The organism is Bradyrhizobium sp. LeoA1Lang (assembly GCF_055413685.1).
The window spans coordinates 1-57671 of the sequence record NZ_JBVAPG010000026.1 but is presented as its reverse complement, the minus strand read 5'-3'; the positions used below and the strand labels follow the sequence as shown (position 1 = coordinate 57671).

Below are 57671 nucleotides of genomic sequence, written 5' to 3'. Positions count from 1 at the left end.
GCAATCGTCCTCGATGATCACGGGCTCTGCCTGCAGCGGCTCCAGCACGCCGCCGATGCCGACGCCGCCGGAGATATGCACGCGCTTGCCGATCTGCGCGCAGGAGCCGACGGTCGACCAGGTGTCGACCATGGTCGCTTCATCGACATAGGCGCCGAGATTGACGAAGGAGGGCATCAGCACGACGTTGCGGGCGATGAAGGCGGAGCGGCGCACGATCGCGCCCGGCACCGCGCGAAAACCGGCGTCGCGAAAGCGGTTCTCGCCCCAGCCGTCGAACTTCGACGGCACCTTGTCCCACCACGACGCCTTGCCGGGGCCGCCGGGGATCTGGCCCATGTCATTGAGGCGGAACGATAGCAGCACCGCCTTTTTCAGCCATTGGTTGACCTTCCATTTGCCGCTGGTCTCGCGCTCGGCAACGCGCGTCTCGCCCTTGTCGAGCAGCTCGAGCGCGTAATCCACGGCCTCGCGCACCTCGCCCGTGGTCGAGGTCGAAATGCCGTCGCGGGCTTCGAACGCGGCGTTGACGATGGACTCGAGGGCGGACAGCGACATCGGGCGATTCCTTGAGGCGAGCGGCGGGGAGGGTATTTGGAGCTTTTTCGGGATTTGGCGCGGCGGAGTCAAGGCTCCCTCGCTGTCTGTCGTCACCCGCGAAGGCGGGTGACCCAGTAAGCCGCGGCGGCTGTAATTGGTCGAGATGCCGGCGATTACTGGATACCCCGCCTTCGCGGGGTATGACGGCCTAAGTTTGCTGAGGGAGTCTCTGCAAAAACCCCGTCAGATCGTCCGTGACGTGGTCGACATGCGCGGCGTCGCGGCCCTCGAGCTCCCAGTCCTCGCGCACCACCTCCTGCGTCCCGTCGGGCACCACCAGCACCGTGGTCATGCCGAGCTGATGCGGCACGACCAGGTTGCGCGCGAGGTCTTCGAACATCGCGGCCTTGCTGGGATCGACGTCGTGCAGCGCCAGGAAGCGCTGATAGGTCTGCGGCGCCGGTTTCGGCTCAAGCTCGGCGGCGATGATGTCGAACACCGCCTCGAAATGGTCGCCGATGCCGAGACGCGCGAGCACCGCGTCGACATGGTCGGTCGAGCCGTTGGTCAGGATCAGCTTGCGGCCGGGTAGCCTTGCGATCGCAGCGCCCATTGCCGGGTTCGGCTCCAGCGGCGAGTGATCGATCCGGTGGACATAGGCGAGGTAGTCATCGGCGCGGACGCCGTGCTCGGTCATCATGCCGCGCATGGTGGTGCCGTAGCGCAGATAATAGTCCTTCTGGATGCGGCGGGCTTCTTCCGCCGTGACGTTGAGCCAGTTGCTCACGAATTCGCCGATCCGCGCATCGACCTGCTGCCATAGGTTGACGTGATGCGGGTACAGCGTGTTGTCGAGGTCGAACACCCAGGTGTCGATATGGTCGAAGGCGCGGGACATTTTCACCACTCTCTCACGTCGTCCCGGCCTTCGCCGGGACGACGAACTTCTATCACGGCATCGCAAAGCGCAGCGTTTTGCCGCCGCTGGTCATGTCGACCGGCGCAAAGCCGACCGCGGCAAGGCCACGCGTGGGGCAATCGCCCTGCTCGGCGATCTCGAACTTGCTCTCGCGGGTGCAGAGCTGCGTTGCGCCGCCCCAGTTCAACGGCTTGTCTTTCAGGCGGATGGTGCGGTTCTCGGCATCGACCGCTTCGGCGAAGGAGAAGATCTGCTTCGGCTGGCCGGCGACGTCGGGATGCAGGCATTTGCCGGGATCGATCCGATACCAGCCGCGGCTGGTGACGGCCTTGCCGTCGTCGGTCGCCACGGCGGCCATGATCTTGTGCGGTGTATCGTTGCACCAGGTCAGTCCGGTTGCGGATGGCTTCTGCACGGCATCGATCATGGTGGTGAAGAAATTCGGCGATTGCACGACGTCGCTGGAGAGGCCGCGGCTCCTGAGGAACGCCGACAACGCTCCTTGCGTCTTCGGCCCGTCGACGCCGTCGATCGGCGCGGCATCATAGCCGGCGATCACGAGCAAGCGCTGGATGCCGGCAAGCCGTGCCTGCTCCTCGTCATATTCCGAGCCTTCGGCGAGATAGGCGACGAGGTTGCCGTCCTCGGACTGGGTCGGTGTTATCTGCGTGAATTGCGCCGGCGTCTGGCCGCTGCGGCACTGGCGGGCAGCGGCGATGACGAAATTGTCCTGCGCGACGCAGAGCGTGTCGGTGCCGTTTTGCGGGATCGGCGAGGCGCCGTAGACGCCGAGCGCACGCGCATTCAGAAGCACGCGGTCGGCGGAAAGCGCGCCCTGCACCACCACGCGGCAGGCGGCGGGGTCGATGCGGAACCAGCCCCGCGTCGCGGTCGCCGATTTCTCATCGATCCCGATGGCGGCCTCGACCACGTAACTCATGCGGTTGCAGAGCTTCAGGTCGGCCCGCGCCGGCGCGGAGGAAAACAACAACGAGAGCGTGGCGGCCGGCAGCGCCATTAGAAGACGCGCCAGCCCGGAACGACGCGGTTGCTTTGTCTTAAGCTCGTCATGCCCGGGCTTGACCCGGGCATCCACGCCTTTCCTACCGTCGGCAAACCGGACGTGGATGGCCGGGACAGGCCCGGCCATGACGGCTCCAGTGTGCGTGGCCGCCCCAGCCATCACTTGTGGATCAGCGTGCCGGTGCCCTGATCGGTGAACAGCTCCAGCAAGACCGCATGCTGCGTCTTGCCGTCGATGATGACGACGCCCTGCACGCCCTGCTCCAGGGCATAGATGCAGGTCTCGACCTTCGGGATCATGCCGCCGGAAATGGTGCCGTCGGCGATCAATTTGCGCGCGTCCTTCACCGACAATTCCGGGATCAGCTTCTTGGACTTGTCGAGCACGCCCGGCACGTCGGTGAGCAGCAGCAGGCGCTTGGCCTTCAAGGCGCCCGCGACCGCGCCGGCAAAGGTGTCGGCATTGATATTCAGCGTCTGGCCGCCGTCCCTGGATGTCGCCAGCGGCGCCAGCACCGGGATCAGCTCATAGCCGATGAGCTGGTTGAGCAGCGTCAGGTCGACCTTCTCGGGCTCGCCGACGAAGCCGAGATCGATCGCCTTCTCGATGTTGGAACCTGGATCGATCATGGTGCGCGTCGTCTTCGACGCCTTCACCATGTTGCCGTCTTTGCCGGAGAGGCCGACCGCCTTGCCGCCGGCCTCGTTGATATAGCCGACGAGCTGCTTGTTGACGGAGCCGGCCAGCACCATTTCGACGATCTCGATGGTCGCCGCATCGGTGATGCGCAGGCCCGCCGCGAATTCGGACTGGATGCCGAGGCGCTTGAGCATGGTCGCGATCTGCGGCCCGCCGCCATGCACGACCACCGGATTGATCGCGGTCTGCTCCAGGAGCACGATGTCGCGCGCAAAGGCCTTGGCGGTGTCCTCTGCGCCCATGGCATGGCCGCCATATTTGATGACGATGGTTTCATCGTCATATTCCTGCATGTGCGGCAGCGCCTCGGACAGGATGCGGGCCTGGTCGAGCGGGCTGATCTGTGTGTCGGTCATGGAGCGGGTCTCGCAATTCCCAGAGAGCGGCGTCGGGCGCGGTTCTATCTGATTGGCGGGCTCGCGAAAAGCGCGTCTCTCACTTGTAGCCCCGTTGGCTCCACCCGGGCCACGAGGTTACAGCTTATCGCGATTCGGCCATACCGCCGCTACCGCCAGCACCAGCCAGCTCACGATCAACAGCGTTCCGCCGGTCGGCGCGGCCATCGGAAACAGTCCGTGGCCGGCATATTGGCGCAGGCAGAGATCGCCGGCGAACAATGACGCGGCGATGACGAAGCCGACCGCAGAGGCGGTCCCGATCGCGCGGTTCAGCAGGCCGCGACCCACGAGGGCGATTGCCCCGAGCACCGCACTGGCATGAAACAGCAGCATCGACGAGGCGGCTGCAAGCCGCGTCGCATCGGCGAGATGGGCGGATCCGGCCGCCAGCATCACGCCACAAGCGCCCATGAGGCCGGCCAGGACGAGCAGGATTCGATGCAGGCTGGTCATCCGCGGCGCTCCTCGAGCAGGCGCACCATCGCGGCGCGCAGCTCCGGCATGCCGGCGCCGGTGCGCGAGGAGGTCGCCAATACATCCGGAAAGGCGGCCGGGTGTTTGGCCAGCGCGGCCGCGGTCTCTTCGATGCGGGTCGTAAGCTCGGAGGCCTTCACCTGGTCCGCCTTGGTCAGCACCACCTGGTAGCTGACGGCCGATTTGTCGAGCGTCTTCAGGACGTCGAGATCGACATCCTTGATTCCATGGCGGGCGTCGATCAGGACATAGACCCGCGCCAGAGTGGCGCGGCCCTGCAGGAATTTATGGATCAGCGCGGTCCAGGACGCGACCTTGGCCTTGGGTGCGGAGGCATAGCCATAGCCGGGCATGTCGACCAGACGGAAGCCCGCTTTCTCCGGGCCTTCGAAGAAGATCAATTCCTGGGTGCGTCCCGGCGTGTGCGAGGTGCGTGCCAACGTGCTGCGGCCGGTGAGCGCGTTGATCAGGCTCGACTTGCCGACATTGGAGCGTCCGGCAAAGGCAACCTCTAACCCCGCCATCGGCGGCAGCGTCTCGATCGACGGCGCAGCCCAGATGAAGTGCCAGTCGCCGGCGAACAGTTTTCGCCCCGCTTCGATCAGCTCCGCATCAGTTTCGGCGGTCATGTGGGAAGGTCTCGCTCGCGTCCGTCATTGCGAGGAGCGAAGCGACGAAGCAATCCATTGCTCCGCAAGCGGTGAAAAGGATTGCTTCGGTTCGCTCGCAATGACGTCGTTACGTCGCTTTCTTCGGCGCGAAGGTGGCCTTGAGGTTGTCGAACAATTCCACCTTCACCCCGTTCCGGTGCATGATGTAGCTCTGCTGCGCCACCGAAAGCAGGTTGTTCCAGGCCCAGTAGATCACGAGGCCCGCCGGGAAGCCGGCCAGCATGAACGTGAAGATCAAGGGCATCCAGTCGAAGATCATCTTCTGCGTCGGATCCGGCGGCGTCGGATTGAGCTTCATCTGGAACCACATCGTGATGCCCATGATGATCGGCCAGATGCCGAGCCAGAGATAATGGCCGAACACCGGGATCGTGGTGGGATCGAACGGGATCAGGCCGAACAGGGTGAAAAGGTTGGTCGGATCCGGCGCCGACAGGTCCTTGATCCAGCCGAAGAACGGCGCATGCCGCATCTCGATGGTGACGAACAGGACCTTGTAGAGCGAGAAGAACACCGGGATCTGCAGCGCGATGGGAAGGCAGCCCGCGATCGGGTTGATCTTCTCCTTCTTGTAGATCTCCATCATCTCCTGCTGCTGCTTCACCCGGTCGTCCGGATAACGCTCCTTCAGCGCCGCGAGCTGCGGCTGGATCGACTTCATCTTCGCCATCGAGGCGTAGGACTTGTTGGCGAGCGGGAAGAACAACAGCTTCACGATCACCGTCACCAGCAGGATCGAGACGCCGAAATTGCCGAACAGGCGATAGAACCAGTCGAGCGCCAGGAACATCGGCTTGGTGATGAAGTAGAACCAGCCCCAGTCGATCAGCAGATCGAAGTGGTTGAGGCCGAGCTGCCGGTTGTAGCCGCCCGGCCCAAGCGGGAAGTTGATGCCGACGACGCCGGCTTCCTTGGCGCCGGCGAACAGCCGCGCGTTGGCGGTGACGGTGCCGCCGGCCGCGACGGTCTGCGGCTCCAGCAGATAGTCCGTCTGGTACCGCCTGATATTGTTGACAAGATCGGAGGAAAAACTCGCTTGCAGCTTGGCGGAGGTGTCCGGCAGCAGCGCAGAAGCCCAGTATTTGTCCGTGATACCGAGCCAGCCATCGGTGGCGGTGAAGTTCACCCGCTTGGCGTCGTCGATTTTCTTGTAGCCGTATTCCTGCAGGCCATGGTCGCCGAGATAGCCGATCAGGCCTTCATGAAGGATGTAGTAGCCGGAAACCTGCGGCGTGCCGTGGCGCGAGATCAGCGCAAAGGGATAGAGCGTGACCGGGGCGCTGCCGGCATTGGTGACTTCATCCTTGATGGTGAAGAGATAGCGATCGTCGACCGCGATGGTGCGGCGGAAAGTCAGGCCTTCGCCGTTGTCGTATTTCAGCGTGACCGGACTAGTCGGCGTCAGCGTGCCGGAACCCTCCTGCTGCCACACCGTGGTCGCATCGGGCATCCGCAAGGTGGTGCCGCTCGCCGGCACCCAGCCGAATTCCGCGTAATAGGGCGCGGCCGTCTGCGACGGCGAGAACAGCACGATCGGCGGTGACTTCGGGTCGACGGTGTCGCGGAATTTCTCCAGCGACAGGTCGTCGATGCGCGCGCCCTTCAGCGAGATGCTGCCGGACAGCGTGGGCGTGTCGATCTTGACGCGCGGGCTGGCCTCGACCGCGGCTTCGCGGCTGACGACGGGCGCGCCGGAGGCCGGTTGTGTGGCTGAAGGCGGTGACGCCGATCCCGGCTGCGGTGCGGTGCTAGGGGTCGCCTGCTGCGTCTGCGGCGTCTGCTGCTTCTGCAGTTCCGCCTGCGCGTGCTGCTGCGCGCGCTGCTTCTCCATCTGCGGCACGTTGTAGAAATATTGCCAGGCGATCAGCACCAGGCCGGACAGAATGACGGCGATGATGGTGTTGCGGTTATCGGTCATCTCTTCAAGGTCTCGTCATTCAATTCCGGTTGCCGCCGCTCTTTATATTATTCTGGCTGCCGCCGCTTTTGGCCGGTTGCCGGTCGAGGCGGCGGAGCGCCGCGCGGAGGTCGTCGAGCATGGCCGCGAAGTCGCGGGTCAGTGCATCCCGGCGGCCGACTAACACATAATCATGATGTGGTCGCATCGGTATGACGTCGAGCTGCTGTATCAGCGCGCGAAGCCTGCGCCGGATGCGGTTGCGCTCGGTAGCGGTGCCGTTCTTCTTGGTGACGGTGAAGCCGACGCGGATCGGGCCATCATCGTCGCGGGCGCGGCCCTGCAGCACAAAGGCCGGGCTGGTCGCCCGCGCGCCATTGGCAACGGCGACGAAGTCCGCCCGCTGCCTTAGCCGATCCATTTAGAATCTCCGGAAGACGCCCGGGGCTCAGGCGCTCAGACGCTTGCGGCCACGCGCGCGGCGCGCAGCGAGGACCTTGCGGCCACCGGCCGTGGCGAGACGGGCGCGGAAGCCGTGGCGGCGCTTGCGCACCAGTTTGCTGGGTTGATAAGTCCGCTTCACGGGTAGTTCTCCGCTGAACAGGCAATCTGCCGATGAATTGAGATAGGGTGTCCGGTGATGCAGGCTGGCCCAAAATCGGCCATTCGCGGCCCCAAATGAGCCGCCCCCGGCAAACCGGGCCATCGCGGACAATTTGCGCGGCTTATAAGGGAGCGCCTCCTTTTCGTCAATGTCGCCCCGTGCGGCAAAAGCGGTTCTTCGAAAGGTCGTAATTCGCGGAAATAGTCCTGATTCTGTGGGGTTGTTGCATATGTGGCCCGGCTTTAGCCGGCTGCATCCGGGGCTCATGGAACCGGCTTACATTAGCGATCCGTAATTTGACCGGCGATGGTGCACGGCAGCATGCTGAACATGCGCCAAAGAAGGCCTATATCGTGTCAGTGACCGACGATCAGCCGACGACGGAGAAGTCTCGGGCGCAGCCGGTTTACCGGCTTGGCCTGTCCGGCAAGCTTCTGCTGCTCACGATCCCCCTGGTGATGATCGCCGGGATGCTGATCTTTGTGCCCGCGATCGCCAACTTCCGGATCAACCGCCTGAACGACCGGCTGGCCGCGGCCAACACCGCGGCGCTGGTGCTCGATGCCGCGCCATCCGGCTACGTTCCGGAGTCGCTGGCGCGCCAGATCCTCACCAGCATCGGCGCCCGCGCGGTGGCGATCAAGATGGGCCAGCAGCGGCGACTGCTCGCCAGCGCCGACCTGCCGGCTGCGATCGACCATGACGTCGACCTGCGCGACATATCGGTGTGGTCGGCGATCGTCGATGCGTTCCAGATCATGCTGGAGCACGGCGACCAGACCATCCGCGTGGTCGGGCCGGCGCCGGGCCAGGCGCAGTTCATCGAGGTGGTGATCGACGAGAAGCCGCTGCGCCAGGCGATGTACCGCTTCTCACGCAACGTCTTGATCGTCGCGCTCCTGATCGCGGGCCTTACCGCGGGCCTGGTCTATCTCGCCCTGCATTATTTGTTCGTGCGTCCGATGCGGCGGCTGACCGCGAGCCTGATCGGTTTCCACGAAAACCCCGAAAGTTCGGCGCGAATCATCGTGCCGAGCCAACGTGGTGACGAGATCGGCGTCGCCGAGCGCGAGCTGTCCGACATGCAGCGCGACCTGGTCTCGATGCTGCATCAGAAGAGCCGGCTGGCGGCGCTGGGGCTCGCCGTCTCCAAGATCAACCACGATCTGCGCAACCTGCTTGCCTCCTCGCAGCTTCTGTCCGATCAGCTCGCAAGCGTCCCCGATCCCAGGGTGCAACGCTTCGCGCCGAAACTGCTGCGTTCGCTCGAGCGCGCGATCGCCTTCTGCCAGTCGACATTGTCCTACGGCCGCGCCCAGGAGGCCGCGCCCGACCGCCGCATGATCCTGGTCGAGCCCGTCGTCGTCGAGGTGCGCGAATCGGCAGGGCTTGCCTCGGATGCCTCGATCACCTGGATCAGCGCGATCGAGCGCGGGCTCGCGATCGACGCCGATCCGGACCAGCTATTCCGCGTGCTGCTCAACCTCGTGCGCAACGCGGCGCAGGCGCTGGAGAGCCGTCCGGCGACCGACGGCGGTGCCCAGCAGATCCGCATCACCGGTCGCCGCGAGGGGACGGTCGCGATCGTCGAGGTCTCCGACACCGGCCCCGGCGTTCCCCAGAAGACCCGCGATCACCTGTTCGAGGCGTTCCAGACGTCCGGCCGCCCCGGCGGCAGCGGGCTCGGCCTTGCGATCGCCGCCGAGCTGATCCGCGCCCATGACGGCGAGATCAACCTGGTCGAGGGCACCATCGGCGCCACCTTCCGCATCGCCATTCCCGACCGGCCGGTGGAACTCCAGATCATCCGCACCGAGCGCGCGCGGGCCTGAGGCGTATGCCGGAATAGCCGGAAACTCCGGCTTTCACTGCCCGGGGCGCGCTTCCGGCCCAAATCAACCCAGAGAACCCCCACCCCAGACCTTGCCAACGGGATCGGGACCTTGTAGCTAGAGCGCTCTTTCGCTGATGCGTCCGAGCCTCCTCGGATGCACCTTGGGCTTTCACGCCCCTCACGCGAAAACGCGCCCGTAGCTCAGCTGGATAGAGCATCAGACTACGAATCTGAGGGTCGGACGTTCGAATCGTTCCGGGCGCGCCACTTCGAGGCGAGTGACCCTCAGTGGACCTTTGGCCGACGTCTTGCTCTAGAGCCCGGCCGGAGCCCGAGCTGTCACGACCCACGTCGCTGCATTTTGCCTGACCCCATCAGGTCCATCGTGTGCCGCAAGCGCGGATCGCACCGCCGGTAGCGTTGCCGCCGGCAGTTCGGGATTTTCACGAAGAACTTTGCCGAGAGCTCCAACCCTCGAACAAACCGCCAGCATCGAATCGAGGTCGCCGCTTCCAACCAGCTCGTCATGGGCAGTGATCTCGATCTCTCGGAAGCCCGCTCTTTCCAGAATGCGGTGCACGCGGTCGGGGTTGGCGAATGCGAATGGGCCGGCTGCGTCCGTGTCGTGAGCAGGCTGCGGCGGCAGATGAATAGACGCGGCCCTAAGCGGCAGGATGTCTAGCGGATTTTCCTCCAGCGCGCGCCAGCAGACGAACGCTAGCCGCCCATTCGGTTTGAGACTACGCCGCCTCCGCCACAGCCTATGTCCAGGACGCTTTCACCAGGATTTGGCGCAAGCGCCTGCAAAGGCCGCCGACCCAGCGGAGCGAGTTGCAGTTCCAATAGCTCCCGGACCTCTGCCCACGCGCGCACTCGTACCTCGTCTTTGGTCAGCGCCGGCCGGGGGCTGCTCTGATTCATGCGGGGATGATTGCCTGACGGTCGGGGAATGTCGAGGTCGCTGCACGGCCTCAAATTCGGCTGCTGGCGAGCCAAGCGCTGACCGCTTATGACCCCATTACGTCGATGCAGAAACTGATCGAACGGCCGTTATCGAACCGTAACCGGACCGCCTCGCGAAATCGCGAAGACAGCAGCGCGGTGTGGGATGGACGCGGCTACCTTTCGACTTCGACGACGTATCTCCGTACAACCTTGACCGCCTTATCACGCTGGGATGCAAGGTCCGCCCAGGCTTTCGACTTGTAGAACGCTACGGCGTCATCCAAGCTATCCCATTCGACGATCCCCACCCCTTTCGGGGCTGGCCCACCCTCTACCTGAACAATCCGTCCCGCCGCGGTGCGTAAAGCGTGACCATGGGCTGCTTCTATCGCCTTCCGGGCGGCAGGCAGGTACGCGGCTTGGGCTGAAGCATCGAGGGTTTCGATCTCGCCGACAGAGTAAGCTTTCGGCTTAGCTCCTTGAGCGTGGAGGCCTTGGACCGCGATAGCTCCAATTGCGACGCCCGCGAGCAATACCATTGCGAGTTTGGAACGAGATCTCATGGCATTCCTCCGATTCTGCAATTTCAATCGAAGACGTACACCCCCTGGACGTGAGTCGGGATGGCCAACTGAAGGTTCAAGGCAGACGGGCGGCTAATGCGCCAAAACGCTTGCTGTCCCTAGCGGATGTACAGATGAGCGACGCAAGCGCTGGCAACACCATTGGCAAGACGAATGTCTGAAGGTAGTCCATCGCGTCAATTCTAGAAATAGGCGAGAAGGCAGCTATCAGGCGCTAACCGAACGACCCTGCAAAATCAGGGGGCGGCCCGCTGGGCGTAGCGCGAAATCGCAGGCGCTCGCGGTTTTGCCGATTCGAGCGCGCTGCTAGCGTGCAGCATTTCCGTCGGAGCGAGGTTGGCGATCGCCTCACCTCCAGGTCTTCTGCGATTGCGTCTTCCGCCGGCGCCGATCCGACAAACCAGGCTGCGACGTCAGGCAACCGAGCGCCTAGGCGAAATTATGTCTGGATTTCGATAGTGCAGGAATTCGCGACTTTGTTCCGAATGGGCGCCCCTTTTATGCAGCCTCACGAAACGAGTGTGGCACTAAAATCAATCTCAACCTTCATCAGTTTGGAGACGGGGCAGCCGGCTTTTGCGCTTGCGGCGATCGACTGGAACGTGTCGTGGTCGATGCCCGGTATCTTCGCCGTGGTGGTGAGATGCGCCGAGGTGATCGAAAAGCCGTCCCCGTCCTTCTCGATGGTGATTTCTGATTTGCTGTCCACCTGCTCCGGCACGAAATTCGCGCTACCGAGAGCCCTGACAAATGACATGGTGAAGCACGCGGCATGCGCTGCACCTAACAACTCCTCCGGATTGGTGCCCGGCTTCTCACCGTAGCGGCTGAAGAAGGTGTAGGGATGGTTGTCCAGCGCGTGGCTCTCGGTCGAGACCGAACCCTTGCCTTCGCGCAGGCTGCCATTCCAGGCGGCGGATCCGAAACGTTTCATCGGTCTTTACTCCTTTCCTGTTTTGCATGCCCTGCAGCCTACGAGCGCGTCAGACCGCCGCTCGTCTCTTCCCGGCCTCGATCATGTCGAGAGCGCGGCCATCCCAAGTGTGTTCACCTCATGGGCGTTGGCCGGCGGCCTCCAGGATCAGTTGCGTGATTTCGTCAGGTTGAGAGATCAGCGACAGGTGACTCGCCTTGACCTCTATGGTCTTGGCTCCCATGCGCTTGGCCATGAATCGTTCGAGGTCCGGATTGATCGTGCGGTCCTCGGTCGAGACGGCGTAATAGCTCGGCTTTGATCGCCAGGCCGCGTTCGTGGTCTTGCCGGCGAGCAGGGTTTTGTGGAACGGCTGCTGGACTGCATAGAGCACCTTGGCCTTCGCCTCCGGCAGGTCGCCTGCGAAATCGCGCAGGAAAGCCTCCTCGGAAAGCCGTCCTTCATCGCCGTCGAACAGGATGCCGGCCGTCGCGGGCGGGGTCGGATAGGTCTTCGCGAGCGCGGTGTAGTCCTCGCCGGCATCCGGCGCGCGCGCCGCCACATAGACGAGCGCCGACACGTTCGGATGCACGCCGGCCTCGGTGACGATCATGCCGGAAAAGGAATGGCCGACCAGAACCGTCGGGCCGTCCTGCCGAGCCAGCACGCGCTCGGCTGACGCGACCGCTTCGGGCAGCGTGGTCAGCGGATTCTGCACGGAGGTGACGTTGAGGCCGGCCTTCTGCAATCGCGCGATCACCTCCGACCAGCACGAGCCGTCGGCGAACAGTCCATGCACGAGCACGACGTTCCGCGCCTTCGGCGGGGTTGCGTTTGCGGCCATGCCGCGAGTGGAGATCAGCGAGGCCGCTGCGCCGGCAAGCAGAGCGGTCGAAAAAGCTCGTCTGTTCATCGTCATGATGCTCTTCCTTTGACCACGAGGAGATTGTCTTGAGGGCGCGGAATGGCCGCGCGGTTTCAAGCAGTCCTAGCGTGAACACACAGTGATGCCGCCGCGCGCGAAGGCCTCGCGGTTGTTCTCGATGCTGTAGTGGCCGTGAAGATAGTTGACCGCGAAACGGAAAGATTTCTGGATCGCACGGAGCAGCACGTCACAGCGCGCTGGATCCGCCCTCCACGATCTTCTCATTGAGCTTCTGATCTACGATCTGGACCGTACGATCGATCTCGGCATTGGGCGCGCCAAGCTGATGCGAAATCAGCTTCACGAGCAGGTCGACCCGCTCGATGAAGGGCGCTCCGCTCGCCACCGCGCGCGCCGCCGATGAGGGCTTGAGAAGGCTTTCCGCCGCTTTGGCGTATTTCTCGAACGGCACCTGATCCTTCGGGTCGGCTCCCAGGCGCCGCGCGACCGCATCGACATGCTCATAGATCGACTGCGAGCGCTTCAGATCGGCGTGCACCGCGTCGCGGATCGATTGCGGCTCCTGCGGCGTGATGCAGCGGTAATTGCCGGTCAACAGCATCGACCATTTGGCCAGCGGGACGAAGAGCGAGTCGAACACTTTGAGCTTCACCGGAACGTCCTGGCCATCCAGCTTCACCGCGTCGATGTCCGCCTCCAGCTCGCGAAGCAGCCGGTTATGCGTCTCATCCGCAAATGCCGCTGCCTTGAAGTTTGTCGGCAGTCCGACATGAAGGACATTCGCCGCCTCGTCCGGCGGACGGAAGGCCTGAGGATCAGGCGAGCAGAGCGAGACCAGTCCCGGCTTGAAGCGCTCCCATACCTGCGCATTGGTATAGGCCTCTTCGAGGTCCATGTCCGACAGCGCCGGGATCCGTTTGAGATAGGGCAACGGCGGCATGTTCATGATCGAAAGGCAAGGCAGCTTCGCCTCGGCGATCTTGATCATCAGAACCCGGATCGTATGGTTGGTGTATTGCGGCTCCTGCATGGCAAGGCCAACCAGATCGTAACGGGAAAGGTCGACGTCTGCGGGCGGTGCCGCGTCCAAGGTCCCGGGTAGATCGCGCGAGAAGATCGACCGGTGCGTCGGCTCGTCACGCAGCTTGATGCGAACCTCGGTACCGTCGCGATTGATGAGCTCTGCGGTCTTCTTGCGACAAACCAGCGTCGCGTTGTGACCGGCCATGAGCAGCTTCGTCGCGAGCAATGAGCCGTACGAGGCTCCCAGGATCAGAATGTTGCGCGCCATGTCCCTCTCCTAAGGTTTCCTCCAACGTCCCAACCCAAGCCAGTCTCGAATTTTCGGGTATCCGCTTGGGCGAAGGAACGGCGCAGGCCGGACCTCTACATCACACGGGGACAGCCTCTTCGGGCAAGGAGCATACTTGTCTACCGCCAATTGATGGGCATTACAATCGCACAGCGGCTCCTGGTTTCAGACCGCAGAAGCAGAAGAGGGTCATCACTCGCACCGATAGCGATGACGGTCGCGGCCAAGGAATGTGCCGGTCGCGGGATTGTACGAGCGGTGGCGCTGCGCGCAGGTGTCGATGCCGCTGGCCTCTTCGTTATAGTATTGCAGAGCAGAAGGCGGCTCTGACTCCAGTCTGGCCGCGGGCGTCGGCGCGCCGCCGTTCAGAATGTCTGCATTGGGATGATAGAACGCGTACAGTCCGGGCTCCTGGATGGCGGCTTGGGCGAATACTGGCGTTGCGGCTGTTGCCGATAGCAGCACGGCGGCCGCGAGGATCTTGAGTGAGGTCATCGAAATTCTCCATCGATCGATACGAAAGCTCGATCGGGGCGCGCAGGTCCGCATGGCGCACCGCCAGGCGGTGCGCGCCGTCAAATACGAGTTTCTCGTATTGGGGTTGTCCGAATGCTCGGAGCTTTCGATTCAAGATCTAAGCGGCCTGCGCGCGCATCCCACTAAATTCTGCTTTACGATTCCTCAACTCGAGTTGACGGTGGGAACGCGAGAGATCGCCAACAGGATACGCGGTGCGACTATCATCACGAAGCAGCGAAACGCGAGTGAAACGCTTTCAGTAGCCAGAGATTCCTTATGCCGGTTGTGCCGCGTCCCTAAACGCGAATTTAGTGGGAGCGACGAGAAAGAGCCCCACCTTTCTCTGTGTAACGTTCTTTATGTCACCACTCGAAAGGACAAAGCCATGAAAGTCGCAATGGTAGCATTGGTCGCTGCGTCCATGCTCTCAAGCACATACGCCTTTGCCAATACGGCGCGTCATGAACCGATGGTCAGGAGCTATCCTATATACAGAGAGGCTGCTCCGCCGGTTGTCTTGCATCCGAACTACGGCAATCCGAACGGAGATCCGGATGGTCCGACCACGTTAAGCGGTACCGGCGATTCTCAATTCGGTGGCTCGTCGCCCGGCACCAGCGGTTACAACTAAGTGAAAGCCGCAGTTGATCGGGCTTTGCTTGAAAGCCACCGCGCCACCCCAAGGTAACGACGCGCGAACCTCGCGCGTCGTTGAAGCGGCGCGAGACGGCGTTACATCGATCGCTTGATCGATAGCTGAAGTGACGTCGAGATCACTTCTTCGATCGTCTGCTGCGGCTAACGGTGCCGAACACGACTTGCGATGGATAAGGAGAAGCCGAGCGCTGAGGCGTGCTCTCGAGAAAGCCTGCGGCGCCGATCCACGCAACATTAGGCTGCGCGGCAAAATTGCCCGGAAACACGCCATTGGTCGGGAAGTCGCGATTATCGTTGCGGTTGTCATAGAACCAACCGCTCGTCTGGCCGTATCGTATGACGCGATACCCAAACTCGGTCGCCGATCCCGGCGAGATAGGGATCGCTGCCAGGACCGCCGCGCAAATTACGATCTTCAATCTACCCATTGGCTTTCCTTATGGCCGGATCGTGCCCCAGTCGCCCTTCCAACCCGCAAGCTTTCCGTTGCGAAACTGCAGATAGAGCCCGTCGCTTCGGCTCGCGAATGCGCTTCCCTTGACATTGGGCAGCGCCAGATAGAGTTCGCTGCCGCGGCGCCCTCGCACATAGGTCAAGGGCACGCCGAGCGTGCCAGCGACCTCATCGGGCTTCATCCCAAACCGAAGCGAGGGCGCGCTTTGCTGTGCAGCCGCTGACGCTGCTTCGAGTGCTGCCAGAGCGAGCGCCATCACAAGCAAGCCGGTTTTCTTCATCCGATACACCCATTTGCGGCACGGCAAACGCAAACCAATGCGGCGAAGGCGGACATCATTGTAGCGAGACCAACGTCCCGGCCGGCGTCCAGCCGCCGCCGAGCGCCTGAAACAGACTGCTTGCCGCCAACAATTTCGAGAGCCGCACCTGAACCAGCGTAACTTCCGCGGTGAAGAGCGTCTGTTCGGCCTGCAGGACCGTAATCAGATTGATCGTCCCGCCCCGCAATTGCTTCTCCGCCACATCGAACGCCGTTTGTGAGCTCGCAACGACCTGCGCTTGCAGCCGCTCCTGCAGCGTGAACTTTTGCAACGCAATGAGCGCCTTCTCGACATCAGAGAATGCCGACAGAACCGCCTTGCGATAGGCCTGCAGGTTCTGAAGCTGCACGCCCTTCGCCTGCTTCAACTGGCTCTCGAGCAAGAAGCCGTCGAAAATCGGTTGCGCGAGGCTGGCCGTAAGGGTGGAGAACGCCGCCCCTGGCGTGAACAGCGAGGCCAGCGCGCTGCTCTGGAATCCGCCGGTGCCGGTGAGCTGGATCTGCGGAAAGAATGCCGCGCGAGCCTGCTCGACGCTGAAGTTCGATGCCGCAAGCAGCGCCTCTGCCTGGCGGATGTCCGGCCGTTGGTAAAGCAGTTCCGATGGCAGGCCGGGGGTCACCCGAGGCACCTTGATGCGGCTGGTGGATCCGCCCCGCACCGTGAAGTTCGCCGGTGCTCGTCCAACAAGCACCGCGAGCGCGGCAATGTTCTGACCGATGGTGACTTCGAGAGGCGGAATCGCCGCCCGCTGCGTTCCTGCCAGCGCCTCCTGTTGCGAAACGTCGAGCTGCGAGGCCGTTCCGCCGGCGAACTGCGTCTTGATCAGCGCAAGGATTCGCTCGGCCGCTGCGAGGTTCTGGCGCGTCACCCGCAACTCGTCCTGCGCCGCTAGAATCTGGAAGTACGTGTTGGCCACCGTGACGATCGCGGTCAGCGTGACCACCTCGCGATTATATCTCGATGCCGTCGCGCTTTCTTCCGCTGCAAGGAGGGCTGCCTGGTTCTTGCCCCAGAAGTCGAGCATGTAGCTCGCAGTCAGGCTGGTGCTGAATTGCGAGAAGTTCGAACTTCCGCCGCCGCGTCCGCCTCCGGTCCCGGTGACGCCCCCGCCAAGGTTGCTGCTGCTGGCGCTGCTTGTGGAGCCGAAATGCGCGCGCTCGGCGCTGGCTGCTCCGGTTAGCGACGGCAATAGCGGCGAACCCGCCACGCCCACCTGGGCGTCGGCCTGCACGACCTGGGCGACCGCAACTGCAACGTCGAGATTGCTGATCTGCGCCGCGTCCATCAGCGACGTCAGTTCGCCGGAGCCGAAGCCGCGCCACCAGTCCAGGACCGGGACCGCGGCATCGGGACTCGCCGAACTTGCCGCGCGATATTTCTCCGGCACTTCGAGATTGAGCTCGGGCCGTTCCGATCCCAGGATGCAGCCGGACAAGCCGGGGCCGAGCGCGAGTGCGATCAAAGCGGACATCGCGCGGATGCGACCGTCCCCCCACGGCAAAATCGCCCGGGCCAGACTTCGGTGTCGGACGCGTACCACCGGGGATTTCGACATCTCACTCGCCTGGCTGCAGTGAGGACTTTGGCAGGTTGGGAGGCGCATTGCCCCTTCGACGTTGGCCCCAGAGCCGGAACCTGTCCAGATACAAATAGATCACAGGTGTCGAATAAAGTGTCAGCATCTGGCTGAGGATGAGGCCGCCCACGATGGCAATGCCGAGCGGCTGGCGTAATTCGCCGCCCTCGCCCATTCCGATGGCGAGCGGCACCGCGCCGAGCAGTGCGGCCATGGTCGTCATCATGATCGGGCGGAACCGGAGCAGGCAGGCTTCGCGAATGGCTTCGAGCGGATCGAGACCGCGCTTGCGTTCGGCGTCAAGCGCAAAGTCGATCATCATGATCGCGTTCTTCTTGACGATACCGATCAACAGGATCACGCCGATCAGCGCCATGATGCTGAACTCGGTGCGGAACGCGATCAGGGCCAGCAGCGCGCCCACGCCGGCCGACGGCAGCGTCGAGAGGATGGTCAGGGGATGGATGTAGCTCTCATAGAGCACGCCGAGCACGATATAGATCGTCACCAAAGCGGCCAGGATGAGCAGCGGCTGATTGCTGAGCGAATCCTGGAAGACCTTTGCCGTGCCCTGGAAGGTGCCACGGATCGTCGCGGGCACGCCGATCCGGTTCATGGTGGCCTCGATGGTGCTGACGGCGGTGCCGAGCGATACATTGGGAGGCAGGTTGAAGGAGATCGTGTTGGCGACGAGAAGTCCTTGATGGTTGACGGAGAGCGGCGTTGCGCCCCGACCGAAATGCGCGACCGCTGAAAGCGGGATCATCGTTTCGCTGCTGGTGCTGACCGCCGCGCCGGTCGAGGCCACGCCTTTGCCGGTCGACCCGATCGAATTGGTTGCAAGATTGCGTGCGGCCTGTGCGTTGGCTGAGTTGGCCGCGCTTGATATTCCAGGCGCCACCACCGTTCCCGCCACCGCGTTGGTCGCCTGCGAGCCGCCGACCGAGCCGCCCGAGGTGCTGATATAGACGTCCTTGAGCGTCTCCGGATTCTGCCAGTAGGACGGCGCCACCTCCATGATCACGTGATACTGGTTGCACGCGACATAGATGGTTGAGACCTGGCGCTGGCCGAACGCGTCATAGAGCGTGTTGTCGATCTGGCTGACGGTGATTCCGAGCCGCGCCGCGGCGTCGCGATCGATGACCAGGTTGGATTCGAGCCCCTTGTCCTGCTGGTCGCTGTTGACGTCGGCGAGATTGGACTCGCGCTGCAGCGCCGCCGTGATCTTCGGCGTCCATTCGTTGAGCTCTTCCAGCGTCGGGCTTTGCAGCGTGTACTGGTACTGCGCGCTGGATACCCGTCCCCCGACGCGGATGTCCTGCACCGACTGCAGGAACAGGGTCGCCCCGGGCACGGTGGCGAGCTCGCGCCGTAGCCGCGCGATCACCTGGTCGGCGCCGACTTTCCGCTGGTCGAGCGGGCGCAGCGAGACGAAAACGAAACCGGAATTGGTCTGGTTGCTGCCGGTGAATCCGACGACGGCCTCCACCGCGGGATCGTGCTTGATGATGGTGACGAACTGCGTCAGCTTCTGCTGCATCAACTGGAACGAAATGCTCTGGTCCGCCTGGATCGAGCCGACCAGCCGGCCGGTGTCTTGTTGGGGAAAGAAGCCCTTGGGGATCACGCCGTAGAGATAGAAGTTGAGCCCCAGCACCGCGGCAAGGATCAGCATCACGGATCTCGGGTGCGCGAGTGCGGCCGAGAGCGTCCGCCGATAGAAGCTGAGCATCGCTTCGAAAAAGCGCTCGCTGGCGCGATAGAGCCAGCCGTGTGCCCGGCTGCTTTCCCGGCGCAGCAGCACCGAGCACATCATCGGCGTGGTCGCGAGCGAGACCGCAAGCGAGATCAGGATGGAGATCGAGATCGTCATCGCGAATTCGCGGAACAGCCGGCCCACGATGCCGCCCATCAGGAGGATCGGGATGAACACCGCGATCAGCGAGATGCTCATCGAAAGCACGGTGAAGCCGACCTCGCCCGCGCCCTTCAGCGCTGCCTCAAACGGCGACATCCCGTGCTCGATATAGCGGGTGACGTTTTCGAGCACGACGATGGCGTCGTCGACGACAAAGCCGGTCGCCACCGTCAGCGCCATCAGCGACAGATTGTCGAGGCTGTAGCCGACGAGATACATGACGCCGAAAGTTGCGACCAACGACACCGAGACCGCGACCACTGGGATCAGCGTCGCACGGGCGTTGCGCAGGAACGAGAACACCACGAGGATCACCAGCAGCACGGCAAGGACCAGGGTCCGCTCGACGTCATGCAGCGAGGTGCGGATGGTGGTCGAGCGGTCGACCGCCAGACCGATGTCGATCGCGGGCGAGACCGAGGCCCTGAGCTGGGGCATCAGCGCCTTGACCAGATCGACCGTGCTGATGATGTTGGCATTCGGCTGCCGGTACAGGATGATCAGGACGGCGGGCTTGCCGTTGGCGAGGCCGGCATTGCGCAAATTCTCTACGGAATCGGTGACCTCCCCGACATCGGAAAGATGCACGGCCGCGCCATTGCGATAGGCGATGACCATTGACTTGTAGTCGTCGGCCTTGTTGGCCTGGTCGTTGGCGTAGATCTGGTAGCGCCGCTCGCCGACGTCGATCCCACCCTTCGGGCTGTGCGCATTGGCGCTGGCGAGCGCGGCGCGCACGTCCTCGAGCCCGATGCCGTATTTGTAGAGCGCCTGCGGAACGAGGTCGACGCGCACCGCAGGCAGCGAGCTGCCACCGACCACGACCTCGCCGATCCCTTCGACCTGCGAAAGCTTTTGCGCCAGCACGGTGGAGGCGGCGTCATAGAGGTCGCCGCGCGTGAGCGTGTCGGAGGTCAGCGTCAGGATCAGGATCGGCGCGTCGGCGGGGTTGACCTTGCGGTAGGTCGGATTGCTGCGCAGGCTGGTCGGAAGGTCGGCGCGGGCGGCGTTGATCGCGGCCTGCACGTCGCGCGCCGCGCCGTTGATGTCGCGGTTCAGCCCGAACTGCAGGGTGATGCGCGTCGAGCCCACTGTGCTTTGCGAGGTCATCTCGGTGACGTCGGCGATCTGGCCGAGATGGCGCTCGAGCGGGCTTGCGACCGTGGTCGCGACATCCTCGGGGCTCGCGCCCGGTAGCGTCGCCTGCACCGCGATGGTCGGGAAGTCGACCTGCGGCAGCGGCGAGACCGGTAGCTTGAAGAACGCCACCATGCCCGCCGCCGCAAGCCCGAAGGTCAAGAGCGTGGTCGCGACCGGCCGGCGGATGAAGGGCGTTGCCGGGTCCATGGCTCAGTGGGCTCCGCGTGTTTCGCGGGCACCGCCGGGCCCTCCGGCAAGCCGCACGGCGAGCCGGTCGAACCACAGATAGATCACGGGCGTCGTGAACAAGGTGAGCAACTGGCTGACCAGAAGGCCGCCGACGATGGAAATGCCGAGCGGATGCCTGAGTTCCGATCCGGCGCCGGTTCCGAGCATCAGCGGCAGCGCGCCGAGCACCGCGGCCATGGTGGTCATGATGATCGGCCGGAACCGAAGCAGGCAGGCCTGGTAGATCGCCTCGCGCGGCGACCGGCCTTCGTTGCGTTCGGCATCGAGCGCGAAGTCGATCATCATGATCGCGTTCTTCTTGACGATGCCGATCAGCAGGATGATGCCGATGATCGCGACGATCGTCAGGTCCTGCCCCGCCATCATCAATGCGAGCAATGCGCCGATCCCGGCTGAAGGCAGCGTCGAGAGAATCGTCAGCGGGTGGATGAAGCTCTCATAGAGCACGCCCAGCACGATATAGACCGTGACGATCGCGGCCAGGATCAGGAACAGTTGGTTCGAGAGCGAGGATTGAAAGGCGAGCGCCGCACCCTGGAAGCTCGTGATGATGCCGAGCGGCTGGCCGATATCGATCTGCGCCTGCTTGACGGCGGCGACCGCCTCTCCGAGCGAGGCATCGGGCGCCAGGTTGAACGATATGGTGGCCGAGGGGAACTGGCCGAGATGCGAAACCTGGAGCGGCGCGATGTCCTCGTGGATCTTGGCGAGCACCGGCAACGGCACCGGCGCGCCTCCGACCGAGGAGGGCAGGTAGATCGACGACAGCGATTGCAGGGAGGTCTGCAGCGTCGGATCGGCTTCCAGGATCACCCGGTACTGGTTTGAATTGGTGAACACCGTCGAGACGATGCGTTGGCCGAAGGAGTCATAGAGCGCATTGTCGACGGTCGCGGGCGTGATCCCGAACCGCGCTGCCTGCTCGCGGTCGATGTCGACAAAGACCGCAAGTCCCTTGGTGGAAATATCGGTCGAGACATCGGTGAACGCGGGAAGCTGCCGCAATCTGTCGACGAGCTTCGGGGCCCATTCGGCGAGCTGGGCCGGATCGGCATCCTGCAGGATGAACTGATATTGCGCCTTGCTGACGGTGCCTTCGATGGTCAGATCCTGCACCGGCTGCATATAGAGCGTGACGCCGGTCAGCGATGCCGTGCTGTCCTTGAGACGGCGCATGACGGTCGCGATATCGGACTTCCGCTGATTATGCGGCTTTAAGTTGATCAGGATGCGGCCGCTGTTGAGCGTGGTGTTGGTGCCGTCGACGCCGATGAAGGAAGAGAGACTCTCGACGTCGGGATCGCGGAGGATGACGTCGGCCAGTTGCTGCTGCCGCTCCGCCATCGCGGCGTATGAGACCGATTGCGGCGCTTCCGAAATCGCCTGGATGACGCCGGTATCCTGCAGCGGGAAGAACCCCTTGGGGATGGCGACATAGAGCAGGGCGGTCAAGCCGAAGGTGGCGAGCGCCACCAGCAGCACCAGGGTCTGGTGGTCCAGCACCCAGTTCAGCATCCGGGCATAGATCGCGATGACGTGATCGAAGCCTTCGCGGCTCAGACGCTGGAGCATGTTCTCATGCGCCTCGCCTTCCGCCTTGAGCAGTTTGGCGCAGGCCATCGGCACAAGCGTCAAGGACACCACGGCGGAGATCAGGATGGTGACCGACAGCGTGATGGCGAACTCGCGGAACAGGCGGCCGACCACGTCACCCATGAACAGCAGCGGAATCAGCACCGCGATCAGCGACACCGTCAGCGAGATGATCGTGAAGCCGATCTGCTCGGAGCCGCGGAGCGCAGCCTGCAGCGGCGCTTCGCCTTCCTCGATGTAGCGGGAGATGTTCTCGATGACGACGATCGCGTCGTCGACCACGAAGCCGGTCGCGATCGTGAGCGCCATCAAAGAGAGATTGTTGAGGCTGAAGCCGAACAGGTACATGGCCCCCAGCGTGCCGACCAGCGAGAGCGGCACGGAGAGGCTTGGGATCAGCGTCGCGCGCGGACTGCGCAGGAATACGAAGATCACCAGCACGACCAGCATGACTGCGAGCGAGAGCTCGTATTCCACGTCCCTGACCGAGGCGCGGATGGTCACGGTGCGGTCGGTCAGGATGTTCAGGTCGATGCTGGCGGGCAACGCCGCCTGCAACTGCGGCAACACCGCCTTGATCCCTTCGACCACCGAGATGACGTTGGCCCCAGGCTGGCGCTGGATGTTGAGGATGATCGCGGGCGTCGTATTCATCCAGGCGCCGAGCTTGTCGTTCTCGGCGCCATCGATGACGTCGCCGATGTCGCTGAGACGGACCGGGGAGCCGTTCTTGTAGGCCACGATCAGGGACTTGTAGCCACCGGCACCGCGGATCTGGTCGTTGGCGTTGATGGTGTAGGAGCGCATCGCGCCGTCAAAATTGCCCTTGGGCGTGTTGACGTTGGCATTGCCGAGGGTGGTGCGCAGGTCGTCGATATTGAGGCCGTAGGCCGCGAGCTTGCGAATGTCGGCGCGGACGCGGACCGCCGGCCGCTGGCCGCCGCTGATGCTGACGAGGCCTACTCCCGGGAATTGCGAGATCTTCTGCGCCAGGCGCGTGTAGACGAAATCCTGGACCTGCGTCAGCGGCATGGTCTTCGACGTCAGGCCAAGGGTCAGGATCGGGGCATCGGCCGGATTGACCTTGGCATAGATCGGCGGCGCCGGAAGATCTGACGGCAGCAGATTGCCGGCGGCGTTGATCGCGGCCTGCACCTCCTGCTCGGCGACATCGAGCGAGATCGTCAATCCGAACTGCAGGGTGATGACCGAGGCGCCGGCCGAACTGACCGAACTCATCTGGCTCAGGTTCGGCATCTGGCCGAACTGCACCTCCAGCGGCGCCGTGACGGACGACGTCATCACGTCAGGACTGGCGCCGGGATAGAAGGTCTGGACCTGGATCGTCGGGTAATCGACCTCGGGCAGGGCGGCGACGGGCAGGAAGCGGAACGCCAGCATCCCCGACAGCATGATGGCGATCATCAGCAGTGTCGTCGCCACCGGTCTCTGGATGAATGGTCGCGACGGGTTCATTGGTGCCCGTTTCCGGAGCGCTGCCCGTTGCCGCCCCCAGCTTTTGAATCCGTCGGCTTGGCTGCAGCGGCCGACTCGCCCGCTCCCGTCGGAGGTCGAATGACGATCCTGGCGCCTTCCCGCAGCTTGTCGGCGCCATCGATCACGATGCGGTCGCCGGGGGAAAGTCCGGACTGAACCTCGACCCGGTCGCCGTCAGTGACGCCAAGCTTGACGGGGCGCACCGAGACCGTGCTGTCGCTGTTGACGAGATAGACGAAGGTGCCGGGCGTGCCGCGCTGGATGCCGGCCGTCGACATCGTCGTCACGTCCTTGTGGGTGTCCAGCAAGAGACGCACGTTGACGAACTGATTGGGATACAGCGTCCGCGCTTCGTTCGAGAATTGCGCGCGCAGCTTGATCGTGCCGGTGGTCGGATCGATCTGGCTGTCGAAGGTCTGCAGCGCCCCGCTGGCGAGCTTGTTGGTGCCGCTCCGATCGTAGGCCGCAGCCGGCAGCACCGCCCCCTCGCGGAGCCGCCTGGCGATCGCCTGAAGCTGGTCCTCCGGGAGTGTGAACAGGACGCTGATCGGCTGCAGTTGCGTGATCACCACGATGCCGGTGGCATCACCAGGGGTGACGTAGTTGCCTTGGTCGACCTGCCGCAATCCGACGCGCCCATCCAGCGGCGACAGGATGTGGCAATAGCGCAGGTTCACTTCGGCGGCCTGCACCGAGGCGCGGTCCGCTTCAACCGTGCCTTCGTCCTGCGCGACCAGGGCTATTTGCGTGTCGAGCTGCTGGTGCGGCACGGCGTTCTGCTTCGCCAGGCCTTGGTAGCGGGCAAGGTCGACCTGGGCGCCCTTCAGCATGGCTTGGTCGCGCGCAAGCTGTCCCTTGGCCTGGGCAAGCGCCGCCTCAAAGGGGCGTGAGTCGATCTCCGCGATGAGATCACCCTTCTTGACCTCGTCGCCTTCCTTGAACGCGATGCGGGTCAGATATCCGCTGATCTGGCTTCTGATCGTGACGGTGGCGAGTGAAGAGACGGTGCCGAGCCCATTGAGGTTGATCCCGATATCACCCTTGCCGACAGTCTCGGCGACAACAGACATCGGCGGGGCGGTTCGCCGGCCGGCTGTTTCCTGTGGCGTGCCTGCCGGCTTCGTCCACCAGACGATGCCGGCACCCAGCAGGAGAATAACGGCGATCGCGAACCCAATGCGCCCGCGAGCCGGGCGCATGATTTTTTTCCCAGGCGCAATCGAAGGGGGTGGCGTCGACTTCCTTAGCTGCTGATCCATGGGTCACCTGCGAAAGCGCATGAACGGACCCGTGTGGGGCGCATATCGCCGCAGCCCGGTTCCTGCAACATTTCCAGGTCGACATATTGAACGATTAGGGGCCGGAAAGCCCATTAACATTCGGTAGGGCGGCTCAACAATTCTTGGCCGGATCGGCGTGTGACGCCGTTTCGGCCCGCCGCTCATAGCTCTCGGCAAGAACCTTGAGACGATCGGCGACCGCCTGGTCGCTCACGCTTTCCGCCACCCGGCGCAAGGTCTGCGCTGGGCTCGAAAATTCCTTGCTCGGCATACTCAACTCCGCAACTCATGGTTTCAAACAATTATGTAGGTGCGCGGTGCACGATGCGAATTCACAAAGTCGGGAGTTTGGTCGCGTTGCAGCAGACGTGCACGGCGGCGGCCGGATTCTTCTCATTCGGCCGGCGTTGCCTGGGGTTGGACGGAGGAGGTTGCCGCCTCCTTCTCGCCGAACAGCCAGATCTGCAGCCGGTCGAGATAGAGATAGACCACCGGCGTCGTGTACAGCGTGAGGATCTGCGACACCGCGAGGCCGCCGACAATGGCATAGCCGAGCGGCTGCCTGATCTCCGAGCCCGCGCCCGTGCCCACCATCATCGGCACGGCGCCGAGCATTGCCGCCATCGTGGTCATCAGGATCGGCCTGAACCGCTTGATGCAGGCCTGGTAGATCGCTTCTTCCGTGCTGAGCCCTTCGTTGTGTTCGGCGTGTATCGCGAAGTCGACCAGCATGATGCCGTTCTTCTTGACGATGCCGATCAGCAGGATGAGGCCGACGATCGCGATCACGGTCAGATCGAAATGGGCCGCCATCAGCAACAGCAGCGCGCCGACGCCGGCCGATGGCAGGGTCGAGATGATGGTGATCGGATGGATCGTGCTTTCATAGAGGATGCCGAGGATCAGGTAGATCACGAACAGCGAGGCGAGGATCAGGATCGGCGTGCTCGACAGCGAGGCGCCGAACGCCTGGGCGTTGCCCTGGAAGCTGGTCTGCAGCGAGAGCGGCGGATTCAACTCTTTCTTTACCCCGTCGATGGCGCTCACGGCCTGGCCGATCGCAGCACCCGGCGCAAGGTTGAACGAGATCGTCACCGAAGGGAACTGCCCCTGGTGATTGACGACGAGCGACGACCGATTCGACCAGCGTCGATAGCGGCACCTGCTGCCCGCTCGAGGATTTCACATAGATGCCGTTGAGCGCATCGGGCGAGTACTGGAACTTCGGGTTGACCTCCATGACCACATGGTACTGCTGTAGCGTGGTGTAGATCGTCGAGACGATGCGCTGACCGAACGCATCGTCCAGCGTGTTGTCGATGGTGAAAGGCAGGATGCCGTAGCTCGAGGCGACTTCGCGCTTGATGGTGATGTCGAGCAGCGGCCCGGCATTGAGCTGGTCGGTGGTGACGTCGGTGATCGACGGGATCGTCTTGATCTTGTCGAGGAACAGCGCCGCCCAACGGGTCAGCTCGCCCGGATCGGCATCGTTCATCGTGTACTGGAATTGAGTCTTGTTCAGCCGGGCTCCGATCGTGATGTCCTGGGCAGGCTGCATGTACAGCGTAATGCCCTGGATCTTCGCGAGGTTGGTGCGCAGCCGCGCGATCACCTTGTCGATCGGATCGCGCTGGTCGTAAGGCTTGAGCTGGATGTAGACGCGCCCGTCATTGACCGTGTAGACACCGCCGCCGGCGCCCACTGCGGCCCCGACGGAGGCGACAGCCGGGTCGCGCATGATGACGTCGAGCAGGGCTTGTTGGCGCTGGGCCATCGCCTGGAAGGAGATATCCTGCGACGCTTCCGACTGACCGAGGATCAGCCCGGTGTCCTGTTCCGGGAAGAAGCCCTTGGGAATGACGACGTAAAGATAACCGGTCAGCGCGATGGTGCCGAGCATCACCATCAGCGTGATGAAGCGGTGACGCAGTACGATCCTGAGACCGGCCTCATAGAGATTGAGCAGGGCGTCGAATCCGCGTTCGGACAATCGGTAGAGCCGGCCGTGCGATTCTCTCTCGGGTTTGAGCAGGTATGCGCACATCATCGGCGTGAGCGTGCGCGAGATCACCAGCGAGAGAACGAGCGCCACGCTCACCGTCATCGCGAACTCGCGAAACAACAGTCCGACATAGCCGCTCATCAGGAACAGGGGAATGAACACCGCGATAAGCGAGAACGTGATCGCCATCACGGTGAAGCCGATCTCGCCGGATCCCTTCATCGCCGCGTCATAGGGCGACAGGCCTTCCTCGATGTGCCGCGTGATATTCTCGATCTCGACGACGGCGTCGTCGACCACGAAGCCGACCGCAATCGACAGGGCCATCAGCGACAAATTGTCGAGGCTGTAGCCCATTTCGTACAGGATCGCGAAAGTGCCGACCAGCGACAGCGGCACGGTGACGGCCGGAATGATGGTCGCCCAGAAGCTGCGCAGGAAGATGAAGATCACCATCACGACGAGTCCGATCGTCAGGAGCAGCGTGAACTGCACGTCTGCGATCGATGCGCGGATGGTATCGGTGCGGTCGGAAATGACGTTGATCTTGATGTCGGAGGGAATCGAGGCCTGCAGCACCGGCATCATCGCCTTGATGCGCGCGACCGTGTCGACGACATTGGCGCCCGGCTGACGCTGGATCGCCAGGAGGATCGCCCTCTGATTGTTGTACCAGCCGGCGATCAGATCGTTTTCCGGCGCGCTGATGGCGCGGCCGATGTCGCGGATGCGGACCGGAGATCCATTGCGATAGGCGACGACGAGATCGGCATATTGGTCGGGCTTGAACAGTTGATCATTGGTGTTGAGCGTGTAGGTCTGACGCGGGCTGTTGAGCGTGCCCTTCGCCAGATCGACATTGGCCTGGCCCAGCACCGTCCGCAGATCCTCGAGATTGATGCCGCGGGCGGCCAATGCCTCGGGGTCGACCTGGATGCGGACGGAGGCTTTCTGCTGGCCGCCGACGCCGACGAGGCCGACGCCGGAAATCTGCGAAATCTTCTGCAGCAGAATGTTCTCGGAATAGGCGTCCACTGTAGTGAGCGGCAGACTGTCCGAGGTGATGCCGAGCACGAGGATCGGCGTGTCGGCGGGATTGACCTTGCGGATCGTCGGCGGATAGGGCAGGCCGGCCGGCAAATACGGGGAAGCGGCATTGATGGCCGAGAGCGTATCGCTCACCGCGCCGTCGATCTGACGGCTGAGGTCGAACTGCAGCGTGATCTGGGTGTAGCCCAGCGCACTCGCCGACGTCATCTGGGTGAGGCCGGGGATCTCGCCGAACTGCAACTCGAGTGGCGATGCCACGGAAGACGCCATGGTCTGCGGATCGGCGCCCGGCAACTGTGCGGTCACCGTCAGCGTGGGATAGTTGACGTTCGGCAGCGCCGCCACCGGCATCAGCGGATAGGCGACCAGGCCGGCTACCAGCAGCCCCACCATGAGCAGGGCGGTCGCGATCGGCCGTCGGATGAACGGTGCGGAAATATTCATGGGATTGGCGTCTGCATGGCGTCCTGCGCGGCGGCTTCCTCGGCCGCCTTGCCATGGAGCGCGATGACATGTGTACCCGGCTGCAGCTTGTATTGGCCGTCGAGGACCACCCGCTCATTTGCCGAGAGCCCGGAATCGATCAGCGCCTGTCCGTCGCTGATTTGCGCCACCTTGACTTGGCGGATCGATACGGTGTTGTCGGGATTGACGACCCACGCATAGGCTCCGTTCGGACCTTGCTGGATCACCGCCGCGGGCACGGTGAGGCCGTTGTGTCGTGTGTCGAGCAGCAGCCGTGCGTTGACCAGCTCGCCCGGCCAGAGCCGGTTCTCCTTGTTGGAGAAATTGGCCTTGAGCTGGATCGAGCCCGTGGTCTGCAGGATCTCGTTGTTGACGAGGCCGAGCTGGCCTTGACCGAGCTCTATCGTGTCGTCCTGGTTATAGGCGAGGACGGTCAGCGGCGCCTTGGTGATTTGCTGCTGCTTCTGGATTTGCGGCAGAACCGTCTCCGGAAGCGTGAAGATCAGAGAAATCGGATCGAGCTGGGTCACGACGCACAGACCGTTCGTGCTCGACGGGCTTATGATATTGCCGACATCGATCTGGCGGATCCCGACCACGCCGTCGATCGGTGAGGTCAGGCGCGTGAAGCTGAGCTGCACTTTCGCGGCCTCGATCAGCGCCTTGTCGGTTGTGATCGCGCCGTCCAACTGCCCGACTTGCGCCTTCTGGGTTTCGATCAGTTGCGGCGTCGCCCAGCCCTTGGCTCCCAACTGGCTGTAACGGACGAGGTTGGCATTGGCGTTGGCGAGCTGCGCCTGATCGCGTTCGAGCGATCCGGTATACTGATCGATCAGCGCCTGATAGGGACGCGGATCGATCTGCGCCAGCAGGTCGCCGGCATGCACATGCTGGCCTTCGGTGAAGTTGATGGTGAAGATCTGGCCCTGGATCTGGGCGCGCACCACGTCGGTGTTGTAGGCGATCACGGTGCCGACGCCGGTCAGATAGATCGGCACGTCGTGCTGGCTGACCGTTCCGGCGACGATCGGCACCGGGGACGGCCGGGCCGGCGCGGCGACCGCCGTCTCGAACGGGAAGTCATGCATGGCGTGGAGCAGAGCGCCGGTCGCCACTGCGGCGGTCAGCATGACGGCACCGACAACGATCTTCTTTTTCATGGTCTGGGCTTCGCTGAGAGGTTGTTAGCAACCCGGAATAACTGCGCTTGACGTGACGCTCCCCGTCACGAAGCCTGAGCAGGCGCTGCTGCCCGCCATCGTGGAGGCGGTTGGAGCGGGAGCGAGAACCGTCGGCACTGTCGGCAAGGCTGCAACCGGTCCGACGACACCTGGGAGCAGCGATACGCCAGGTGTCGGCACCGGCGCCCCCGAGCTGACGCCGAGATTGCTGATCTCGGACGAGTCGAGGGGAATGCCGGTTCGCTGGACGCCGCCGACTGTCGTGGGCGAGGTCGATGACGGCGTCGATGATGCGATGACACTGGTCGAGCCCGAACCGCACATCCCCGACGTTCCCGACGTGTCGATGATGCCGGAGGCCGTCGCCATGCCCGAGCTCTCAAGCGTGCCTGACGTCGTCGACACGCCCGATGTCGCCGATATCGCAGGCGACATGCCCGGTGTTGCGGCCGTATCGCCCGCCATGACCGCGGTTGCAGGCGCGGTCGATCCGACCGCCATTCCAGCGCCGTCGAATGTGGCGGTCGATCCGAACATCTGGGTCGGCGCTGTCCCAACTGTCGAGCAGACCGTGCCGCTGCTTGGAATGGCGATCGTGCCCGTCGCGGGAGCCGCGAGCGGACTGACTCCCGCGGATGAGAGCTCGGTCGCGCCCAGCGGAATTCCCGTTGGCGAGACCGGCGAGCTCGCGCTGCCTAGCGGAGAAGTTGCGTCAAGCGTCGGAGTCGGGGTCGCCATACCAGTCACTTGCGCGACAGCGGCATTCGCTGTGAGCAACGCGGGAAGAAGGATCGCAGCGGCCAGCGAGAATCTCATCTGCATTCTCCGTAGCAGAGACAGATTGGGGACATGGCGGGTTTAGCTGCAGCTCGGCGGCATCGGCTCGCCCGGATGCAGCAGGTTCCAATCGGAACAGCCGAGACTGTCGCCCTCCTCGAGACGGAGGCGACCAAGGGCGTGATGATGGAGGCCCGGGCTGAAAGCGCTGGTATGGCCGTCTGCCCGAACGTGCCCTGTCATGCCGCCGATATTGGCGCCACCACCGAAGCTTTCCGGGCGAATGCCGCTGCCGACACCGCCAACATGCGCGCCGCCGCCAATTCCTCCGACGTGGACACCGCCACCTCCGACATGGGCGCCGGCGCCGAGTCCGCCAAAATGAGCTCCGCCGCCAAACCCTCCCATATGGCCGCCACCGCCGCGCGCCTCCGCTGCAGCGGTAAACAAGCTTGAGGCAAGCAAGGTTGTCGCCAGGATCGCTGTCAATCGTCTCATCATGACACTTCCTCTCCGTGAATGAAGCGCCCCGCGTCGAATGCGCCAGCCGAACGAGCCGACCGGGTTCTCCGACGGCTTGAACGTAGGCGCGTTCGACGGCGCATCCACTAAATTCGTCTTTAGGAATGCAGTGAGATATCGCTTGGGATTTTTCTTTGCGCAGCCGCTGCGCGGAGCGCGGCAATAGCGCAGCGCTAATCCACGGACGCGCGGATGCGCAGGATCGCGGGATTTGAATCTACGATACTATCAATAAAGAAAGCGGCCGGGACCGCATAAGCGGTCCGGCCTCTTCAGTCTCGACTGTCAGCTTGACCGACAGGACACTCGTTTTCCGGCCAGTGACGGCCAACGTTCGACGGTGGCTCCGAAGCGACCGGATCAATAAGAGCCGTAACCGTAATAGCCGTAGCCGGTGCCCGGTTCACAGGGAACGTTGCCGTCGGTCCAGGGCTGCGATGCAAACGCGCCTACCCGCGGGGCAGGAACGCAGCCCGGTCCGCCGACATAGACTTGCTCCGGTGCCGCAACGGCATTGGCACGCGCGACGTGCCGGGTGTGTTCGCGAGCCATCGCGGGAGTCGCAAGCGTCGCCGCAGCGACCAGCGCTATCGACAAGAACTTGATTGCAGACATAGGTGTTCTCCATCAGGAAGCGGAGCCAATGGAGCGTGGCTCCCTCTCCGAAGTGCGGATCACGGCAGGCTGTTTAAAGGGCGCGTCTTCTCACGTTCTCTCAATGCCGCGTGAGCACATTCGTGCGCAGGTTGCAGACGGGAGCTGCCCGCTCACAACGACGTTACACAACCTGGAGCATGATCCGGAAAAGCGGATATCGGTTTTCCGAAAAGATCATGCTCAAACAAGAGGATAGAGCGGGATGGGGATTCGAGGAAAAAATCATCCCGCTCGAGCAGCTTGATTTCAGTGGAAGCTAGACGGCCGTCGAAAGCGCGCGCATTTCGGCCTGCCACGGTGCCATTGTATGTTGCGCGGTAGCAATCGTCACGACTTCGTTCCAGCGCGAAAGAAAGGCGTCGACGCAGGCGGGATCGAATTGGCGCGCCCTGTTGTCCTGGAGGTAACGGCGTGCGTCCGCAAGCGGCATCGGGTCCTTGTAGGGACGCTTCATTGTCAGCGCATCGAAGACATCGGCGACTGCGACGACGCGGGCCGCGATCGGAATGTCGGTTTCCCTGAGCCCGTTGGGATAGCCGCCGCCGTCCCAGCGTTCGTGATGAGCGGCAGCGATCTCGGCTCCAAGCTGGATCAGCTCGCAATGGCTGTCGGCGAGGATGCGTCCGCCGATCGTGGCGTGGGTGCGCATGATCGCGATCTCCTCCGCGTTCAGCCGGCCCGGCTTGAGCAGGATGCTGTCGGGTATCGCGACCTTGCCGACGTCGTGCAGGGGTGCCGCAAGATAGATGTCGCGGATGAGCCGCGACGGCAGGCCGAGTTCTTCGGCGATGATGCGGCTGTATTTCGCTACCCGAAGCGTGTGCTCGCCGGTGTCGTTGTCGCGGTACTCGACGGCGAGCGCCAGACGCAGAATGATCTCCTCCTCGCGTTCCTGGAGCTTCTGCGTGGCGCTGGCAACGTCCCGGACGAGGTCGGCAGCGCGGTCGTTCAATTGCCGAACGGCAATGCCCAGCCGGATAAGATTTCTGAGCCGAACCCTCGTCTCCAGAGTTTGCGGATGCTTCGGCAGGAAATCGGTGGCGCCGGCCTCGAGTGCCTTCATCCGCACCTCGTCCGTCTGTATCGAGGTGATCATCACGATCGGAATATTGCCGAAGTTCTGGAGTGCACGGAGTTCGCGGATGAAGGTGACGCCGTCCATTCTCGGCATCTCATAGTCCACGAGCACGATGTCGTACTGGCGCTGCATCGCCGATGTCATCGCCTGGAGCGGATCCGTGTACGCCGTGACCTGAACGGCGCCGTCGGCTTCCAGGAGCCGCGTGAGGAAGTCGAGGACAGAGCGACTGTCGTCAACGAGAAGCGCTTGTGTAAGCATCGGGTGTCCAGGTACGCGACGGTCGATTGTACGAGATCAAGAGCTACTGTGCGGGCTCTTAACGTCGACCTAAGCCTGACAATCGCCGATTGCACAACCTGTTCGATGCGCGTGAATGCAGGCGCAAATCGTACCAGGCTACCCATCGAATCCTCGGCACCGTATTCGTACGGACGTCTCGCACAGAAACGAGATCGCGCTTGATTAACATCTTAATCACCATCTCTGCCGATACTTCAGCCGAAAGAGATTCGCATTCCGGCTAAAGCGAATCACTGGGAATGCGGGGGACGGCGAATGGCTGAAGTGACGGAGCCCAAACGGTGGCTACAATTGCCACCGGACTGCAGCATCGCGTCGATCCGCCAGGTCTATGAAACGATCCGCGAGGCCTTCAGCCGCAATGATCGGCTCGAGATCGACTGCTCCGCCGTCGACAAGGCCGACGTCACGTCGATCCAGCTTTTGCTTTCCACCGCGGAGACCGGCAAGGCGCAGGGCCGCCCGGTCGTCCTGACTGCGTTCTCGCAAAGCCTCCGCAATACCCTTCGCCGCGCAGGCTTCTCCAGCGACGCGATGATCGACCAACATTTTCACAAGAAGGATGGCGCGTGATGGCTACGGTCCTGACGGTCGATGATTCCCCCAGCATCCGCCAGATGATCAAGGTCGTGCTCGAGCCGGCGGGCCACAACGTGATCGAGGCCGGCGACGGGGCGCAGGGCCTGGCGAAGGCGCAGGCGGGCAAGCTTGATCTCGTGATCACCGACCTCAACATGCCGGTCATGAACGGCCTCGAACTGATACGGGCCCTGCGCAAGCTGCCGTCGCAGGTCGGCCTGCCGATCGTCTTCCTCACCACCGAGTCCAACGACGCGGTGAAGCAGGAAGCCAAGAGCGCCGGCGCCACCGGATGGATCACCAAGCCTTTCAAGCCTGAGCAATTGCTCGCGGTGGTCAACAAGCTGGTGCGGTCATGAGCAGCATGGACCCGACGGAGATATTCCGTCAGGAGGCGAGCGAGCTTTTCGAAACCCTCGAAGGGGCCTTGCTGGATCTCGGCCTGCGTCCCGACGATCGCGAGCTGGTCGACTCGGCGTTTCGGGCCCTGCACACCATCAAGGGCTCCGGCGCCATGTTCGGCTTCGACAAGGTCGCCGCGTTCACCCACGAATTCGAGACCGCCTTCGAACTGGTCCGCAAAGGCGAGATCAAGCCGACGCAGGAGCTGATCGCGGTCGCGCTGGCGGCGAAGGACTATATCCGTGCCCTGATCGAAGCGCCCGATGACGCTGATTCGATCATCGGCGACGCCATCCTGGATGATCTGAAGCGCTTCGTTTCACCTGTCGAGCAGGTCGTGCCGGTCGAGTCTAACGTCGACGCCCCGCCGGTAAGCGAGAGCCGTCCGGCGGGCTGGCAACTGCGCCTCGAATTCGAGTCACATATTCTCCGCAACGGCTCCAATCCGCTCGACCTCCTGGATGATCTCTGCAAGCTCGGTCCCTGCTTCGTCGTGCCGGTCACCGATGGCGTGCCGCTTTTGGACGAGCTGGAGCCCGAGGACTGCTACCTGAAATGGGACGTCACGCTGCATAGCGGTTGCGACAAGGACGCCATCGACGACGTCTTCATGTTCGTGCAGGACGAGATGAAGCTGACGTTGGTGCCGCTGGCGCAGGTCGAGCGCGCGGCACCGGCGCTCGCATTGCCGGTGGTGGAAGCTGAGCCGGCTGCGGTGCTGGCCGCTGCCCCGGTCCCCGCTGCGGCGGAGCCGGCGACGCCGCCGGAGCGGAAGCGCGAGGAGCCGAAGCGCACCGAAGAGCGTGGCATCGCCACGGTCCGCGTGCAAGCCGAACGGCTCGACGAGTTGATGGACCGGGTCGGTGAGCTCGTCATTGCCCAGGCGCGGCTCAGCCAGTTAGCCGCGGCCGGCTCCGATCTCTCGATTAAGATGATCGCGGAGGAGATCGAGCGGCTGGCGGGAAGCCTGCGCGACACCACCATGGGCGCGCGGATGGTGCCGATCGGCTCCCTGTTCGGGCGCTTCCGAAGACTGGTCCACGATCTGTCCCGCGACCTCGGCAAGCCGGTCGAATTCGTCACCTCGGGCGAGGATACCGAGCTCGACAAGACCATGATCGAATGTCTCGCCGATCCGCTTGTGCACCTGATCCGCAATGCGATCGATCACGGCATCGAGGATTCCGAGGCTCGCGCGGCGTCCGGCAAGACCGAGCAGGGACGGATCGAGCTGCAGGCGGTCCATTCCGGCGCGCAGGTCCTCGTCACCGTCAAGGACAATGGCGGCGGCCTCAACACGGCGCGCATCCGCGCCAAGGCCGAAGAACAGGGGCTGATCGCGCCCGGTGCCGCGATGTCGGATCATGAGATCCACCAGTTCCTGTTCCATCCGGGGTTCTCGACCGCCCAGACCATCTCGGCGCTGTCCGGCCGCGGCGTCGGCATGGACGTGGTCAAGCGCACCATCGAGAACATGCGCGGCTCGATCGATTTGTCGACGAAAGCCGGCGAGGGAACGAATGTCACGCTGCGCCTGCCGCTGACGCTTGCGATCATCGAGGGATTGCTGATCCGGGTCGGCGAGGGGCGCTACATCATTCCGCTCCCGGCGGTCGAGGAGTGCGTCGAACTCACGGCGGACGACGAGCGCTCGCGCGGCCGCAATTTCCTCAACGTGCGCGGCAACCTCGTGCCCTTCCTGCGGCTCCGCGACATTCTCGACGTGCCGGGTGTGCCCGGACAGCATCAGAAGACGATCATCATCTCGACCGGCGAGACCCGCGTCGGGCTGGTTGCCGACCAGATCATCGGCAATCATCAGACCGTCATCAAGTCGCTTTCGAAGCTGCATTCCGATGTCACGATCTTTTCCGGCGCGACCATCCTGGGTGACGGCACCGCCGCGCTTATTCTCGACGTGGTGCAGCTCGTCGCGCTGGCGCAGTCGCGTGCGGAAAAGCAGCAGATGAGCGAGGCGGCATAGATGGCGACAGATCGGCAGCAAGACGCCGGAACCGTCCAGGACGGTTCGATGCAGGTGGTCATGATCGGGCTCGGCGACGAGAAATTCGCGCTCGATGCAGGTCTGGTGCGCGAGATCATCGATCCGGTTCCCGCAACGAAAGTGGCCGGCTCGCGCTCGTTCGTGCCCAGCGTCATCAATGTGCGCGGCAATGTCATTCCGCTGGCCGACCTGCGCATCCGTTTCGGGATGCCGCAGACCGAGGCCTCCACGGAGACGCGGATCGTCGTGATCGAGGTCGGGATCGACAACGAGCCGGTGCTGGTCGGCGTCACCGCTGACAAAGTCTACGAGGTCACCGAGATCTCGCGGACCGACGTGCAGCAGACGCCGCGCGTCGGCATGCATTGGAAGCCGGAGTTCATCCGCTTCATCACCAAGTGGCGTGAAGAGTTCGTCATCGTACCGAATATGGAACGTATCCTGAATTGAAGAAGTCTCGGGGGCGAGACTGGGGTTAGGGGCTGCACATGAGATTTACGGTCAAGGCCAAGCTGGCCACTGCGTTCGGTCTGATCATCGTCCTGTCCGCGGTCGCGGGCGGCGTCGCCTATATGAAGCTCGGCGACATGATGGAGACCGCCGACAGCATGGTGCTGCGCGCCACGCGGATGGAGAAGGCGACTCAGATCGAAAAGGACATCCTGCTCCAGCTTCGAGCGGAGAAGAATGCGATTCTGGGGACGGAAGCTGACGTCGAGCAGTTTGCCGCAGAGGCAGCGAAGACCCGCGAGGCGGCGCTGAAGATAAAGGACGAGGTCTACGCGCTGGCGAGCGAGGCCGGCAGGAAGCTGCTCGACACGTTTGCGGCCGCCTACGCCAAGATGAACGCCTTCCAGGAAGATACCATCAAGCTGGCGAAGACCGACAAGGCCAAGGCTACAGAGCGCTCGATGCATGAGGGACGCAAGGTCGTCGCCGACGCGCTCGAGGCCATGGGCGCCTATGTCACCAACACGAAGAGGCAGATGGCCGAGCAGGCCGCCCAATCGAAGGAGGCGGGCCACCAGGCGCAACTGATGCTGATGACCCTGATTGGCGTCTCGCTCGCGGTTGCGATCGCGGCGGCGCTCTGGATTTCGATCAGCATCAGCCGTTCGCTGGGACGTGCGGTCGGTCTTGCAGGCGCGGTCGCCGACGGCGATCTCAGCAAGACCATTCCCAATGCCAGCAACGATGAGATCGGCGATCTCGTCAAGTCGCTGAACGTGATGGTCGAAAAACTCCGGCAGATCGTCTCGGAAGCCTTGACCGCGGCGCAGAACGTCTCGGCTGGAAGCCAGGAGCTCTCCGCCAGCGCCGAGCAGCTCTCGCAGGGCGCGACCGAGCAGGCGTCTTCGGCCGAAGAAGCCTCCTCCTCGATGGAGGAGATGGCCTCCAATGTGAAGCAGAACGCCGACAACGCCAACCAGACCGAGAAGATCGCAGGGCAATCGGCCAGGGATGCCGAAGCCAGCGGCGCCGCCGTCGGCCGCGCTGTCGAGGCGATGCAGACGATCGCGGAAAAGATCACCATCGTGCAGGAGATCGCGCGCCAGACCGACCTCCTGGCCCTGAACGCCGCGGTCGAAGCGGCGCGCGCCGGCGAGCATGGCAAGGGCTTTGCGGTGGTCGCCTCCGAAGTGCGCAAGCTCGCCGAACGCAGCCAGGCGGCGGCCGCCGAAATCGGCACGCTGTCAACGGAGAGCGTGAAGGTCGCGCAAGAGGCGGGCAGCATGCTCTCGAAGCTCGTGCCCGATATCAAGAAAACCGCGGACCTGGTCCAGGAGATCACGGCGGCCTGCCGCGAGCAGGACGTCGGTTCGGCGCAGATCAACCAGGCGATCCAGCAGCTCGACAAGGTCGGCCAGCAGAACGCCAGCGCATCCGAGCAGGTCTCCTCAACGTCGGAAGAGCTCGCCTCCCAGGCCGAGCAGTTGCAGTCGACGATCGCCTTCTTCCGCATCGACCATGGCCGCAAGGCCGCGGCCGCGCCGATCGACAAGGCGGTCAGCCAACTGCGCGCGAAGGCCGCGACCATGGCGGCCGCCGATCGCGGAGCAAGGAAGCCGCCGGCCGCCGAGACCAAGCCGCAGGGTCGTCGCCCCCTCAAGGTCGCCAATGGCGGCGGTTTCGCCTTCGCGCTGGATGAAGACGGGGACGACCGCGACGCTGATTTTCAGCGCTGAGGACCGAAGCGTTAGTTGGTGCGTAGCAGACCGGATTGTTTGCAATCCGACCGACAATTCGAGCATCTCTCTTGGGGACTGAAATGAGACTTACCGTCAAAGCAAAGCTGGCCGGCGCCTTTGGCCTTGTCATCCTGTTATCCATGGTCGCGGGCGCGGTGGGCTACATGAAGCTCAGCGACATGGTCGGCACGGCCGAGAGTCTCGTTTCGCGGGCCGGACGCATGGACAAGGCCGCCGAGCTCGAAAAGGGCATCCTGCTTCAGGTGCGGGCCGAGAAGAACTCCATCATCGCCTCGGACAAGAACTATGATCAGTTCATTGCGGACTTGGCGAAGATTCGCGAGACGCTGCTCAAGACCAAGGACGAAATCTATGCCGGCGCGACCGACAGAGGCAAGAAGCTGATCGATGCCTTTTCGGCCGCCTATGTCAAACTGAATGCCTATCAGGACGAGACGGTCCGCCTCGCAAAGGTCGACAAGGCGGCGGCGACTGATCGTTCGATGAATGACGGTCGCAAGGTGGTGGCCGACGCGCTCGAAGCCGCAAACGCCTACATCTCGCTTGTCAAGTCGGCGATGGCCGAGCAGGCCGAACAGGCAAGGCAGGACGGGGCGCGCGCGGAGATGCTGTTGGTCATCCTGGTGATCGCCTCGCTCGTGTTCGCGGTGGTGGCGGCGACCTGGATCGCACTCAACATCAGCCGCGGGCTCAGCCGTGCCGTAAACCTCGCCGATGCGGTCGCGATCGGTGATCTCAGCCAGAAGATCGACGTTGCCAGCAACGACGAGATCGGCGACCTCGTCAAGTCGCTGAATGCGATGACCGTGAACCTGAACGGAACGGCGGCCGTCGCCAACGGGATCGCGCAGGGCAATCTCACCGTCGACGCCAAGCGGCTGTCGGACAAGGATACGCTCGGCATGGCTCTGGAGCGCATGGTCGAGAAGCTCCGCACGATCGTCGCGGAAGCGCTGACGGCGGCGCAGAACGTCTCGGCCGGCAGCCAGGAGCTCTCGGCCAGCGCCGAACAGCTCTCGCAAGGGGCGACCGAGCAGGCCTCCTCGGCCGAAGAAGCCTCCTCCTCGATGGAGGAAATGGCCGCCAACGTGAAGCAGAACGCCGAGAACGCCAACCAGACCGAGAAGATCGCAGGGCAGTCGGCCAAGGATGCCGAAGCCAGCGGCGCCGCCGTCGGCCGCGCCGTCGAAGCGATGCAGACGATCGCGGAAAAGATCACCATCGTGCAGGAGATCGCGCGCCAGACCGACCTGCTCGCCTTGAACGCCGCGGTCGAAGCGGCGCGCGCCGGGGAGCACGGCAAGGGCTTTGCGGTGGTCGCTTCCGAAGTCCGCAAGCTCGCCGAGCGCAGCCAGGCGGCCGCGGCCGAGATCGGCACACTGTCGGGAGAGAGCGTGAAGGTCGCACAGGAAGCGGGCGGCATGCTGGCCAAGCTGGTGCCTGATATCAAGAGGACGGCGGAGCTGGTGGAGGAGATCACGGCGGCCTGCCGCGAGCAGGATGTCGGCTCGGCGCAGATCAACCAGGCGATCCAGCAGCTCGACAAGGTCGGCCAGCAGAACGCCAGCGCATCCGAACAGGTCTCCTCAACGTCGGAAGAACTGGCCTCCCAGGCCGAACAGTTGCAGTCGACGATCGCCTATTTCCGTATCGACCAGGCAAAGGACAAGCCCGCGGCTGCGATGCCAATCGACCGGGCCGTCGGCCAGCTCCGCGCGAAAGCCGCGAGCATGGCGGCCGCCGACCGCAACGCCAAGAAGCCCGCCGCCAAGCCGGCGCGTGCGCTCAAGGCTGCTGCCGGCGGCGGCTTCGCCTTCGCGATGGAAGACGGCGATGACGATCGCGACGCGGATTTTCAGCGCTAGAGCATGATCCGGAAAAGTGGGAACCGGTTTTCCGAAAAGATCATGCTCAGAAATAGGCGGGGCCCGGCCTTCGAGGCAAGTCCCCGCGATCTCTGACTGGAAGGACGCAACATGGCCGGCACGGCTCAATATCTGACGCTCGGTCTCGCCGGGGAGACCTTCGGCATCAGCATCTGCAACGTCCGCGAAATCCTCGACATGCGGCCGATTTCGCGTCTGCCGCACGCGCCGCATTTCATGCTCGGCATGATCGACGTGCGCGGCAGCGGCTATCCGATTGTCGACCTCCGGCTGAAGCTCGATCTGCCGAGCGTGCCGGCGACGGAGGCGACGCGCATCATCATCCTGGACGTGCCGATGAACGACCGCCTAGTCGGCGTCGGCTTCGTGGCGGACTGCGTGTTCGAGGTCACCGACATCGACGAGGACTCGATCGGTCCCGTCCCCTCGGTCGGCGGACGCTGGCAATCCGACTACATCGCGGGCATCGGGCGCAAGGGAGAAAAGTTCGTCATCATCTTCGATCTCGCACGACTGATGGCCGATGCGGACGTGTCCGCCGACGAGGCCCGGGTCGACGCGTCAGCCGCAGCCTAGACTTGCGAAATCGGCGATGCTGGGGGCCGGGCTACATCTATCCGATCGTCAATTCCGCACGATCGCTGAATTGATCGAGGGGCAGGTCGGCATCAAGCTGCCTGCCGGCAAGCGCCTGATGCTGGAAGGGCGGCTGCACAAGCGCGTCCGCGCGCTCAACTATCCCGGGCTCAACGAATATGTCGAGCATCTGTTCGACAATGGCTTGCCCGACAACGAGCTCACCCATCTGATCGATGTGGTCACGACCAACAAGACGGATTTCTTCCGCGAGCCGGCGCATTTCACCTTCTTGAAGGAGGTCGCGGTGCCGGCGCTCCTGAAGGCGCGCGGCCGTGGATCGCACGGGTTGAAGATATGGAGCGCGGCCTGCTCGACCGGCATGGAAGCCTATACGACCGCGATGGTTCTCGACGACATGACGAGGTCCGGCACCAGGTTCCAGTTTCGTGTCCTCGGAACAGATATCTCGACCGCGGTCCTGCGGCTTGCCAAGGCCGCGATCTACACGCGCGACGTCGTCGCGCCGGTCCCTTCCGAATTCGTGAAGCGCTACTTCCTGTCGTCGAGGGACCGGTCGAGCAACGAAGTCCGCGTGGTGCCGGAATTGCGGCGACTGACGAATTTCATGCGGATGAATTTGATGGATTCCAGCTATCCGGTGGACCGCGACGTCGACATCATCTTTTGCCGGAACGTCCTGATCTATTTCGACAGGCAGACGCAGCGCAAGGTCGTCGATCAGCTTTGCGCCCATCTGCGGCCGGGAGGCTATCTGCTGGTGGGGCATTCCGAATCGATGATCCACAACACGGTGCCGACGTTGAAGCAGGTTCAGCCGACGATCTTTAGAGTCTAGAGCATGATCCGGAAAAGTGGGAACCGGTTTTCCGAAAAGATCATGCTCAAAGAAAAGAGAGCAACGTGGAGCGCACGGCAATGCCCAGGCAGAAACTTCGCGTGCTGATCGTGGACGATTCGGCGTCGGTGCGCCAAATTCTCACGACCATCCTGAGCGAGGATCCGGATATCGAGGTGATGGCGACCGCGTCCGATCCGTTCGCCGCGGCACGGCGGCTGCAGAACGAACTGCCCGACGTGATCATCCTCGACATCGAGATGCCGCGCATGGACGGAATCACGTTCCTGCGCAAGATCATGGCACAGCGCCCGATCCCGGTGATCATCTGCTCCTCGCTCACCGAGGAGGGCTCCGATCAGATGTTCGAAGCGTTCGAGGCCGGCGCGGTCGATATCGTTCCCAAGCCGCGGATCGATACCCGGCAGGCGCTGCTGGAATGCTCGACCCGGCTGCGCGAAGCGGTGAAGTCGGCGGCGCGTGCGCGCGTGCGCCCACGCCAGCAACGGCGCGTCATCGAGAAGAAGCTGACCGCGGATGCCATCATCCCGCCGCCGATCCAGGGGCGTTCGCGGCCGACCACCGAGCGCATCGTCTGTATCGGCGTCTCGACCGGCGGCACCGAGGCGCTGCTCGACGTGCTGGAGGCGCTGCCGCCGACTTGTCCCGGGATCCTGATCGTTCAGCACATGCCGCAGGGCTTCACCGCGGCATTCGCGAGGCGTCTCAACGCCGCCTGTCAGATCACGGTGAAAGAGGCCGAGGATGGCGAGCCGGTGCAGCCCGGTTGCGCCTATATCGCGCCCGGCGCCCGCCATATGCTGCTGCAGCGCTCCGGCCTGCGTTACAGCATCGCCATCAAGGACGGCCCGCCGGTGTCGCGGCATCGGCCTTCGGCCGACGTCCTGTTCCGTTCGGCGGCCCAATATGCCGGGCGCAATGCGCTCGGGATCATCATGACGGGAATGGGCGACGACGGCGCGCGGGGCCTTTTGGAGATGCGCAAGCTTGGTGCTGCGACGCGCGCGCAGGACGAAGAGAGCTGCGTGGTGTTCGGCATGCCGAAAGAGGCGATCGCACACGGCGCCGTGGAGAAGGTGGTCTCGCTCAACCAGATCGCGCGCGAGATCATGCTCTGGCACCAGGCCGGACAACCTGCCCTGACGGAATGATGCAATGATCTCTCCCGACGTCCAGACCGACACGGTCACTGCGGCAGTTGCCTCCATCGAGGAGGTGTCGTCCCGCATCGAGGATAGTTTTGCCAAGGTCGGCAATCATCTCGGTCGCGGTCACGCCCTGTTCAAGGAGCTGGAGGGCGCGCTCACCGGGCTCTCGCGCGAAATGTCGGGCGCGGAAATCGAAGGCGCCTCGACGGCGCTTCAGGATATTGCCGGCCGGCTGAACGCTCTTGCCGAGGCGCTGCCGGCGGAAAGCGCGCTTCTCGGGCGGATCGGCGAGGATGCCGAGGCGGCATCCGCGCAGATCGCGCCGCTCTTCAAGCACATCCAGATGATTTCCATCATCGCGCGGAGCGCGCGCATCGAGGCGGCGTCGCTGGACGGCGACCGCGACAGCTTCCTTGATTTCACGAAGGAGGTATTCGAGCTCGGGCAATCGGTCCAGCATTCGATCGAAGGCTGTGCGCGCGATCAGAAGCTGCTGTCGGTAGCGGTCGAAACTGCGCTCAACCGGCAGAAGGAATTCGAGAAGCTCTATCGGGAGCAGCTTCTCTCGGCGAGCGCCGGCCTGATCTCGGCCTATGCCGGGATGCGCGAGCAGCAGGACAAGAGCGTCCATCTTGTCGAGCTCGCGGGCAGGAGCACGAAGAAGATCGCCGATGCCGTCGGCAGCGCGATCATCTCGCTGCAGTCGGGCGACAGCACGCGGCAACGTCTGGAGCATGTCTGCGGCGGCTTGGGGCGTGCCAACGGGATGCCGGCGCGCATCGTTCTGGCGCTTGAGGCGGATGTCAGCGCGCAGAAAGCCAAAATCGTCTGCCAGCTCCAGGCCGCGCAGCTCAAGGATGCGGATCGCGAGTTCGGCGATGATATCGGCGCGATCGTCCGTTCGCTGAATGCCATCCTTGCCGATGCAACCGGCGTGGTCGCGCAAGGTCGCTCGGTATATGGCGGCTACGACGGCGAGGCCCCGTCGTTCCTTGCCGTCATCAAGCAAACGCTGGCGCAGGCCTCGGAGCTGATTGCGACTTGTGAGAGTTCGGGCAGATCGGTCGATGCTGCCCTCTCCGTCGTCGAGGATACGCTCGGCAAGTTTCGTCTGGCGATCACGGGCCTTGGCGAGGCCGTCGTCGACATCATCCTGATCGGCATGAATGCCAGCCTCAAGGCCGGCCATCTGGGCGTCAAGGGCAATGCGTTCGTCGTGATCGCCAACGAGCTCAAGATGACCGCGGATCAGGTCTCCGCCGGTGCTTCCAGGCTGCAGCCGATCCTCGACCGCATCGAGCGCGCGGCCGGCGATCTCAAGGAGCTGCGCGCTCATGGAAATCCCGCGCAATTGACCAGGCTCGAGCCGTCGATTCTGCAAACGCTGCAGGAGATCGAGGCCGGCAACGCGCGGCTCGGTCGGTTGATGGACCGGCTCGTCCACGAGGGTGCCGAGTTCGAGGCCTTGATGGGTGGTGCCCGCGATCTGATGACCGCACTCGGCGAAGCGTCCGCGTCCCTTCCGGCTGCTGCCTCGCGCCTCGAGGCGTCGAGCGTAACGATCGGAAAGCTGTCGCTGACTTCGAGCGATGAGGCGGTGCTGGACGATCTGTTCGCGCAGTACACGATGGAACGGGAGCGGCAGGTCCATCGGGATGTCCTGCAGCGCCTCGGCGTGATGTCAAAATCTACGCCGCACCGGCCTGAGCCGGAGGTGCACGACGACGGCGTGCTGCTGTTCTAGGGCGTTTTCGAGCGGAGTGGACGCCGGTTCGCACAGCAATCAAGTTTACGCAGATTGCGTAGACTTATCTGCGCAGAAAACGCGTCAAAATAAGAATCTAGAGCTTCGGTTCTGATTCAATCAGAACCGAAAATGCTCTAAGAGGGAATGGTTTCGCCGAGATCGGCTTGGCGTCGGTCCGGCGGAATTTGCCGCCCCATCAGGCGATACCAACGCCTAATCCTCCTCCATGCGCGTTGCTGCGGCCAGCCGGCATGACGCAGGACGTCATTGGCGAAGAAACGTGAAAAAACCTACCCAGCTCTCGAGCACGACAACCCGGCCATCGACGATGGCGCCGGCAGCGCCGCAGAAATAGATTTCTGTCACAAAGAGGCTATATGAGCTAGCTTCCGGCCGAAGCCGCGCCCCTCGCTGGCGAGCCGCTTTGCGGGCCGGATGATTTCACGGAAGACAGGCACGAACGAGATGACCGGATGCTGGCGCGGGGTTCGCTATTGGGGGCGCATGTCGGCGCTGAAGCCCCTCAGCCCGTGCGCGCGATCGTCACGGTAAGCACTGCGCGATGAAATCCTTCGTGACCGATGACGATCCGGATGCCTCACTGGTGGGGCAGGGCTTTCGGCTGATGCTGTTTCCGGCGATCGTCGGGTTACTTTTCGTGGGCGGCGTATATTGGCTTCACCTTCAGCTCCACAGGTCCGCCGGGCGGCCCGAGCCGATGGCGATCGTCGAGGTCCAGCTCTTGCCGCGTCCGGATCCGCTGCCGATACCCGTGATCCAGGCGTCGCAGTCAACGGCCGTGAACGCAACGAACCCGGGCAAGGCTCCGACTGAGACGCCGGCCGACATGTCACGCAACGTGCTGGCGGTATTGCCGGCCGAAGAGACGCCGCCTTCCGAACCTGCCGTTCCGAGCAGGATCCCGCTGCGTTCCGCAGATGCCGTGCCGAACGCCGCGATGCTGCAGTTCAGGGAAACCCTGTTGCGTCATATCGCCAAATTCCAGCGCTATCCGCGCGCCGCCGAACGGCAGCATCTGCAGGGGACGGTGCTTGCGGTCTTCTCGGTCGGCCGCGACGGGAAGTTGCTCGGCACCTGGGTCAAGACCAGCTCCGGTCAGCCCCTGCTCGATCAGGCCGCGATCGATACCATCAGGCGCGCCCAGCCATTGCCGCAGATACCGTCGGCGCTTCCCGATTCCATGAAAGTGGAAGTCGCGCTCGGCTTCGATCCGTCGTGAGATCTGCATCGCAAGTCGCTCGAAAAACGCTCTAGCCCCGCGACGCTTCCGCCGCATCGAACGCCGATCTCGCCGTCGCAATCTTCGGCTGGCTCTTCTCCGCCCAGGTGACGAGTTGGGCCAACGGTTCGAGCAGGGATTCGCCGAGCTCCGTTAGCCCGTACTCGACGCTCGGCGGCTTGGTCGGGAACACGCGGCGCGTGATCATGCCGTCGCGCTCGAGGTCGCGAAGCGTCTGCGTCAGCATGCGCTTGGAGATGTCGGGGATCGACCGCCGGATCTCGCTGAAGCGATGCGGCCGCTGCGCGAGCACGATCACGATCAAGGTGGTCCACTTGTCGCCGAGACGATCGAGGATGCCACGCACCGGGCAGAGCCCGAGGTCGAACTCGCCGCTGCTCCAGCTCTGGAAGCGCTGCGCCAGGCACTCATGGGCCGGCCGAAGGTTATTTGCGCGTAACCCTGTCACCAAAAACTGCCTCCTTCCGCGATCCCAGGCGGCCTCGTATCTAGGCCTGGTCTAGATTTTAGACCAGGAAGAGGAACATGACAATTTCCGAACGTATCGCCATCACCGGGGCAACCGGCCAGTTGGGTCGCCTCGTCATCGCCGAGCTCTTGCGGATCGCCCCTGGCGCGCATCCGATTGGCATCGTCCGCGACCCCGTCGCCGGCAAAGACCTGGCGGCGCGCGGTGTCGAGCTTCGCACCGCCAATTATGAAGACCCCGCCGCCGTCGAGGCCGCGCTCGCCGGCGCCGACAAGGTGCTTCTGATCTCCTCGAGCGAGATCGGGCAGCGCGTCCGCCAACACGGCCATGTCATCGATGCGGCCAAAGCGGCGGGCGTGAAGCTGCTCGCCTACACCAGCATCCTCCATGCCGATACCAGCTCGCTGGCGCTGGCGGAAGAGCACCGCAAGACGGAAGCGCTGATCCGCGCATCCGGCGTGCCGTTCGTATTCCTGCGTAACGGCTGGTACACCGAGAACTATACCGCCAACGTCGCCGCCGCGATCCAGCACGGCGCTGTGCTGGGCTCTGCAGCGGATGGCCGCTTCTCGCTCGCCGCGCGCGCCGACTATGCCGCGGCTGCGGCGGCCGTGCTCGCAAGCCGCGACGATCAGGCGGGCCAGATCTACGAGCTTGCCGGCGACAATGGCTATACGCTCGCCGACTATGCCGCCGAGATCGCCAGGCAGTCCGGCAAGCCCGTCGTGTACAAGGATTTGCCGGAGGCCGATTACAAGGCTGCGCTGGTGTCGATCGGCTTGCCGGAAGCCTTCGCGGCGCTCTTGGCGGACAGCGATGCCAAAGCGGCCAATGGCGCGCTCTATGACGACTCCAGGCAATTGAGCGCGCTCATCGGTCGCCCCACGACGCCGATAGCCGAATCGGTGTCAGCAGCGCTCGCGCGATAGACGGCCCGTAGCCCGGGTGGAGCGCCAGCGCAACCCGGGGCCGCTCTCGAGCTCAGCAATAACGGGCCGTCATTCCGGGGCGGGCGCAGCGCGAGCCCGGAATCCATCAGGCAGCAGGTGACAGCGGAGAAATGGATTCTCTGATGTGCAATTGCACATCATAGCTCGATGTTGCGCATCGCCCCGGAATGACGGCAGCGGGCGTGGCGAAGCCGGAGTGAATTAACCCCGGCCGCCGAGCGAAACCTTCAATGCCGTAGCCCGGGTGGAGCGCCAGCGTAACCCGGGGCCGCTCGCAAACGTTGATGCAGATGTCCCCGGGTTACGCGTTCTGCTCCACCCGGGCTACGATGCTGCCGCATAGCCCTGCGGCATGATCACGCCCTCAAGGTTCGGGCCAGCCGGGGCCTTTATTGCGCTGTGTCAAACGATTGCCGGCCGGCCTGGCTAGGGTCGCGTCCGGACTTCCGGAGGTATCATCTTGAGCAGTGCCCCTGACCTGACCATGGATGACGGCGCAGTCGGCTCGCTCCATCCGCGTGGCGCGTGGACGGTTGCCAATGTCGAGATTCTGGAGCGGCTGTGCGCAGGCATCCAGCCGCGACTTGCGAATGGCATCCGCAAGATCGACCTCAGCGGGATCACCGCGCTCGACACGGTGGGCGCCTGGTTGATCGAGAAATTGGCGCGCGGCGGGCCGGCGCAAACGACTGAGGCCGAGATAACCGGCCTTTCCGCCAGCTATTCCGGATTGATCGGCGAAGTTCGGAAACTGAACCGCAGGCCGCCGGCGCCCGCGCGGCGCACCAACGCGCTCGCCGACCTGCTCGAGCGGGTCGGACGTGGCGTCATTGCCGAGACCATGGTCTTCCTCGACATGCTCGGCTGTGTCGGCATCGCGCTGTTCCGGACGCTGCGCCATCCGCGATCGTTTCGCTTCACCTCCACCGTCTATCAGCTCGGCCAGGTCGGCTGGCGCGCGATCCCGATCATGGCGCTGATCACGTTCCTGATCGGCGCCATCATCGCCCAGCAGGGCATTTTCCATTTCCGCAAGTTCGGCGCCGATTCCTACGTCGTCGACATGGTCGGCATCCTGGTGCTGCGCGAGCTCGGCGTCCTGATCGTCGCGATCATGGTGGCCGGACGTTCCGGCAGCGCCTACACCGCCGAGATCGGCTCGATGAAGATGCGCGAGGAGATCGATGCGCTCACGACCATGGGCCTCGATCCCGTCGAGGTCCTGATCCTGCCGCGGGTGCTGGCGCTGGTGATCGCGCTGCCGATCCTCACCTTCTTGGGGTCGATGGCCGCGCTCTATGGCGGCGGGCTCGTCACCTGGCTCTATGGCGGCATGGGTCCGGCGATCTTCATCGCGCGGCTGCACGAGGCTGTCTCGATCAACAGCTTTGAGGTCGGCATGATCAAGGCGCCGTTCATGGCGCTGGTCATCGGCCTGATCGCCGCGAGCGAGGGGCTTCGCGTCAAGGGCAGCGCGGAATCGCTCGGACAGCAGACGACGTCCTCCGTGGTCAAGTCGATCTTCCTGGTCATCGTGCTCGACGGCCTGTTCGCCGTGTTCTTCGCCTCGATCGGAATGTAGCCGTGACCGAAGAACGTATCGCCATCCACGTGCAGGATCTCATCGTCGGCTTCGGCCGCAAGATCGTGCTCGACCATCTCAATCTCGATGTCCGTCAGGGCGAAATCCTGGGCCTCGTCGGCGCGTCCGGCGGCGGCAAATCCGTGCTGATGCGCACGATCATCGGATTGCTGCCGAAGCGCGGCGGCATCATCGAGCTTGCCGAAAACGGCGGCCGGAGCGGCGTGCTGTTTCAGCAGGGCGCGCTGTTCTCGGCGCTGAACGCACGGCAGAACGTGCAATTCCCGCTGCGCGAGGCCGCGCATCTGTCGCCGTCGCTGCTGGACGAGATCGCCAATGCGAAGCTCGAGATGGTCGGCCTCACCGTCGACGATGGCGACAAGTTTCCCTCCGAACTTTCCGGCGGCATGGTCAAGCGCGTGGCGCTGGCGCGCGCGCTCGCGCTCGATCCCGCGCTGCTGTTCCTGGATGAGCCGACCTCGGGGCTGGACCCGATCGCCGCCGGCGAATTCGATTCCCTGATCAAGACGCTGCAGCGGACGCTCGGCTTCACCGTCTTCATGGTCACCCACGACCTCAACACGCTCTACGCGGTCTGCGACCGCGTCGCGGCGCTGGCCGACGGCAAGATCGCCGCGCTCGGTCCGCTGAAATCGGTGCTGGAATCCGATCATCCGTGGGTGCGGGCCTATTTCCACGGCGCGCGAGCGCAAATGCTTCATCTCAACGCTTAACGGAACGACATCAATGGAAACGCGCGCACCCTTTATCGTTGTCGGCGCCTTCGTCCTGGCGGCGATCGTCGCCGTGTTCGGCTTCGTCTACTGGCTCAACAACACCGGCGGCATCGGCAAGCGCGAGACCTACCAGGTCGTCTTCAATGGCCCCGTTCCCGGCCTGCTCGTGGGCGCCGCGGTGCTGTTCAACGGCATCCGCGTCGGTGAAGTCACCTCGCTCGAATTCGTGCCCGACCGGCCGCGCGACGTCCACGCCACCATCGCCGTGCTCGAGCGCACGCCGGTTCGCGCCGACACCAAGGTCGGCCTCAATTTCCAGGGCCTGACCGGCGTGCCCGTGGTGGCGCTGGAAGGTGGTGAGCGCATCGACGCGCCGCGCGTGCAGGGGCCGCTGATCGCCGAGAAAGGGGCGGGACAGAGCATGACGCAGGCCGCGCGCGATGCGCTGCGCAAGGTCGATGCGGTGCTCAGCGAAAATTCTGGACCGCTGCATGACGCGATCGGCAACCTCGGCACCTTTGCCGATGGGCTCGCGCGCAACACCCCGCGCCTGGACAATATCATCGCCGGTCTCGATCGGACCATGGGCGGCGGTTCTGCCCCGGCGCGCAAGACGACTTTCGACCTCAGCCCGGCCAGCCGGTTCGATGCGCCGATTCGCCCCTTCAAGGGAACGCTTGCCATTGCCGAGCCGACGGCGATCACTGCGCTGCAGACCCAGCGCTTCCTGTTCGCGGGCGACGACGACAAGGATTTTGCCGACGCGCAATGGAGCGACGCCCTGCCGCAACTCGTGCAGGCGAAACTGCTGCAGAGTTTTGAGAACTACGATATCGCCCATCCGCCGTTCCGGCCCGACACTGCGCCGGAAGGCTCGTCCCGCCTGCTGCTCGACATGCGCCAGTTCGAGATCGTCACGGCGCCGCAGCCGCACGCCGTGATCGCGCTATCAGCCAAGCTCCTCGATGCATCAGGACATCTGCGCGCCGCGCGCGTCTTCCAGCAGGAAGCGCCGATCGAGACGCTGGCCCCCGCGCCGGCGACAAAGGCATTCAACACCGCTTTCGATGCGCTGGCGCGCGAGTTGATCCCATGGACGGCGGCCCACGAAAACGAATCATCCAGGTAGGTCCTGCGGAGCCGACCTGACCGCTACCTGCTGCGGCAAACAGCGGATCAGGCGGCTGTTGGTGCGGCGGGCGGTTCCCTGATCATCAGGACGTCGCATGGCAGTTCGGCCATGAGATGTTTGCCGACGCTTCCGATCAGCATTTCGGAGAGCGCGCCGCGCCCCTCGGTGCCGAGCACGACAAGGTCGATGTCCATATCGCGCACGCCCCGGCGCAGCACTTCATCCGGCGTCCCGAATTCGATGAACGAACGTGCGTGCTGCCTGATCGTCTCGCCGCATTCCACTGTCGCCAGGAAGGCCTTGTAGTCCTGTTCGACAGCCTGCTGACATTGTCGTCGATAGGCCGCGGAATCGTGGGCCAACCCACTCATCGGCATCTCGTATGCGTGGAATATCATGAGCGTTTGGTCGGGGAAGCAGCGGACCGCGGCTTCGAGCGCATGGCGCGATGAATCGGAAAAGTCGATCGCTGCGCCGATGCGGCTGTAAGCGCGTTGTCCCCTTTTCTTCACGATCAGGATCGGTGTGTGCGAACTGCGAAGCAGACGGTCGACCGTCGTACCAAGGAAAAGTCGCCCGAACGGCTCGTCCCTTGCAACGCCGGTTATGATGAGATCGCATCCTTTCTTTTCTGCGGTGCGCACGATCGCCTCGGCCGGGTCGCCTTCATCGATCACGATATCGGCCGTCTTCGCCAGCGGGCCGATATCGGCCAGCAACTGCTTTGCTGCTACGCTGACGGGATCGGGAGGGCGTCGCCAGGACGGAACGGTCGGATCGACATCCGCATCCTGAAGTTTTTCGAGAACGTGCAGGATCACGAGCTTTGCCTGCCATGACTGCGACAACAGCACGGCGCGATCGAGCGCGCGGTCGCAGCGAGGGCTGAGATCGGTGGCGAGCAGGATCGACTTCGGCGGCTCTCTCGTCGGGCTTGCTTCGCTCATCTGACGCTACCTTTCAGCCATGCGTGTCGTGGTTCCTCGGCGCGATGCGATCGTCCGGGTTCCGGCGCGAGACCGCAACGGTCGTGACTGCGACATTTCGTTCACCTGCATCCTGCAGCGTCGATCGCGTCGTGTCGATTGACATGGATCATCCCGACAGGCGCGGTTCCCGGTACCAGGAAACGTCATCGCAACGTATCATTGCAGCATGCACAGAAAATCCTCCGATCCGACGATGCACGAGGCACACCGGCAGACGGCGGCGGAGACGGTGGCCGCCCTGCATACGGATGCCGCGCGCGGCCTGAGCGGTGCAGAGGCCGAGCGGCGCCTCGCGCGCGATGGCCGAAACGAACTGGATACGGCGCCACCGCGTCCCGAATGGCTGAAATTCCTCGATCAGTTCACCGACGTGCTGGTGCTTCTGTTGATCGCGGCGGCGGTCATCTCGATCGCGATCTGGCTGAATGAGCATGAAACCGCGCTGCCTTACGAGGCCATCGCGATCCTTGCCATCGTGCTGCTCAACGCGCTCATGGGCTACCTCCAGGAGGCCCGGGCGGAGCGCGCCGCAGCCGCGTTGCGTGAGATGTCCGCCGCGCACGCCAACGTAGTCCGCGATGGCGAGCGGCGCAATATCCCGGCGGCCGAGCTGGTGCCGGGCGACATCATCGTCATCGCGGAAGGCGACACCATTCCGGCCGACGCCCGGCTGATCGAGTCTGCCGCGCTGCAGACGGCGGAAGCCGCGCTCACCGGCGAAAGCCTGCCGGTGAGCAAGCTCGTCGCGCCGGTGGCAGGAGAGGCTGAGCTCGGCGACCGGCACAACATGCTCTTCAGCGGGACCACCGCGGTCTATGGGCATGGCCGCGCGGTGGTCACCGCCACGGGGATGCGGACCCAGATGGGCCGGATCGCCGGCATGCTGCGGGAAGCGCCGCAGGAGACCACGCCGCTGCAGCGAGAGCTCGCGCGCGTCGGCAAGATGCTTGCGATCACGGTCGTGCTGATCGCAGTGGCCATGATCGGCACGATCTTTCTCGTCAGCGACGTCAACGGCTTCTCCGAGATTTTCGCGGTGCTGCTCCTCGGCGTGGCGCTGGCCGTCGCCGCGGTTCCGGAAGGACTGCCGGCGGTGGTCACCGCCGTGCTGTCCATCGGCATGCAGCGGATGGCGAAGAAGAATGCCATCATCCGTCGTCTCGCCGCCGTGGAAGCGCTCGGTTCGGCGACCGTCATCGCATCCGACAAGACCGGCACCTTGACCAGGAACGAGATGACGGTGCGCCGGGTCGTGACGGCGAGCGGCTGCACCAATCTCTCCGGCACCGGCTATGCGCCGGAGGGAGACGTGCATCTGGTCGGCGATGCGTCGGACAACGGCGCGCTGCAGTTTGAGCTTGAGCGCACGCTGACGGCGGCCGAACGCGCCAACAATTCGATACTGGAGGAACGCGATGGCGCCTGGATCGTGCAGGGCGATCCGACCGAAGGCGCATTGATCGTGGCCGCTTGCAAGGCCGGTCTGCTGCCCGCCGCGCTCGATCAGCGCTTCGCCCGGATCGGCGAGATTCCGTTCTCGTCCGAACGCAAATTGATGAGCACGGTGCATACGGATGCGGAGCGGCGCGACCGCCTGATCGCGGTGACCAAGGGCGCGCCCGATGTCCTGCTCGCGCGCTGCACCCACGAACTCGTCGGAGAAGATGCGGTCACGCTCAGCGACGCGCGTAAGTCGGAGATCATGGCGAGCAACGACGCGCTGGCCGAGGAAGCGTTGCGGACGCTTGGTGTTGCGTTCCGCTCGCTGCCCGCGGAAACGTCGCAGCGTGATGCATTCGATGAGAATGTCGAGCAGGACCTCGTCTTTCTCGGCCTGATCGGCATGATCGATCCGCCCCGTCAGGAAGCGCGCGATGCGGTCGCACGCAGCCGGGCAGCAGGCATCCGCCCCATCATGATCACCGGCGATCATCCCAAGACCGCGGCGATCATCGCCGCCGAGCTCGGCATCATCACATCAGGCCAGCGCGCGGTGTCCGGCGCCGAGTTAGAGGCCATGACGGAGCAAGAGCTCGACCGCATTGTCCAGGAGGTCTCGGTCTATGCCCGCGTCAATCCCAGTCACAAGCTCCGCATCGTGCGGGCTTTGCAGCGGGCAGGGGAAACCGTGGCGATGACCGGGGACGGGGTCAACGATGCCCCGGCGCTGAAGGCCGCCGACATTGGTGTCGCCATGGGGATTACGGGCACCGACGTCTCCAAGGAGGCGGCCGACATGGTCCTCGCCGACGACAATTTTGCCACCATCGTTGCCGCGGTCGAGGAGGGCCGCGCGATCTTCGCCAATATCCGGAAATTCCTGCGCTATCTGCTGTCGTCGAATATCGGCGAGGTCTTGACGATGTTCTTCGGCGTCGTGCTGGCTGATACAATCGGACTTTCTGCCGCCGGCGGTGTCGTCGTGCTTCCGCTGCTGGCGACGCAGATCCTCTGGATCAACCTGGTGACCGACGGCGCGCCCGCGCTCGCCGTCGCGGTCGACCCGGCGGACCCGGCCATCATGCTGCGTCCGCCGCGCCCGCGCGATGAGGGCGTCATGACGCGCCAAATGTGGGGCGGGATTTTCCTGGTCGGGATCATTATGGCCGCCGGCACGCTATTGGTGCTGGACGCCTCGCTTCCGGGCGGCCTGATCGAAGGTTCAGGCACGATCGCCTATGGGCGAACCATGGCCTTCACGACGCTGGTGCTGTTCCAGCTTTTCAACGTCTTCAACGCCCGTTCCGACGAGCTCAGCGCATTCCATGGCCTCTTCACTAATGGCTGGCTCTGGGCGGCGGTGGCGCTTTCGCTCCTGATGCACGCGCTGGTTGTCTATGCGCCCTTCCTCCAGGAAGCGTTCTCGACCGTGAGCCTGAGTGCCGGCGACTGGCTGTTCTGCGCCGCCGTCGCAAGCTCGGTATTGTGGCTGCGCGAACTGAGCAAGGCCGTGATGCGGGGGATCGGCGGCCTGTCGAGCGCGCCTTTTGCGCCCCGATAACCGGCAAACACGCAATGTAGCCGCAATCCAGCGGCTCTATGGAACCAGGTCAACTTGAATTGCCTGGGTCAGGGTGGTGCGAATACTTCTGGTTGAGGACGAAGACGAGATGGCGTCGGCCTTGTCTGCGGTCCTGAAAAGCTACGACATGCTGGCCGACCGGGTGACCTCGCTGATGGAGGCCGCGGAAATGATGGTGGCGGGCGCCTATGACGCGATCCTGCTCGACCGCAACCTGCCCGACGGCGACGGCATCAGTCTGATCCCGAAGCTCCGCGCCAAGGCGATCCCGACCCCGGTCATCGTGCTGACGGCGCGGGGCGAGTTGTCGGACCGCGTCACCGGCCTCGACACCGGCGCCGATGATTATCTGGCCAAGCCGTTTGCGGCCGAGGAATTGCTGGCGCGGCTGCGCGCGGTGTGGCGGCGGTCCGCCGACCTGCAGCCCGATATCGTCAGGCTCGGGCGACTTAGCTTCAATCTGAACCATTGCGAAGCCGAGGTCGATGGCCGCCTCCTGGAATTGCCGCGCCGCGAATTGCTGGTGCTGCAGACCCTGATGCGGCGGATGGGGCGCACGGTCGTGCGCTCTTCACTCGAGGCCGCCGTCTATTCGCTCGACGAAGAGGTGCAGTCGAATGCGCTGGACACGCATGTCTCGCGGTTGCGCCGCAAGCTCACCGAGGCCGGCGCCGGCGTCGAGATCCACGGCATCCGCGGCGTCGGCTATCTCCTGAGGGCGGCATCATGACGGCCATGAATACGGCGTCACTGCGCTCGCGCCTGATCCGCCGATTGATCCCGCTGCATGCGGTGCTGCTCGTCGCTTTTGTTGTCTTGCTCATTGCAACTCTGTGGGCGTCCGGTTGCGTGTATCGGCGCGACGATGGGCGCGGCATCGACGTGCTGCGCGACGCGGTGGAGCGCAGCGCCGACGGAACGCTTGTCCTGCGCGAGACCCCGGCGCTGAAGGAGCTGCGCGGCGATACGCGGAATTTGTGGTTCGTGATCCACGACAAGTCCGGCCATTCGCTCTCCGAGGGCAACGTGCCGCCGGAGTTTGGACGTCTCGGCGGCGGCGATGTCGATGGCGATCGGAGCTGGGATCGCGCCCGTGACGATTCGCGTCATATCAGCGGGCAGATGAAAGTGGTCGAGACCGCGGCAGGCCCGGTGCAGATCATCGTCACCAGCGAGATCAGGATCTCGGATGCGCAGTCGCTGCTGCAGATCACGCTGGCTTTCTTCGGGCTGATGTTGCCCGGCTTTGCCCTGATGGCGCTGACGACGCTGGTGGCGACCCCGCTCGTGGTGCGCAACGCGCTCGCGGGCCTTGACGAAGCCGCGCATCAGGCTGGCGAGATCGACATCGACAAGCGCGGCGCAAGGCTGCCGGTCGGCGCCGTCCCCACCGAGATCGCGCCGCTGGTGACCGCCGTCAATGACGCCTTGGGACGGCTCGATGAAGGCTATGAACGGCATCGACGCTTCCTCGCCGACGCCGCGCACGAGTTGCGGACGCCGATCGCGATTCTCACCACGCGCCTGGAAGGCCTGCCGCAAAGCGCCGAGAAGGCGCGCCTGATCGAGGACGTCTCGCGGCTTGCGACGCTGACCGAGCAGTTGCTCGATCTGCAGCGGCTCGAGCAGCGGCTGGCGCAATCGTCCGCCATCGATCTTGCAGGTCTCTGCGCGCAGGTGATCGCCGATCTCGCGCCGCTCGCAATCGCAGCCGGCTATGAGATATCGTTGCAGCATGAGGGGGCGCGCATCGACGTGTGGGGCGATCGCGGCGCGCTCGAACGCGCGGTCGTCAATCTGGTGCAGAATGCGATCCAGCATGGCGGCCATCGCGGCGCCATCGTCGTTGCCGTGAGCGCGCCGGCGACGGTCGAAGTTCGCGACCAGGGTCCCGGCATTCCGGCTTCAGAGCGCGAGCGCATCTTCGAGCCGTTCCACCGCCTGCAGCCGCGGCACCGCGGCGCGGGCCTCGGCCTCAACCTCGTGCGCGAGATCATCCATCTGCATCGCGGCGAGGTGAGCGTCACTGAACGAAGCGGCCACGGCGCCTGCTTCCGCATCTCCCTCCCACCGATCGCGCTCCCCGCTTTGGCCGTAGGCTAGCAAGCCCGTAGCCCGGGTGAAGCGAAGCGCAACCCGGGACGTCTGCATCAACATCGACGACCGGCCCCGGGTTACGCTGACGCTCCACCCGGGCTACGGCGCCTTTCGTGTGATCACATCATCTCCTCACAACACGCAATGCTCTCGCAATGCCAAGCGTGGATGGTGAGCGCGTCTTGATCCGAATCGCATCTGGGGCTTGCGGCGCGGCGCCGGGACACTGTGCTTATTATTGCAAGGTCATGGACTCATGTCTCACGATGCCACATCGTTTTTTCTCTCCTGGCTGTTCAACCCGCGCCGGGTCGGCGCGGTCGCCCCATCCGGCAATGCGCTCGCTGAGCTGATCACCCGCGAGATCACGCCGTCATCCGGCCCGATCATCGAGCTCGGCGCCGGCACCGGCGTCTTCACCTACAAGCTATTGCAGAAGGGAATTCGGCAGCAGGATCTCACCATCGTCGAATACGGATCCGAATTCGTCCAGATCCTGCAATTGCGCTTTCCCGGCGCGCGCGTGCTGTGGATGGACGCGGCGCGGCTCGGCACGGTGAAGCTTGCTGACGACGGCTCGGTCGGCGCGGTCGTGAGCGGCTTGCCGTTGCTCACGATGTCGCCGCGCAAGGTGCTGTCGATCGTAAGCGGCGCGTTTCGCTATGTGCGTCCGAACGGCGCGTTCTATCAGTTCACCTATGGACCGAGGGCGCCGATCCCGCGGCCGATCCTCGATCGGCTCGGGCTGAAGGCCACGCTGGTCGGCCGCACCATGAGCAATCTGCCGCCGGCTTCCGTCTATCGGCTGGTGCGGCGCGCGCCGTCCCGCTTGTCCGCGCTGCGTTCCGGCGCGATCGAGGATCAGTCGCAGCTCGACGATTTCGGGCTGCGCCCGCGATTGGTGGATACGCCAACAGTCCTGGAGCCGGGCTAGGTCGCGTGGACAGTTATCTTAGCCAGAGCAGAGTTGCGGCGATAGCGACGACAGCGAAGTAATTTCGTGCGGTTTTTTCGTAGCGCGTAGCAACGCGCCTGAAACGCTTCAGTTTCGAGAAG

The 57671-nt window shown here is 63.9% G+C and carries 50 protein-coding genes, 1 tRNA gene and 2 pseudogenes (1 of these 53 running past the window's edge); 24 read left to right on the top strand and 29 right to left on the bottom strand.

The features are described from left to right. The 9 genes from dapD to rpmH form a co-directional block, all read right to left on the bottom strand. Positions 1–558: the 5' portion of a 2,3,4,5-tetrahydropyridine-2,6-dicarboxylate N-succinyltransferase gene (gene dapD, locus ACZYOF_RS12105; RefSeq protein WP_130229722.1), read on the bottom strand. 288 nt of this gene lie to the left of the window's left edge; only the first 558 of its 846 coding nucleotides appear in the window; the start codon lies at positions 556–558; its stop codon lies off the left edge, out of view. 190 nt (positions 559–748) lie between these two features. Beyond that, positions 749–1447, bottom strand: a complete 699-nt coding sequence (locus ACZYOF_RS12100; protein ID WP_463715885.1) for a pyrimidine 5'-nucleotidase — start codon at positions 1445–1447, stop codon at positions 749–751. 43 nt (positions 1448–1490) lie between these two features. Beyond that, positions 1491–2477, bottom strand: coding sequence for a DUF1036 domain-containing protein (locus tag ACZYOF_RS12095; protein ID WP_463715894.1), 987 nt, complete (start codon positions 2475–2477; stop codon positions 1491–1493). A gap of 164 nt (positions 2478–2641) precedes the next feature. Continuing rightward, positions 2642–3538: an acetylglutamate kinase gene (argB, locus tag ACZYOF_RS12090; protein WP_282530108.1), complete on the bottom strand. Its 897-nt coding sequence runs from the start codon at positions 3536–3538 to the stop codon at positions 2642–2644. 117 nt (positions 3539–3655) lie between these two features. Continuing rightward, on the bottom strand, positions 3656–4033 hold the full coding sequence (locus ACZYOF_RS12085; RefSeq protein WP_463715884.1) for a DUF423 domain-containing protein: 378 nt from the start codon (positions 4031–4033) through the stop codon (positions 3656–3658). Further along, positions 4030–4683: a ribosome biogenesis GTP-binding protein YihA/YsxC gene (gene yihA / locus ACZYOF_RS12080; protein WP_282530106.1), complete on the bottom strand. Its 654-nt coding sequence runs from the start codon at positions 4681–4683 to the stop codon at positions 4030–4032. Before yihA ends, ACZYOF_RS12085 begins: the two co-directional genes overlap by 4 nt. A 109-nt stretch (positions 4684–4792) precedes the next feature. Next, positions 4793–6643 (bottom strand): membrane protein insertase YidC, encoded by a 1851-nt coding sequence (gene yidC, locus ACZYOF_RS12075; RefSeq protein WP_463715883.1) that lies wholly within the window; start codon positions 6641–6643, stop codon positions 4793–4795. 19 nt (positions 6644–6662) lie between these two features. After that, complete coding sequence (gene rnpA, locus ACZYOF_RS12070; RefSeq protein WP_130577786.1) at positions 6663–7043, bottom strand: ribonuclease P protein component; 381 nt, start codon at positions 7041–7043, stop codon at positions 6663–6665. 27 nt (positions 7044–7070) lie between these two features. Next, positions 7071–7205 carry a 50S ribosomal protein L34 gene (rpmH, locus tag ACZYOF_RS12065; protein WP_008542748.1) on the bottom strand — a complete coding sequence of 45 codons (135 nt, stop codon included), beginning with the start codon at positions 7203–7205 and terminating at the stop codon, positions 7071–7073. Positions 7206–7579: 374 nt separating this feature from the next. Here rpmH and ACZYOF_RS12060 point away from each other — a divergent pair, with 374 nt between their 5' ends. Then, positions 7580–9058, top strand: a complete 1479-nt coding sequence (locus tag ACZYOF_RS12060) for a sensor histidine kinase (protein ID WP_130577787.1) — start codon at positions 7580–7582, stop codon at positions 9056–9058. A 192-nt stretch (positions 9059–9250) separates the two neighbouring features. Continuing rightward, a tRNA-Arg gene (locus ACZYOF_RS12055) sits at positions 9251–9327 on the top strand. An 851-nt stretch (positions 9328–10178) separates the two neighbouring features. On the opposite strand, the gene ACZYOF_RS12050 is transcribed toward ACZYOF_RS12055, so the two are convergent. From ACZYOF_RS12050 to ACZYOF_RS12030, 5 genes are all read right to left on the bottom strand, one after another. Further along, the gene (locus tag ACZYOF_RS12050) at positions 10179–10544 is read right to left on the bottom strand and encodes a DUF1330 domain-containing protein (protein WP_463715893.1); all 366 of its coding nucleotides are present in this window, start codon (positions 10542–10544) and stop codon (positions 10179–10181) included. Between the two features lie 553 nt (positions 10545–11097). After that, entirely contained in the window at positions 11098–11523 is a 426-nt protein-coding gene (locus ACZYOF_RS12045; RefSeq protein ID WP_208828111.1) for an OsmC family protein, read from the bottom strand. A gap of 118 nt (positions 11524–11641) precedes the next feature. Beyond that, complete coding sequence (locus tag ACZYOF_RS12040) at positions 11642–12421, bottom strand: alpha/beta fold hydrolase (RefSeq protein WP_463715882.1); 780 nt, start codon at positions 12419–12421, stop codon at positions 11642–11644. A 193-nt stretch (positions 12422–12614) separates the two neighbouring features. After that, positions 12615–13679, bottom strand: coding sequence for a ketopantoate reductase family protein (locus ACZYOF_RS12035; RefSeq protein WP_463715881.1), 1065 nt, complete (start codon positions 13677–13679; stop codon positions 12615–12617). Between the two features lie 213 nt (positions 13680–13892). Further along, positions 13893–14195 carry a BA14K family protein gene (locus tag ACZYOF_RS12030; protein WP_463715880.1) on the bottom strand — a complete coding sequence of 101 codons (303 nt, stop codon included), beginning with the start codon at positions 14193–14195 and terminating at the stop codon, positions 13893–13895. Here ACZYOF_RS12030 and ACZYOF_RS12025 point away from each other — a divergent pair. Beyond that, positions 14182–14850 carry a hypothetical protein gene (locus tag ACZYOF_RS12025; RefSeq protein WP_463715879.1) on the top strand — a complete coding sequence of 223 codons (669 nt, stop codon included), beginning with the start codon at positions 14182–14184 and terminating at the stop codon, positions 14848–14850. The genes ACZYOF_RS12030 and ACZYOF_RS12025 overlap by 14 nt on opposite strands. A gap of 142 nt (positions 14851–14992) precedes the next feature. Here ACZYOF_RS12025 and ACZYOF_RS12020 read toward each other — a convergent pair whose 3' ends face one another. The 9 genes and pseudogenes from ACZYOF_RS12020 to ACZYOF_RS11980 form a co-directional block, all read right to left on the bottom strand. Beyond that, positions 14993–15304, bottom strand: coding sequence for a BA14K family protein (locus ACZYOF_RS12020; protein WP_463715878.1), 312 nt, complete (start codon positions 15302–15304; stop codon positions 14993–14995). A 9-nt stretch (positions 15305–15313) separates the two neighbouring features. Further along, positions 15314–15610 carry a hypothetical protein gene (locus ACZYOF_RS12015; RefSeq protein ID WP_130577795.1) on the bottom strand — a complete coding sequence of 99 codons (297 nt, stop codon included), beginning with the start codon at positions 15608–15610 and terminating at the stop codon, positions 15314–15316. A 55-nt stretch (positions 15611–15665) separates the two neighbouring features. Beyond that, positions 15666–17123, bottom strand: a complete 1458-nt coding sequence (locus ACZYOF_RS12010; protein ID WP_130577796.1) for an efflux transporter outer membrane subunit — start codon at positions 17121–17123, stop codon at positions 15666–15668. A gap of 85 nt (positions 17124–17208) precedes the next feature. Beyond that, complete coding sequence (locus ACZYOF_RS12005) at positions 17209–20496, bottom strand: efflux RND transporter permease subunit (protein ID WP_463715877.1); 3288 nt, start codon at positions 20494–20496, stop codon at positions 17209–17211. A gap of 3 nt (positions 20497–20499) precedes the next feature. After that, on the bottom strand, positions 20500–23607 hold the full coding sequence (locus ACZYOF_RS12000; protein ID WP_463715876.1) for an MdtB/MuxB family multidrug efflux RND transporter permease subunit: 3108 nt from the start codon (positions 23605–23607) through the stop codon (positions 20500–20502). Continuing rightward, positions 23604–24827, bottom strand: a complete 1224-nt coding sequence (locus ACZYOF_RS11995) for an MdtA/MuxA family multidrug efflux RND transporter periplasmic adaptor subunit (protein ID WP_463715875.1) — start codon at positions 24825–24827, stop codon at positions 23604–23606. Before ACZYOF_RS11995 ends, ACZYOF_RS12000 begins: the two co-directional genes overlap by 4 nt. 193 nt (positions 24828–25020) lie before the next feature. Further along, on the bottom strand, positions 25021–25179 hold the full coding sequence (locus tag ACZYOF_RS11990) for a hypothetical protein (protein ID WP_165421026.1): 159 nt from the start codon (positions 25177–25179) through the stop codon (positions 25021–25023). Between the two features lie 122 nt (positions 25180–25301). Beyond that, positions 25302–28404, bottom strand: a pseudogene (locus ACZYOF_RS11985) (efflux RND transporter permease subunit). After that, entirely contained in the window at positions 28401–29585 is a 1185-nt protein-coding gene (locus ACZYOF_RS11980) for an efflux RND transporter periplasmic adaptor subunit (RefSeq protein WP_130577801.1), read from the bottom strand. Before ACZYOF_RS11980 ends, ACZYOF_RS11985 begins: the two are co-directional and overlap by 4 nt. A gap of 52 nt (positions 29586–29637) precedes the next feature. Between ACZYOF_RS11980 and ACZYOF_RS11975 the strand changes: the two genes are divergently transcribed. Further along, positions 29638–30468, top strand: coding sequence for a hypothetical protein (locus tag ACZYOF_RS11975; protein ID WP_463715874.1), 831 nt, complete (start codon positions 29638–29640; stop codon positions 30466–30468). A gap of 29 nt (positions 30469–30497) precedes the next feature. Beyond that, complete coding sequence (locus tag ACZYOF_RS11970; protein WP_394565202.1) at positions 30498–30839, top strand: hypothetical protein; 342 nt, start codon at positions 30498–30500, stop codon at positions 30837–30839. A 426-nt stretch (positions 30840–31265) separates the two neighbouring features. On the opposite strand, the gene ACZYOF_RS11965 is transcribed toward ACZYOF_RS11970, so the two are convergent. Continuing rightward, the gene (locus ACZYOF_RS11965; RefSeq protein WP_130577804.1) at positions 31266–31520 is read right to left on the bottom strand and encodes a hypothetical protein; all 255 of its coding nucleotides are present in this window, start codon (positions 31518–31520) and stop codon (positions 31266–31268) included. Positions 31521–31818: 298 nt separating this feature from the next. Next, complete coding sequence (locus ACZYOF_RS11960) at positions 31819–32901, bottom strand: HD domain-containing phosphohydrolase (RefSeq protein ID WP_282530085.1); 1083 nt, start codon at positions 32899–32901, stop codon at positions 31819–31821. Between the two features lie 297 nt (positions 32902–33198). On the opposite strand from ACZYOF_RS11960, the gene ACZYOF_RS11955 reads away from it, so the two are divergent. From ACZYOF_RS11955 to ACZYOF_RS11905, 11 genes are all read left to right on the top strand, one after another. Beyond that, on the top strand, positions 33199–33516 hold the full coding sequence (locus ACZYOF_RS11955; protein WP_130577806.1) for an STAS domain-containing protein: 318 nt from the start codon (positions 33199–33201) through the stop codon (positions 33514–33516). After that, positions 33516–33881, top strand: a complete 366-nt coding sequence (locus tag ACZYOF_RS11950; RefSeq protein ID WP_027580048.1) for a response regulator — start codon at positions 33516–33518, stop codon at positions 33879–33881. Before ACZYOF_RS11955 ends, ACZYOF_RS11950 begins: the two co-directional genes overlap by 1 nt. Continuing rightward, the gene (locus ACZYOF_RS11945; RefSeq protein ID WP_463715873.1) at positions 33878–35908 is read left to right on the top strand and encodes a chemotaxis protein CheA; all 2031 of its coding nucleotides are present in this window, start codon (positions 33878–33880) and stop codon (positions 35906–35908) included. The genes ACZYOF_RS11950 and ACZYOF_RS11945 overlap by 4 nt, the downstream gene beginning before the upstream one ends. Continuing rightward, positions 35909–36379 (top strand): chemotaxis protein CheW, encoded by a 471-nt coding sequence (locus tag ACZYOF_RS11940; RefSeq protein ID WP_130577808.1) that lies wholly within the window; start codon positions 35909–35911, stop codon positions 36377–36379. Between the two features lie 38 nt (positions 36380–36417). Further along, on the top strand, positions 36418–38115 hold the full coding sequence (locus ACZYOF_RS11935) for a methyl-accepting chemotaxis protein (RefSeq protein ID WP_463715872.1): 1698 nt from the start codon (positions 36418–36420) through the stop codon (positions 38113–38115). Positions 38116–38198: 83 nt separating this feature from the next. Further along, entirely contained in the window at positions 38199–40004 is a 1806-nt protein-coding gene (locus tag ACZYOF_RS11930) for a methyl-accepting chemotaxis protein (RefSeq protein ID WP_463715871.1), read from the top strand. A 111-nt stretch (positions 40005–40115) separates the two neighbouring features. Continuing rightward, positions 40116–40601: a chemotaxis protein CheW gene (locus ACZYOF_RS11925; protein ID WP_463715870.1), complete on the top strand. Its 486-nt coding sequence runs from the start codon at positions 40116–40118 to the stop codon at positions 40599–40601. Positions 40602–40617: 16 nt separating this feature from the next. Continuing rightward, positions 40618–41460 carry a CheR family methyltransferase gene (locus ACZYOF_RS11920; protein WP_130583962.1) on the top strand — a complete coding sequence of 281 codons (843 nt, stop codon included), beginning with the start codon at positions 40618–40620 and terminating at the stop codon, positions 41458–41460. 80 nt (positions 41461–41540) lie between these two features. Further along, a complete protein-coding gene (locus ACZYOF_RS11915; RefSeq protein WP_282530079.1) occupies positions 41541–42632 on the top strand; it encodes a protein-glutamate methylesterase/protein-glutamine glutaminase in 1092 nt (363 codons plus the stop codon). A gap of 4 nt (positions 42633–42636) precedes the next feature. Next, positions 42637–44373 carry a chemotaxis protein gene (locus ACZYOF_RS11910; protein ID WP_463715869.1) on the top strand — a complete coding sequence of 579 codons (1737 nt, stop codon included), beginning with the start codon at positions 42637–42639 and terminating at the stop codon, positions 44371–44373. 577 nt (positions 44374–44950) lie between these two features. Next, the gene (locus ACZYOF_RS11905) at positions 44951–45616 is read left to right on the top strand and encodes an energy transducer TonB (protein WP_165421283.1); all 666 of its coding nucleotides are present in this window, start codon (positions 44951–44953) and stop codon (positions 45614–45616) included. 31 nt (positions 45617–45647) lie between these two features. Here ACZYOF_RS11905 and ACZYOF_RS11900 read toward each other — a convergent pair whose 3' ends face one another. Further along, on the bottom strand, positions 45648–46085 hold the full coding sequence (locus ACZYOF_RS11900) for a winged helix-turn-helix transcriptional regulator (protein ID WP_245476431.1): 438 nt from the start codon (positions 46083–46085) through the stop codon (positions 45648–45650). Between the two features lie 77 nt (positions 46086–46162). Between ACZYOF_RS11900 and ACZYOF_RS11895 the strand changes: the two genes are divergently transcribed. From ACZYOF_RS11895 to ACZYOF_RS11880, 4 genes are all read left to right on the top strand, one after another. Beyond that, positions 46163–47035, top strand: a complete 873-nt coding sequence (locus ACZYOF_RS11895) for an NmrA family NAD(P)-binding protein (RefSeq protein WP_463715868.1) — start codon at positions 46163–46165, stop codon at positions 47033–47035. 481 nt (positions 47036–47516) lie between these two features. Then, positions 47517–48638 (top strand): MlaE family ABC transporter permease, encoded by a 1122-nt coding sequence (locus ACZYOF_RS11890; RefSeq protein WP_463715867.1) that lies wholly within the window; start codon positions 47517–47519, stop codon positions 48636–48638. Positions 48639–48640: 2 nt separating this feature from the next. Then, on the top strand, positions 48641–49372 hold the full coding sequence (locus tag ACZYOF_RS11885; protein WP_394565217.1) for an ABC transporter ATP-binding protein: 732 nt from the start codon (positions 48641–48643) through the stop codon (positions 49370–49372). 13 nt (positions 49373–49385) lie between these two features. Then, entirely contained in the window at positions 49386–50504 is a 1119-nt protein-coding gene (locus ACZYOF_RS11880) for an ABC-type transport auxiliary lipoprotein family protein (protein ID WP_463715866.1), read from the top strand. A gap of 47 nt (positions 50505–50551) precedes the next feature. Here the strand turns inward: ACZYOF_RS11880 and ACZYOF_RS11875 are convergent, their stop codons facing one another. Both ACZYOF_RS11875 and ACZYOF_RS11870 read right to left on the bottom strand, forming a co-directional pair. Continuing rightward, the gene (locus ACZYOF_RS11875) at positions 50552–51454 is read right to left on the bottom strand and encodes a universal stress protein (protein WP_463715865.1); all 903 of its coding nucleotides are present in this window, start codon (positions 51452–51454) and stop codon (positions 50552–50554) included. 13 nt (positions 51455–51467) lie between these two features. Beyond that, entirely contained in the window at positions 51468–51599 is a 132-nt protein-coding gene (locus tag ACZYOF_RS11870) for a hypothetical protein (RefSeq protein ID WP_282530071.1), read from the bottom strand. 90 nt (positions 51600–51689) lie between these two features. Here ACZYOF_RS11870 and ACZYOF_RS11865 point away from each other — a divergent pair, with 90 nt between their 5' ends. The 4 genes from ACZYOF_RS11865 to ACZYOF_RS11850 all read left to right on the top strand — a co-directional run bounded on the left by ACZYOF_RS11865 (position 51690) and on the right by ACZYOF_RS11850 (position 57549). Further along, complete coding sequence (locus ACZYOF_RS11865) at positions 51690–54497, top strand: cation-translocating P-type ATPase (protein WP_463715864.1); 2808 nt, start codon at positions 51690–51692, stop codon at positions 54495–54497. Between the two features lie 76 nt (positions 54498–54573). After that, positions 54574–55248, top strand: a complete 675-nt coding sequence (locus tag ACZYOF_RS11860; protein ID WP_130580907.1) for a response regulator transcription factor — start codon at positions 54574–54576, stop codon at positions 55246–55248. Beyond that, positions 55245–56621, top strand: coding sequence for a sensor histidine kinase (locus ACZYOF_RS11855; RefSeq protein WP_463715863.1), 1377 nt, complete (start codon positions 55245–55247; stop codon positions 56619–56621). The genes ACZYOF_RS11860 and ACZYOF_RS11855 overlap by 4 nt, the downstream gene beginning before the upstream one ends. A 250-nt stretch (positions 56622–56871) precedes the next feature. Continuing rightward, entirely contained in the window at positions 56872–57549 is a 678-nt protein-coding gene (locus tag ACZYOF_RS11850; RefSeq protein WP_130580909.1) for a class I SAM-dependent methyltransferase, read from the top strand. Positions 57550–57562: 13 nt separating this feature from the next. Here ACZYOF_RS11850 and ACZYOF_RS11845 read toward each other — a convergent pair. Next, positions 57563–57671 (bottom strand): annotated as a pseudogene (locus tag ACZYOF_RS11845) (IS5/IS1182 family transposase); the annotation flags it as partial.

What these genes read in the sequence shown, in the direction of transcription:
- ACZYOF_RS11990 (WP_165421026.1), bottom strand. Translation starts at nt 25,179, where the DNA reads ATGCCGAGCAAGGAATTTTCGAGCCCAGCGCAGACCTTGCGCCGGGTG.
- ACZYOF_RS11875 (WP_463715865.1), bottom strand. Translation starts at nt 51,454, where the DNA reads ATGAGCGAAGCAAGCCCGACGAGAGAGCCGCCGAAGTCGATCCTGCTC.
- ACZYOF_RS11950 (WP_027580048.1), top strand. Translation starts at nt 33,516, where the DNA reads ATGGCTACGGTCCTGACGGTCGATGATTCCCCCAGCATCCGCCAGATG.
- ACZYOF_RS11960 (WP_282530085.1), bottom strand. Translation starts at nt 32,901, where the DNA reads ATGCTTACACAAGCGCTTCTCGTTGACGACAGTCGCTCTGTCCTCGAC.
- ACZYOF_RS12085 (WP_463715884.1), bottom strand. Translation starts at nt 4,033, where the DNA reads ATGACCAGCCTGCATCGAATCCTGCTCGTCCTGGCCGGCCTCATGGGC.
- ACZYOF_RS12005 (WP_463715877.1), bottom strand. Translation starts at nt 20,496, where the DNA reads ATGGACCCGGCAACGCCCTTCATCCGCCGGCCGGTCGCGACCACGCTC.
- ACZYOF_RS11855 (WP_463715863.1), top strand. Translation starts at nt 55,245, where the DNA reads ATGACGGCCATGAATACGGCGTCACTGCGCTCGCGCCTGATCCGCCGA.
- ACZYOF_RS12050 (WP_463715893.1), bottom strand. Translation starts at nt 10,544, where the DNA reads ATGGTATTGCTCGCGGGCGTCGCAATTGGAGCTATCGCGGTCCAAGGC.
- ACZYOF_RS12095 (WP_463715894.1), bottom strand. Translation starts at nt 2,477, where the DNA reads ATGGCGCTGCCGGCCGCCACGCTCTCGTTGTTGTTTTCCTCCGCGCCG.
- ACZYOF_RS11925 (WP_463715870.1), top strand. Translation starts at nt 40,116, where the DNA reads ATGGCCGGCACGGCTCAATATCTGACGCTCGGTCTCGCCGGGGAGACC.
- rnpA (WP_130577786.1), bottom strand. Translation starts at nt 7,043, where the DNA reads ATGGATCGGCTAAGGCAGCGGGCGGACTTCGTCGCCGTTGCCAATGGC.
- ACZYOF_RS12030 (WP_463715880.1), bottom strand. Translation starts at nt 14,195, where the DNA reads ATGACCTCACTCAAGATCCTCGCGGCCGCCGTGCTGCTATCGGCAACA.
- ACZYOF_RS12045 (WP_208828111.1), bottom strand. Translation starts at nt 11,523, where the DNA reads ATGAAACGTTTCGGATCCGCCGCCTGGAATGGCAGCCTGCGCGAAGGC.
- ACZYOF_RS11910 (WP_463715869.1), top strand. Translation starts at nt 42,637, where the DNA reads ATGATCTCTCCCGACGTCCAGACCGACACGGTCACTGCGGCAGTTGCC.
- ACZYOF_RS12010 (WP_130577796.1), bottom strand. Translation starts at nt 17,123, where the DNA reads ATGTCCGCTTTGATCGCACTCGCGCTCGGCCCCGGCTTGTCCGGCTGC.
- ACZYOF_RS12000 (WP_463715876.1), bottom strand. Translation starts at nt 23,607, where the DNA reads ATGAACCCGTCGCGACCATTCATCCAGAGACCGGTGGCGACGACACTG.
- ACZYOF_RS11920 (WP_130583962.1), top strand. Translation starts at nt 40,618, where the DNA reads ATGCTGGGGGCCGGGCTACATCTATCCGATCGTCAATTCCGCACGATC.
- ACZYOF_RS12015 (WP_130577795.1), bottom strand. Translation starts at nt 15,610, where the DNA reads ATGAAGAAAACCGGCTTGCTTGTGATGGCGCTCGCTCTGGCAGCACTC.
- ACZYOF_RS11915 (WP_282530079.1), top strand. Translation starts at nt 41,541, where the DNA reads ATGCCCAGGCAGAAACTTCGCGTGCTGATCGTGGACGATTCGGCGTCG.
- ACZYOF_RS11995 (WP_463715875.1), bottom strand. Translation starts at nt 24,827, where the DNA reads ATGCGCCCGGCTCGCGGGCGCATTGGGTTCGCGATCGCCGTTATTCTC.
- argB (WP_282530108.1), bottom strand. Translation starts at nt 3,538, where the DNA reads ATGACCGACACACAGATCAGCCCGCTCGACCAGGCCCGCATCCTGTCC.
- ACZYOF_RS12040 (WP_463715882.1), bottom strand. Translation starts at nt 12,421, where the DNA reads ATGACGATGAACAGACGAGCTTTTTCGACCGCTCTGCTTGCCGGCGCA.
- ACZYOF_RS11880 (WP_463715866.1), top strand. Translation starts at nt 49,386, where the DNA reads ATGGAAACGCGCGCACCCTTTATCGTTGTCGGCGCCTTCGTCCTGGCG.
- ACZYOF_RS11895 (WP_463715868.1), top strand. Translation starts at nt 46,163, where the DNA reads ATGACAATTTCCGAACGTATCGCCATCACCGGGGCAACCGGCCAGTTG.
- ACZYOF_RS11935 (WP_463715872.1), top strand. Translation starts at nt 36,418, where the DNA reads ATGAGATTTACGGTCAAGGCCAAGCTGGCCACTGCGTTCGGTCTGATC.
- ACZYOF_RS11980 (WP_130577801.1), bottom strand. Translation starts at nt 29,585, where the DNA reads ATGAAAAAGAAGATCGTTGTCGGTGCCGTCATGCTGACCGCCGCAGTG.
- ACZYOF_RS12035 (WP_463715881.1), bottom strand. Translation starts at nt 13,679, where the DNA reads ATGGCGCGCAACATTCTGATCCTGGGAGCCTCGTACGGCTCATTGCTC.
- ACZYOF_RS11930 (WP_463715871.1), top strand. Translation starts at nt 38,199, where the DNA reads ATGAGACTTACCGTCAAAGCAAAGCTGGCCGGCGCCTTTGGCCTTGTC.
- ACZYOF_RS11850 (WP_130580909.1), top strand. Translation starts at nt 56,872, where the DNA reads ATGTCTCACGATGCCACATCGTTTTTTCTCTCCTGGCTGTTCAACCCG.
- ACZYOF_RS12020 (WP_463715878.1), bottom strand. Translation starts at nt 15,304, where the DNA reads ATGGGTAGATTGAAGATCGTAATTTGCGCGGCGGTCCTGGCAGCGATC.
- ACZYOF_RS11870 (WP_282530071.1), bottom strand. Translation starts at nt 51,599, where the DNA reads ATGTCAATCGACACGACGCGATCGACGCTGCAGGATGCAGGTGAACGA.
- ACZYOF_RS11970 (WP_394565202.1), top strand. Translation starts at nt 30,498, where the DNA reads ATGCAGCAGGTTCCAATCGGAACAGCCGAGACTGTCGCCCTCCTCGAG.
- ACZYOF_RS11940 (WP_130577808.1), top strand. Translation starts at nt 35,909, where the DNA reads ATGGCGACAGATCGGCAGCAAGACGCCGGAACCGTCCAGGACGGTTCG.
- ACZYOF_RS11865 (WP_463715864.1), top strand. Translation starts at nt 51,690, where the DNA reads ATGCACGAGGCACACCGGCAGACGGCGGCGGAGACGGTGGCCGCCCTG.
- ACZYOF_RS11965 (WP_130577804.1), bottom strand. Translation starts at nt 31,520, where the DNA reads ATGTCTGCAATCAAGTTCTTGTCGATAGCGCTGGTCGCTGCGGCGACG.
- yidC (WP_463715883.1), bottom strand. Translation starts at nt 6,643, where the DNA reads ATGACCGATAACCGCAACACCATCATCGCCGTCATTCTGTCCGGCCTG.
- yihA (WP_282530106.1), bottom strand. Translation starts at nt 4,683, where the DNA reads ATGACCGCCGAAACTGATGCGGAGCTGATCGAAGCGGGGCGAAAACTG.
- ACZYOF_RS11945 (WP_463715873.1), top strand. Translation starts at nt 33,878, where the DNA reads ATGAGCAGCATGGACCCGACGGAGATATTCCGTCAGGAGGCGAGCGAG.
- ACZYOF_RS11955 (WP_130577806.1), top strand. Translation starts at nt 33,199, where the DNA reads ATGGCTGAAGTGACGGAGCCCAAACGGTGGCTACAATTGCCACCGGAC.